The following is a 42,776-nucleotide window of genomic DNA, read 5'->3' as shown; positions in this document are numbered from 1 at the left end:
CCCACCCGATGCCGCTCCCACGCGCTCAGCAGGTTCGACAGCATCTGCAGCGGCGCGCGCACGCTTTCGTCGTCTCTGATACCCGGATCCTTACGCGTGCTGGGCACGGTGTCGAATCGCTTGCGTATCAAGGCCGGTACATCAAACAGCCAGACGACTCCCATCGCGGCCGCGTAAAGCAATGTATGCCGCCGCAACCGGGCCGGATCGAGTTGCGGACCGCCGGAACGCCGGAACTCTGTGACGAACAGCTGCAGCAACTCGTCGAGATGGGCGTCCCACAGCTCGGTTTCGGCGGCGGACATGGCGCCCCAAATGGCCATGCCCAGATTCATTTGGCCGACGCATCCCCAGTCCATCAGGCCGCACTGCAGAACGTCGTCGGTGTCTCGCCAGAACCACGCGTTGTCGATGTTGGCGTTCCAATGGCACAGCGCGACATAGTCGGTGTCGTCGGCCAGTTGGCTGGTGACCGTGGGCTCGTGGTGCGCGAGGCGGAGCACGTCGTCGCGCAGGCGTCCCAGGAATTCCGGCGAGCCGACGTTTGCGGGCAACAACCCGGGATCGGTTTGGGTGAATTCGGCTAGCTGGTTCACCCGTCGTTCCAGTTTTTCGACGGACAACGGTGTCCGCTCTCCCACCGTCGCGGCCTGGACATCCAGCGGAAAATGCGCGGTCTGCGCCGCCGGAAGCCGCCCGGATCGATGGGTGCCGGCAAGTCGGGCCAGGGCTGTCAGTAGCGCGCGGTAGTGCTCGAGCGGTTCGGGCATGTCGTAATCGAGGCACTTGTGGTATTGCCGTTCGATTCCGTTGTCGCCGAATCGGATTCGCTCGGTGATCAGAATCCCGGTTCCGCTCCGCCGGTGGTAGTCGCCAAAGAACGCGCTGGGCACCGCGATGGGAAACCCGGGCGCCCGTGACAGCGAAGCGAACCGAACTTCCGGCTCCATCTGCGTCTTGCCGCGATCGCGCACCGCGTTGTCGAGATCGCGGGAGAACTTGACGAACAAGTCGGCGCGCAGACCCGGCATGGCCACGTCGTATTCGACCGACAGCATGACCTTGCGTCCCGTGCTGCCGCCGCGCACCTCGGCGAAGTTCGTAATCCCGGTGACGGCATTGCCGTCGGTGAGGATGCCGGAAGCCCGGAATGCCTCGGTGAGGAACCGTGCCCCACCATCGCGCAACGACGCGGGGTCAGCGGGAATTGCCAACCCGGACTGGTCACCGGTGACCCACTGCGACGTCACGGTCACCAGGTCTGTTCGGCGGCGCGCACCAGCATGTGGTTGACGGCCACCCGGCGGTCTCGGGTCACCATGAACAGCACCGCATCGGCGATATCTTCCGGCCGCAGCATGACCATGCCGGCCGTCTGCCGTTCGATCGCCGCCCGCGAAGATTCGGCCAGGTGGCTGAAGATTTCGGTATCGACGGTTCCGGGACCCAACACTCCGACCCGGACCCGCTTGCCGAGTACCTCTTGGCGGAGTCCCTCGCTGAACGCGTTCACGCCGAATTTGGTCATCGAATAGACCGCGGTGTTCGGGCGGGCCACCCACCCGGCGGTGGAACTGATGGTGACCAGGTCGGCGACGCCGCGCGTGGAGTCCGCGGCCGCCTCGATCAGGTGTGGCAGCGCCGCGCGGGTGGCGTACAGGACGCCCTGCAGGTTGACGCCTACCATCTGATCCCAGTCCGTGACCGAGGCCTCGGTCACGGGCGCCGACTGCATCAGGCCGGCATTGTTGACCAGGATGTCGAGGCGTCCCAACTCCGCGATGGTTTGCCGCACGGCGGACGCCACTTGCTCGGCGTCGGTGACGTCGGCGGGCAGGACCAACGCTGTGCCACCCGAGGATTCGATATCGGCTTTCAGGTCCGCCAGCCGTTCGGCCCGGCGTGCCAGCAGGGCGACCGCGGCCCCTTGGGAGGCGAGAGCTTTCGCTGTTGCCGCACCGATGCCGCTGCTGGCACCGGTCACCAGGGCCGCGGTCTGCGCCAGTGTCGCCGTCATGTTCCGCCCGTCTTCGGTGATCCGGCCGCCTGCGACGGCACATCCACGCCCAGTATTTCGTGCAGGACATAGTCGGTGTCCTCGCCCAGGTCGGGCGCGCCCCGCTCGATGCGTGCGGGCCCACGTGCCAACCGCCACGGCGGCCCCAATATTGGCCGCTGGCCTTCGCGGTGATCAGAGACAAAGCGGTACAGCTCGCGGTCCCAGAGTTGTTGATCGCCAATCACATCAATCGCGCTGGCGCTCTTGGTGGCCGGCACGCCCGCAACGCGCAGACGACGTGCGAGATCCTCGGCATCGAGGTTGCGGGTCAGCAGCGCGAGATCGGCGTCGAGGGCGTCGACGTGCTTACGTCGGTCCGCAGCTGCGGCGTAGCGGGGATCGTCGGCCAGCGCGGGAGCATCGAGCACGTCGGACAACCGGCGCCATTCGTCGTCGCTGGAGACCGCCACGCTGACCCACGCGCCGTCCGAACAGGGATAGCAGCCGTGTGGGCACATGTCGGCGTGGTGATTGCCGTCGGGCCCGAGGCGTCGTCCCGTAAGGCTTTGTTCCAGCAGGCAATCCCCGATCATCGAGGAGAGTGTTTCGACGGCCGAGATGTCGACGAATTGCCCTGTGCCACTGAGCTCGCGGTGCAGCAGTGCGACCACGGCGGCGTATGCGGCCGCGGCGCCAACCGTGGAATCCCCGTAACGCATGCTGGTTCCGAGCGGAGGCCCACCCGGATACCCGACCAGCGGAGCGAGTCCGGCCAGCGCGGCGAAGCAGGGTGCGTAGCCGGTCTGATGGCCGAGCGGTCCGTCGTTGCCCCACATTTTGATCGAGACCGAGATGATGTCCGGTTTGATCTCGGCGAGCCGCTCGTACCCCAGGCCCTGGCGTTCCATTGCGCCCGGGCGCAGGTTGTTGATGACGATGTCGCTACGGGCAATCAGCTCACGCAGTTGCGCCATGCCAGCGGCCGACTTGATGTCGAGGTCCACGCTGAGGATCTCGGGATTGATGCTCAGAAAGAACGGTGCATGGTTGATGTCGGTGCCGCCGTAGGCCCGCATCTCCTCGGGAAGGGCCGCCGCTTCGACCTTGATCACCTCGGCGCCCAGCAGCGCCAACAGCTTGCCGGCGTACGGGCCTGCCCACACCTTCGTCAGCTCGACGACGCGCACACCTTCCAGCGGGCCACCGCGTGGACTCATCGGCGGCTTGAGTTGTGCCGACCGCACTGCCGGCGGCGGGTGCCCAGTAGCGAGCCGATCCACGATCGGCGCGGTGTGCTGGCCCAGAGTAGGTGCGGCTGTAGTGATTTCAGCTGGCGATGCGCTGAGCAGGTACGGCACGGTGGGGTATGCCGCGTCGCCCAACACGGGGTGGCTGACGTCGGAAAAGAAGCCGCGGTGGCGGTACTGCGGCGACTGGTGCAGATCCGCGGCATCGTTGACCGGAACCAGCGGCACGCCCAGGCGCTGGGCTTCGTCGGCCGCCGTCTCCTTGGCGAGGTCGCGGACCCACGCCGCGAATCCCTGCTGGAACGCCGCGACTTTTTCTTCAGTGACCGAGAACTCCAGCCAGTCGTCGTCGAATTCGTCGAGCCAAACCGGACGGCCCATCAGCTTCTTGACTCCGAGCCAATGCGCGCGGCTGGTCATGTACAAGTAGACGAAGCCGTCGGCGCAGGCGAAAAACGATGCCGGACCCTGCTGGTCGTAATCGTCGCGGGTGCCCAGGGCGGGGACTTCGCCGGTGATCAGGCGCCCCAGAATGCAATCGGCACGGGATACCAGCACGGCATGCGCGGAGATGTCGATGGACTCGCCCCGGCCGGTGTGCAGACGCCCGAACAACGCTGACGCCACGCAGAGCGCCGCATCCAGTCCCGCTTCGTAGTCGGCCATGAACCGGCCCGGTCCCTGCAGCGGTGGCTTGCTGGGATCCGGATGGCTGGGCGTGTGATATCCCCAGCCGCTGGCGTGGAATACGTTGATGCACTTCGCATTCTTGTATTCGGCGGCAGCGTCCTGCCCGAACGGGGTGATCGAGCAGAACACCACACCCGGGTGCCGGTCTGCCCCAGTCGTCCCACCGTCGTCGATTACCGCGTCGGCGGTGCCGATGAGCTGTTGCAGACGCTCGTCGGCGGCCGAGGTGCCCTCGAGTACGACGGACTGCTTGTTGGTGTTCAGGTAGGCGAACAGTGCACTGCCGTCGCATCCGGTCGCGTCGCCGAGCACGGGCGCCATAGCCCGAGTTGGGCTACCACGCCTCGCCGCCTCGACCTTGATCACCTCGGCGCCGAAGTCGGCCAGCAGTTTTCCGCAGTACTCCCCTGCGACCGACCCCGCCAGCTCAACGACCCTGAAACCTTTCAGCGCCGACATGCGAGCTCTTCCAAGATGGTCAGGGCTTCGCGCGTCCCGAGCGGCTCAGGCGCCACTCCGGCGGGAAGTTCATGTCGTTGTCCTTGACCACGTTGTTGAGTCCCTTGTTGAAAGTGCCCTCGGTGAGGTCGACGTCATTCTCTTGGTCGTTCTGGATCATCGGCAGCATGCCCTCGACCATGCCGACAAGAAGGCTGCCGAAGTACTCGCCCTTGTGCTGCTTATACAGTTCCAGGAACGTCTTCTGCACCGCCACTGTGTCGGTCGGACGGGACTTCGAACAGGCCATCGCGTACTTCAGGGTCTCCGCTTCCAGGTCTTCGCGGGGCACCACGCTGTTGAGGAAGCCGCACTCGTACATCTCTTTCGCGCTGAACGGCCGCCCGGTGAAAAGCATTTCGGAGAACTTGCGCAGGCCCATGGTCTCGGCCCACCACCACAGCCGCGGTCCCCAGCCGACATATCGGAACGCCGGGTGTCCGAACAGGGCGTCGTCGGAGGAGACCACCAAGTCGGCGTCGCCGGCCTGGTAGAAGTGCCAGCCGTAGCAGTAGCCCTTGGCCTCGATGATGCTGACCTTCCGAAGCTCCTGCAGGGGGCGGTTTCCCGCGCGGGCTTTGGCGTAGAAGTCGGTCACAGTGGATAGGTAGCGGTAGGAGCCGCCGGGCGGGTATTTCACGTCGTCATCGTTGATCCCGAGCTCGTGCAGCAGCGGCATGCCGGGGTTCTCGATCATGCCCCGTTGTTCGGGCAGGTCGCCGCCGCTGCCGAAATCTTCTCCCTCGCCACGGATTACCACGACCTTGACGTCGTCGTCCACGTTGCACTTGTGGATCAGGTCGGCATAGAGCTGTCGCATGCCCAAGCTGGTGGCGTTCTGGGCGTCTGGGCGATCGAAGGTGATGTAAGCGATTCGGTTCTTCTTGTCCTTCTCGAACTTGATGTACTGCGCGGCTTCTTCTTTCATCTTTTCGTAATCAAACTCAGGCATGAGCTTTCTCCACTTCGTTGTGCTTATTTGAATTAGTGCCTATTTGAGCAAGCTGCCCGCGTCGACGGGAAGCGAAACGCCAGTGACATAACGTGATTCATCAGAGGCGAAGAACAAAACGGCATTGCTGATATCCACCGGGTCCACCCAGGGCACCGGCAAGGTATGCATCATCTGCGAGATCGGGGCGAAGTCTTCGGGTCCGGGCTCGGCCAGGTCCGGGCGAAAGAGCCGGTAGGTGTTGTCGTTCATCACCATCGTCGTGCTGACCTGAGTAGGCAGCACCGAGTTGACCCGGATCATGTTCTGGCCCAATTCGACGGCGAAGGCGCGCATCAGCCCGATGACGCCGTGCTTGGCCGCAACGTAGTGGCCGGTGTTCTGGTACGCCTTACGCCCGCCGACCGAGCTGGTGAGCACGATCGACCCGCCGCGGCCACCCGAAAGAATATGCGGGACGCCCGCTTTGACCGTGTGCCAGACACCGCTCAGGTTGATGTCGATCATGTCCTGCCAGACGTTCTCCCGAATCTTGTGCAGCCTGCGGCCATCGGTGCCCACCCCCGCGTTGGCGACAACGATGTCGAGCCGGCCAAGTTGTTCCACACCACTGTCCACGGCGGCTTTGAGTCCCGCGTAGTCGCGGACGTCCACCTGCGCGGTCACGATGCGCCGGTCGAGGTTCTTGACCAGGTCGGCAGTCTCGGCGAGATCCTCTGGGGTGGAATGCGGATAGGCCAGGTTATCGATCGGTCCACACACGTCGATCGCGATGATGTCGGCGCCCTCCTGGGCCAGGCGCACTGCGTGGCTGCGGCCTTGACCGCGAGCAGCCCCGCTGATGAAGGCGACCTTGCCCTGCACCCGACCGGTCATCAAGGCACCAGCGTCGGCAGCGTTTCCCAGCCCCGCACCGACGACGTCGGGCTGAGCGTGGCGTGGGCCAGATCCGGCTCCCACTCCGGAAAGCGCTTGAGGATTTCTTCCAGGGCGACACGGCCTTCCAGCCGGGCCAGCGCCGAGCCGAGGCAGAAGTGGGCGCCGACACTGAACGTGAGGTGCGGCCGGGCGGCGCGATGGATGTTGAATTCGCCTGCATCGGGACCGAACTGCCGCTCGTCGCGGCAGGCGGCCCCGATCAGCATCATCATCACGCTGCCTTCCGGCACCGTCTGGTCATAGAGGCTGACGTCGCGAGTCACATACCGGGCCATGTGCGGCGCGGGCGGCTCGAAGCGCAGCAGCTCCTCGATCGCCTGAGGGATGAGCGAGGGATTTTCGACCAGATCGCGGCGTTGGTCGGGGTGCTCGGCGAGAACCTTGCCCGCCCAACCGATCAGCCGCGTTGTCGTCTCGTTGCCGGCGCCGGCCACCACATTGAGGTACACGAGAATCTCCTCGCGTCTCAGCCGCCTCGTGGTCCCGGTCTCGTCGACGAATTCGACGTTGAGCAGCTCGGTCATGATGTCGTCGGACGGATTGTCCGCCCGCCAGTCGATGTAGGCCTCGAACTGCTCACCCACTGACAAGCCATGCTCGGCGGCACTCATCGGCTTGCCGGGCTCGGTGCGTAGTTGGGCGTTACCGCGATCGCGGATGTACTCCTGATCGGCTTCGGGAATCCCGAGCAGTGCGCTGATGACCTTCATCGGCATGATCGCGCCCAGGTCGGTTACGAAGTCGAACCGGCCGGAGCCCACCAACGGATCCAGCGATTGCGCGCAGAACTCGCGGATCATCGGCTCCAGCGCGGCAATCTTGCGGGGGGTGAACATCCGCGACAGCAGCTTGCGGTGCACGTCGTGGATTGGCGGGTCCTCGAAGATCAGCAGGCCCGACGGGATCTCGAGGTTGGCCTTGATCAGCTCCATGATCACGCCCCGCGCTGAGCTGTATGTGCCGTGGTCGATGATGCCCTTGTTGACATCGGCGAATCGGCTCAGCGCGTAGAAGTCGTATTCCGTGTTGTAGTACAGCGGCGCCTCGTCACGCAGGCGCGCGAACATGGGATACGGGTCGGCGATGAGATCGACATCGTACGGATCGAAACTGACATGGCTCTCGGTGCTGGCCGTCACGAAATCCCTCCTAGCGCTTCCGATTCCGGATGCCGAGCGCCGGACCCGGTTCGGGCAATTTGTACACTCCGCTTAAATGCGTTTGTTCTGACAAACGCACGGGCTTGGCTGACGATGGGCTCGCCGACGGCCCGTGAACGTCGGCTTACTCTATTCTCGTAGAGAACCATATAGAGGATGCTCTGGCAAGACCCAAGGCCATGAAACACGGCGCGTCGCCCGTCTGATCCGGCGATGGCCACGGTCAGCCGGAAGCCACGGCTCGGCGGCCGTTCGCCGAATGCACATCGCCGCTCTCGGTCAGCCGGCCCTTGTCCGGGCTCTTCAGGATGCCGGTGGCGATGGCCGTCAGGATCGCGTCGAGTTGCTCCGGACTGCCAACGACCAGGTCGCCATGGGCGGCACGCATCAGCAGACCGTTGATGAACGTCAGCGTGACGTTGCTCAGATCCTCGACGACAGCCGATTCCAGATCGGCCCCGTGCGGCATGAGTTGCACGAGAATCTCGCGGTGCAGTTTGGTGAATGCGTCCGTGGCCTGCTGCAGGATCGCGGCCATCGCGGGATCGCGTGCCGCCTGCATCGTCAGCTCATACCGGGCCTTGGTCCAGGACAACTGCGGCTCGGTGCCGGCCTGAATCACCACCTGCGACAACAGCGACGGCGTGGGGTTGCCTTCCCGACTGCCGGCGCTGTCGGCGATGGACTGCAGCCGTTCCAGGTCCAGCTCGGCCAGCCGCTCGGCGACCGCACGCAGCAGTGCGGAACGGGTGCGGAAATAGAACGAGGTGGTGCCGTCGGGAACGGCGGCCTTGCGGTCCACCTTGAGGTGGCTCAACCCCTTTGCGCCGTCGGCGGCCAACAGCTCGATCGCCGTATCGCACAGATCGCGACGGCGCTCCGCGGGATTAGGCTTTCGCCTTTTCACTGAGGCGGACGTGTATCGAGCCATGAACAAAGGCCTTCGCGGCAAGGATCTAAAGTGAATATTCGCTGACTTGCAGCACGACCATACTCTATGTTCGTAGTGTCCGTAAAGCGCCGGGAAAGCGCGTCGCTAACACAACGGTGTCATCACGATTGGCCTCGATTCCGCCCTGTTGGGCGACAACCGGCGTTGGACCTACTTTGCTTGACTTCGATGATCTCGACGACGACCGCTCGGCTGACCGGCGCCATTCTGCTGGGCGCGCTGTCTTGCGGCTGCCATACGAACCAGCACCCGGCTGCACCCGCCACCGCGACCAGCACCTCGGCGCCGACGACACCATCCGTGGCTCCGGTGGTGAAGATTGCGCCGCTACCGGTTCGGCCGGTGGAGAAGTCACAGCCGACCACCCCCGATAAGTGCCCGGCGACGAATCCGGCCGCTCCGGCCCCGCCAGCCAACCCCCTCGTCACCTGCGACCTCGCCCGGACCACGCGGTACACCTTGGGCCCAGAGACGCTGCGACTGGAGCTGACGCACGTGGACCCACCCAAGCCGCTGACCTCGGATTTCTACGAAGTGAATCTGACGATGGACCAAGCCTCGGCGACCGCATGGGCGACGTACACCGCCGCACATCCGCACGCCCACATTGCGTTCATCCGCGACGATCTCGTCGTAGAGGCGCCGATGATCGAAGAACAGGTCACCTCTGGGCAGATCGCGCTGACGACCCAAACGGCTCAGGCCGCCGCCCAATTGGCTGAACTGGCGGGACGCCCGGCATGACCGAGCTGGCCATCGGCTTCCTCAATGGATTCGGTCTTCCGCCAGTGGAATTCGTCGACCTTGCCGCGGACCTTGGCTGTCACTACATCTCGGCGGTGGTGCAGGGCGCGCCGTTGGTGCCGCTCGGTTATGCGCCCTTTTCGCTCAAGGACGATCCCGCGCTGCGAAAGGAGGTGTTGGCCGCGATGCGGCACCGCGGTGTGGCCGCCTCGCTGGGCGACGGGTTCTTGGTGCTGCCGGACACCGAAATCAAGGCATTCGGTGCCGATCTCGATGTGTTGGCCGAACTCGACGTACCCCGAATCAATGTCGTCAGTCTCGACGCCGATCTCACCCGGACGTTCGATCAGTTCGCCGCGCTGACCGAGCTGGCCGCCCAGCGCGGCATCGAGACCCTCGTCGAACCGGTACCCGGGCTGACGGTGGGCGACCTGCCCACCGCGCTGGCCGCACGGGAATACGTCGGACGGCCGGATTTCCGACTGTTGATCGACACCATGCATCTGGTGCGTTCCGGATCCAGCGCCGCAGACCTCGCGGCCGTCGACCCCGCGCACATCGGCTACGCCCAACTCAACGACACGACGCTGCGGCCGCGCTTGGACAACTACCTGGAGGAGGCCATGTTTGAGCGCATGGTTCCCGGCGAAGGCGAACTCCCCCTGGCCGAGATTCTGGCCGTGCTTCCCGACGACATCGTGCTCGAAATCGAAGTACCGCAACGGTCATTGGCGCTGGCCGGGGTGAGCCCGATCGATCGGTTGCGCCCCTCTGTCGAGGCGACGCGGCGCTTGTTATCTGAACGTGGGCAATAACCTTCAGCTCGGTTCGCGAAGCGGCAGGCCCGCCGCGCGATAGATCGCGTCGATGACGGTCATATTCTCGACCGCGTCCTGCGGATTCGTCTTCACCGGCGCGCCGCGCAGCACCGCGTTGGCGAACGCGTCGAGCTGGTAGGAGTAGGTAGCCCGGCGCGGAAATCGCTCCACGCGATTGTCGGCGGCCGTCCGAACCGAGAGGCGATGGAACATCTGGGGCATCACCGGATTGAGCACGTTGAGCTGGCCGCGGTCGCCGACGACCTTGGCGCTGATGTCGAACAGCCGCCGCGACCACATCGAGCAGCGCACCCGACCGGTGTGTCCACCGGCGAACTGCAACTCGGCCGTCATGGCCCGGTCGACCTGCGCGTCGCGCAGTTTCGCTTGTGCCGAAACGACTTCCGGGGTTGAGCCGCCGAACGTGCGGGCCATGTTGACGGCGTAGCACCCCGCGTCCATCGTCGCGCCGCCGGCAAGGGCATAGTTGTACCGGATGTCGGAAAACTTCGGCAGCGGGAAGCATAGCGTGGTTTCCACCCGCTGGAGCTTGCCCAGCTCCCCCGAGGCGATGATCTCCTCGACCCGCAGGGTCAGCGGATGGTAGCGATAATGGAAGGCTTCCATCACCATTCGGTCCGAGTTGGTTGCCAGCTCGGCGATTTCGCGGGCTTCGGCAGCGTTGGCGGTGAACGGTTTTTCGCACAGCACGTGTTTGCCGGCGGCCAGCGCGGCTCGGGTCCACTTGCCGTGCAACCCGTTTGGCAGCGGGTTGTAAATCGCATCGAGGTCTGGATCGGCGATCAGCAAGGCGTAGTCGTCGTACGCCCGGGCGATGTGGTGTTTGGCGGCGAAGGCTTGAGCGCGCGAACCGTCGCGCGCGGCGACCGCGGCGACTATCACGTCGGCGTTGTCCTTGGCGGGATTGATCAGCGCCATCGGTGCGATCCGGGCGGCACCCAAGATGCCGATCCGCAGGTGTTCAGCCACGGACCCGACGCTACTACCCACGTCGGTAGGGCTACGACCCGCGGCGGGCGAACGCCGGGGCGCGCTCGGGCCTGACCCCGACACCGATGAAATATGCGGGCACGAACGACAGCCACGGCAATCGCTGCATCACACCCAGCAAGGCCGCCGGCGGAGTGGGGTCGGCACCGCGCAGGAGCGGCCCGAGGACAATCCCGGCCGGCCCGCCGCCGATCACCGCACAGGTTGTCGTCTCAGTCATCGTTGCTGCGAAATCCATTGCCACAGAACATGATTATCCGAGCATTTGCGGGTCGGCGTCGTAGACCGAAACGGGCTCGGTGAGCACCCCGTTTTCCTCGACGTAGCGATCCCACAATTCGAGAAGCTCGGCAAGCTTGTCGGGATGTGAGGCAGCGAGGTCGTGGATTTCGCCGCGGTCGCGGGAAAGGTCGTAGAGCTGCCAGGCGCCCGGGCCGTATGGCGGGGGCAGGTAGAGGGCTTTCCAGTCGCCTTGGCGGATCGCGCGGCGGCCGAACAGTTCCCAGCCGGTGCCGGTTTCGCCCGGGTGCACCGCCTCGGAGTCGGCGGACAGGTACGGCACCAGCGAGCGACCGAGCATCGCTTCGACCTCGTGGTCGCGGTAGGAGGTGCCGGGGTGTTCCACGCCGGCAAGTTCCAGCACGGTAGGAGCGATGTCCATGACGGTCGCGAATGCCGTGCCGATCTCGTTTTGGCGCGTGAAGCCCGGCCAGGTGACGAAGCCGACCACCCGGATTCCGCCCTCGGTGGTGAACGCCTTGTGCAGGCGCGACGGGGCCGTGGCGGCTTGTGCCCAACGGGGGCCGTACCAGATGAACGAGGTGGGCCGGCCCAGGTTGTCGAGGCTGTTGTCGCAGTTCTTTTTGATCTGCGCGACGATTTGCGGGCCGCGCAATGGCATCGCCTCGACGATCGCGCCCTCGGCGCCGTTGTCGGACATGAACATCACGACCGTGTTGTCCAGCTCGCCGGTCTCGGCCAAGTAATCGATCACCCGGCCGATATTCCAGTCCATGCGGTCCACCATTCCGGCGTAGACCTCCATGGAGCGGGCCGAAACCGCGCGTTCCTCGTCCGTCATATCGGCCCACTCGGCAGCACCGTCGGCCACGACCGGGTGCGGCTCGACATCTGGTGCACACAGGCCGAGGCGTTTGAGCGCTGCCAACCGCTCCTCGCGCAATGCATCCGGCCCGGCGTCATAACGGCCGCGGTATTTCGCAATGGATTCGTCCGGTGCCTGCAGCGGCCAGTGCGGTGCCTGAAACGGCAGGTACGCGAAGAACGGCCGATCGTCGTCCTCGGCGCGGTCGCGGAAGTAGCCGAGCAAGGTGTCGGTGTAGGAATCCGAGGAGTAGAAATCTTCGCCCACCGTGACGAACTGGTCGTCCTCGGTGTAAAGCGTTGGCACGGGCGAGAATCCGCGGCCCGCGGCACCGCCGTAGTGGCTCGCGCCAGCCGGTAGCAGCGCGAACGAACGCTCGAATCCGCGGGCCCACGGCGATCTTTCAATCGTGTGGCCCAGATGCCATTTGCCCGACATCAGCGTCAGATAACCCGCGTCGCGCAACAGCTCGGGCAGCGCGACGACCCGATCGTTGAGATAACCCTCGTAACCGGGCGCACCATGAAATCCAGGGACCGCGACCTCCAGCATGGTGCCGATACCGGCGACGTGGTGGTCGGTTCCGGTGAGCAGCATCGCCCGGGTGGGCGAGCAGGCCGGCGCGGAATGGAAGTCGGTGAGCCGGATCCCCGCGTGGGCCAGCCGGTCGAGGTTGGGCGTTTCGATTTCGCTGCCGAAGGCACCGATGTCGGAAAATCCGAGGTCGTCTGCCAGGATCACCAAGAAGTTGGGGCGCTTCACGCTGAAGCATCCTGTCAGGTCCGTCGCCCGAATGGAACGACCGAAAGATGACTAGGCTCGATTCGGCGAAACACCACGCCCGGACACCGACGAAGGGGCACCCCTATGTTGGCACAATTCGAGATGTCCATTCCCCTGGTCGCCGCTCCGATGTCGGGCGGCCCGACCACGCCGGCGATGGTGTCGGCCGCAGCCGGGGCGGGCGGCCTGGGCATGCTTGCCGCGGGCTACAAGACTGTGGAGGCCGTCGAGGCCGAGCTCAAGACTGTGCGCGCCGAGGGAATCCCGTTCGGCATCAACCTGTTTGCGCCGAACCCGGTGCCGGTCGATCCGGATAGTTACCGGGCGTATGCCGCTATCATCCAGCAGGAGGCCGACCAGTTCGGCCTCGACCTGCCTGCCGAACCGATCGAGGACAACGACCGGTTCGACGAGAAGATCGCGCTGCTGCTCGACGACCCGGTGCCGATGGTGTCGTTCACATTCGGCATCCCGCCGCGCAGCGTGATCGAGGCGCTGCAGCAGGCCAACACCGTGGTCGTCCAAACCGTGACGACTCCAGACGAGGCGGCACAAGCGCATGACGCCGGTGCGGACATGCTGGCCCTGCAGGCCGCGGTCGCCGGCGGGCATTCCGGCACGCTCTCGCCGCGGCGGCCCTTGCAGCCGGTTCCGATCGTCGACCTCGTCCAACAGGTCACGGCGACCGTGCCGCTGCCGGTGCTGGCCGCCGGTGGGCTGGCCACACCCGACGCAGTGGCCGACGTGATCCGTGCGGGCGCCGCGGCGGCAGTCGTCGGCACGGTTCTGCTGCGCGCCACCGAAAGCGGCGCGTCAGCGACTCATCAGGCGGCCCTCACCGATCCCGCTCGGACCGAAACGGTGCTGACGCATGCCTTCACCGGCCGCCCGGCCCGCGGGCTGCGCAACACGTTCATCGACAACCACGAGGCACAGGCGCCGTTCGGTTATCCCGCAATCCACTACCTGACCAGCCCGCTGCGCAAAGCCGCTGCCGCGGCAGGGAAACCAGACTACGTCCACCTATGGGCAGGGACGGGATACCGGCATGCCACCGCCGAACCCACCGCGGACATTCTGCGGCGACTTGCTTCTGAGCTCTGACCACCCACCGGCCAGCTGAAGACTCAGTTGCTCAGGTACAAGTACCAAAGGCCATCCGAATGCTGGACACATGAGAAATGAGTCCACGTCCCAGGGTGGTCGACCTCGACGTGCGGACCGTCCGCGAGACAACCCGCCTCAGTCACATAGTTCCCCTCAACCAGAATCTCGTCAGCGTTACTGACCCCGACGCCGGTCGTCATTAGCCCAGCAAACGCTAGGACGCCAGCGGCAATAATCTTCCTCATCAGGCACCTCCAGTTCACATCCGCCCTTGAGGCCGACATACCAGCGAGTTGCTGGTATGTCGACGCTAGCTGAGCCGCAGTTGATCACGCAGAGCAAAAGAGAAATATTTGCGCCGACATAACATTCGCAGCGCCATGTTGTGTGACGACAGCGCGCGCGAAGTCAGGTCCCAACTCAGTACTTGAAGCGGTTGAGCATGTCGTACGGGCCGAACGGTGAAGCGCTGAAGAATCGGTAGATCCACCGCACGATGGTGCTGTCGATCTTCTCGTAGCCCACGAGTGCCGGCGTCTGTTCGACCAGTCGCAGCTTCGGATTCCATGCTTCTATGTCCCGCGCGTTGCCGATGCCCCACTTGATGATGCCTCTGGTGAACACTTTCGACATGCGCGGTGCCAGCGCTGAGAGCGTGTCGAATTGCAGTTCGCCGCAATCGAATCGGCCCAACAAGCGTGCCACCAGCTGGCGGACTTCACTCTCTTCCACGTACATCAGCAGTCCCTCGGCGACGACAAGTGTCGGGTGGCCGGTGGGAATCTGATCGACCCACTGTGGGTCGGTCACCGAGGAGCCGATCATCCGATAGCGCTCGGTCTCGTCGTACAGTTGGCGGCGCAGGTTGATGACACTGGGCTGGTCGAGGTCGTACCACCGCACCGCCGGCGGTACATCCAGGCGGAAGGCACGGCCATCGAGGCCACAGCCCAGGTGCAAGACCACCGCGTCGGGATGGTGCTGCAGGAAGGCCGCGCACCAATCATCGAGCTGTTTCGCGCGCAACGCGACAAGGTACTGGTTCGACGCCGGCAACGAGTTCCGATGTATGCGTTTGAAGTCGTAGTCGATCCGGTCGACGGCCTCCGCGGCGGCATGATCACCCAGAATCGGGTGCCGAGAACGGCTTTCGTGGGCCCGCAGGTACAACGTCACGAGGTTCGTCCACTCCACCGAGCCCCACTGGACCGAACTGAAATCAACTTTGGGCGTCGTCACTGTCCCTCCTTTGTCAGGGCGGCACCTACACACGGACAGCGAACCGCATCCGATGCCAAGATTGCCACCCCGATGTGACGGCGACGCAAACGCACTGGTCACGCCCGGTGCAGGCGCCTCGAACCGAAGCGTGCCCATCCGGGCGACCCTGTGCTCCGAAGAACTATCGAGCAGCGGTTGTGGCGGGTGACACCGCTAGGTCAAGAAAGGGCCTCTCGATGCGACAGGTGACGGTCAAAATGGTTGCTGCGGGCGACGGTTCACCACCGACCTCAACCGGATACTGCTACTACCTGATGGCGCACGCGGTCGCGACCGTTTTACTGCTGATCACTCTGGTTGCCGCGGTGTGGCAATTCATGGATTGGGTTGCGACGCCGTCGTGCCTGGAAGCCAGTTCGGTGTCGTCGACGACCTCGGTCACCACGCCGCCGGTTGCATCGGGCATGGGCGTCTCCCACAGCACGTGGACGGAGCGGCCCGCGTCGTACCGCAACGCGGCGCGAACCCAGGTGCTGGCCGACTCCGGTGACTGTCCCTGCCCGAAGACCGGCAAGTGACCCGTCGTGTGCGATGCCGTCAGAACGCCTCGGGATCCTGCTGCACCGCTGCCGGCACCGGATGCTGGTATAAGCGCGAAGCGTTCTCCCAAGTGAACTTGCGGATCGCGGCCGGCGGCAGATCACCGATCTCGTCGTGGATCGTTTGTTGAGTGTGCGGCCAGGTCGAGTCGCAGTGCGGATAGTCGGCTTCGAGCATGATGTTGTCCATACCGATGCGGTCGCGCTGCACGAACGACGACTTGTCCTCGACCGCGCAGAACCAGAAGTTGCGGGTGAAAACCTCTGCGGGAGTCAGCTTCTCCCCCAGCGCCTGCCATGTGCCGTACATCGCGTGATAGCTGAGCATGTGGTCCAGGCGATCGAGTAAGCCCGCCACCCAGCCGATTCCGCCTTCGGACAAACAGATCTTGAGATCCGGGAATCTGCTGGGCAACCCGGAGTACAACCAGTCGACAGCCGCCGAGATGGCGTAGGCGAAGAACAGCACCCCCTGTACGTCCGGCGGCGCGTCCTCGGTGGTCGACGGTGAGGACCCCGAAGACCCGATGTGCAGGTTCACCACCGTTCCCGTTTCGGCGCAGGCGGCCATGATCGGATCCCAGTGGCCTGAATGGATACTCGGCAATCCGAGCATCGCGGGGTTCTCACTGAACGTCACGGCGTGAAAGCCGCGTTCGGCGTTCTCGCGGATCATGGTGGCGCCCAGTTCCGGATCCAGCAGCCAGGGCAGCTGGCAGGGAATGATGCGCTCGGGATAAGACCCCGCCCACACCTCGAGGTGCCAGTCGTTCCAGGCGCGGACCGAGGCCAGCGCCAGATCGCGGTCGGCGGTCACCTGCTGCAACCGCTGACCGGCGAATCCCGGCAGGAACGAGGGGAAGTTCAGCGACGCGTAGATGCCATTGAGATCCATGTCTTTGACGCGCTCATGAATATCCCATGCACCCCTGCGCATTTCGTCGAATCGAACCGGTTCGAAGCCGTACTCCGCCACCGGTCGCCCGACGACGGCGTTGAACCCCACGTTGGGCAGTTCCTGATTGTCGTAAACCCATGTCTGTCCGCCGCTGTCGGTGTCGACGACCCGCGGCGCGCGGTCGGCGAACTTACGCGGCAGCCGGCCGGTGAACGTGTCGGGAGGTTCCACGATGTGATCGTCGACCGAGATCACCGTGTAGCGGCGTGGTGCCCGCGGCGGGTCCGGCAGGAACGTGACGGATCGCTCGTCGCCGGTCTTAGCCGTCGTGAAATTCAGATTGGCCGCCAGCTCGTCAATGGCTTTCACTACTCAACCTCCTCGCTGGGCAAAGCATTCGGTGTGCCGTGACAGGTTTCGAGTGTGCGGTGGCGGCGGTGCCGGTCGGCGTGTCGCCGCCCAGGACACACATTCGACGGCGGACTCAGGTGAGCACATCGGGATCCGCCTTGATCGTCATCCGCGCCGCCCCGGCCCAATACACGTCGGCCGCCCGCTCGATGAGCGAACGCTGCATGCCCGCCATGTCGGACCAGTCCATCGCGACCGGCTCCTGGCCGGTGACCATGACGTCGTAGGCCAGCTTGCACACCCGCTCGATCGACGCCGCCCGGTACACCGCCTCGGCCAGGTTGCGACCGGTCGCAATGACGCCGTGGTTGGCCAAAATCGTCAGGTTGGCGCCGCCGATACGCGTCGCGAGATCGGCTGCCCGGTTGGGGCTGTCGATCTCACCGTCGTATTCGCCGACTAGGCAGAGGTCATCCAGAAACAGCGAACCGGTCTGATGCACGAGTTCGGGAAGTCTGCCCAATGCGGCGAGCACACAGACGTAGTACGGATGATTGTGAATGACCACCCGGGCGTCCTCGCGGACCCTGTGCAGCTCGGTATGAATATGGATCGCCGGCGTGACATCCCAACGACCGCGAACCACGCGAGCATCGCTATCGACCTGGCAGATATCGGACGCGGTGAGTTCCTGCCACCACAGGCCCCACGGATTGACCAACATGTCGGTTTGCCCGTCGACCTGCCAGGTGATGTGTCCCGCCATATTCTCCGAGAACCCGGTGCCGGCCAGGTGGCGGAACGCCACAGCGAGCGCCTGCTCGTTGGACAGCTCGACGCCGATCGGAGGCACGACCGAAGGCGCCCACACCTCTAGGCCGCCTCGTCGTGGATTAGGCGTGTTCATGGTCGGACTCCATCCTTGCTCGAATATCCTGGCGGAGCTCGCCTTTGGCGATCTTTCCACCCGACGACCGGGGTATTTCGTCGACGACGATGAGCCGTTCGGGCAGAAGTTCTTTGGAAACCCCGAGCGCCAGCAGGTGGTTGACGAGTGCGGGCAGGTCGACGATCGCGGAGTCGGCGAGTTCGGCGTAGAGGCAGACCCTTTCCCCGAACACCGGATCGGGCATCGCCACGGCGGCCGCCAGCCCAATCGCCGGGTGCGTCATCACGGCGTCCTCGACCTGCGATGCGCTGATGTTCTTGCCGGCGCGCAGGATGAAGTCGGATGTTCGGCCGGTGACCGTGAGGTAGCCGTCGGTGTCGAGCTCGCAGATGTCACCCATCAGCATCCACCCGTCGCGAGTGAACAGCTTGTCGTGGTCGGTGCCCCCGAGATACCCGAGGCTGGTCGCCGGACCCCGACACGCCGGCTGGCCTCGCCCCGTTGCAGTGACGTCTTGATCCCCGTCGAAGAGCCGGACCGCCATTTCGGGAACGATCCGGCCGCAGGTGCGCAATCGATGTTCCACGGAGTCGTCCACGGTCGTCGCGCTGAGCAGACCGGTTTCATTCGAGCCATAGAATTGCAGGATCTTCGCGCCGGTCAGCTCTTCGAATTCGGCAGCGGGACGGTACGGTATCGCCTCGCCACCGGTGAAAACGACACGCAGCGAACTCAGGTCGTAATCCCGGGATGCGCGGTCGGCCATCAGCATGGTCAATTGTGAACTGACACAACATAATACGGTTACCCTGTGCCGAGCTATCGCCTCACACGCCGCCCTGGCGGTGAAGCGCTCCAGGATCACCGAGCTGGCACCGAGGTAGATCGGGGTGGTGTGGCTGGTCCATATTCCGAAGCCGAAAGGCATGGGGATGACCGGCAAGAACACGTCGTCCGGGGTCAACAGCGCGTTGGCGACCGCCTTCTGGTGAAAGTAGTGCCACCGGTTCTGGGTGTGCACGACACACTTGGGCAGGCCGGTGGTCCCGGAAGTGGAGTTGATCAGGAAAACGTCGTCGGCACCCAGTTGAGAGTCGACCGCGACCGCGTTGCTCTGCACGTCGGCGTCCAGGCGTGGCAGACCCCCGTCCTGCCCCAGGACCACCATCGACACCGACGATTCGGCCGCCGCCCGCGCCGCGGCATCGCTGTGCTTGGGGTCGCTGATCAGGATCTTTGGCTCCGCGTTGCGCAGCAGCGCGCCCACCTCACGGGTGCCGGCGCGGGCGCCGATGCCGACGACCACGGCGCCACAGCGTTCGATCGCGACGAACAACACGTGGATCGCGGTGGAATCGCCATGCCACACCGCAACTCGATCACCACGCACAATACCAAGACCAGCCAGCTGGCTGGCCAAATTGGTTGCCACAGCGTCGAATTCACGCCACGTCAGGCAGATGCCGGGCTCGTCGGAATAAGCAGGCCGGTCCGGTGAATGTGAGGCGTTGCGGCGCACCGCGTCCGACAACGTCGAATCCGACCACCAACCGGCCGCGCGAAACCGGGCCGAGTCCTCGTCGGTGAATGCCGGCGAGCCCACGGTATCCAGTTCACCTGCGCTCATTACCAAATGATAGGAACACCGCGCGTGCTGCGGTTGGCGGGCTGGTGCTGAGCCGTCGGGCTATGGATTCTGCGGCAATGGAGCAGGATCTCCCGGACCATGCACAAGACGCGGGGGGCGCTTCGGGGGCGGCGGCCTGTCGGGATTTATCGGCCCGCAGTTCAGGCCGCCGATGCAGCCACCGCCGCCGCCGGCGGGTTTGACCGGTAGGGCGCCGCCGCTGTCGACCGGTGCTGGGGGCGCGGGGACCACGCTGGATGAGGAAACCGTTGCGCTGATCGGCGGCTGGTCAACACCGCCAACACCGGCCAGCGCCAGGGCAAGCACGGCCGCACCACCGCACAATGCGGTTATCGTCTTGCCCGCGCGATTCCCCATGACATCCGATTCTAATTGCTCCGCGCGCCGAGCGCAGAAACGCAACACGGCACGACACGTCGGCGGCATCCCTATTATGGACCGGGTCGCGGTGGGCGGGCAGCCAAGGAGAAGGTCGTTATGGAAACCAGGCGATCTGCCGTGTGGTCGGGGCTGCAGGGCAAGCGGCTCTGGCCGGGAGTGCTGAGTGGCGCGGCCGCGGGCGCCGCGGGTACCACCACCCTCAACGTCATCACCTACCTCGACATCGCGGTGCGGGGCCGTCCGACGAGCAGCACACCCGAGCGGACCGTCGATGCCATGGCGCGGCTTTTCGGCCTCACCGTTCCCGGCAGCGGTGACGTGCTCGCCAACCGAATCTCCGGGCTCGGTGCGCTCACCGGGTACGCCGCGGGCATCGGGATGGGCATCATTCTCGGGTTGGCCTATGCCCTGGGTTGGCGGCCCGGACTGCTTGTGGCCACGCTGGTGGCGTCGGCCATCGCCCTCGTTGGCACCAACGGACCGATGACCGTTCTCGGGGTGACCAACCCGCTCACCTGGAGCCTCGCCGACTGGATCAGCGACCTGATTCCGCATCTCGGCTACGGCATCGTCACCGCCCTGGTGTTGCACTACCTCGCGCCGCTCTGCCGGCCGCCGGATCAGACACCCGCGTCGGGATAGCGGTCGCGACCGAGCGATTTTGGGATCGGTAGCCGTGCGGGCGGTTTCCACTTGTTGCATCACCGCTGCCGCCGGCAGCGCGCCGCGAGAAGGAAACCACGAATGAAGACAAAGGTCGCCGTGCTGTCGTCCGGAGCGATCGTCGCGCTACTGCTCGTCTCGCGGTATTTCGCGCTCAGCCGCACCGGTATGCCCTTGGGGTGGATGCTCTACTTCGGGCTGCCCATCACCGCGGCCGGCGTGCTGTTCGCGCTGCGGCTGATCAACCTCGGCACGGGCTGGCGCACCACGGTCGACGATCCAAAGCCGTGGGCACGTCCGCTGCCGCTTCCGGCGCCCGAGGAGCTGGTCTCCGAGCGTCTGCGGCAGCTCGAGGAACTGCACGCGCGAGGGACGATCTCCGACACGGAGTACAGCGCGCAACGTCTGCAGATCATCTCCACCATGTGAACGGCGCCGGCCTGCGCAAGAGATCGCCGAGGCGGTATATCGCTTCACGGAAAACAACCGCTAGCCCTGGACCGTGGGATCACGGCGAACGCTCGAATTCTCCTTGGACTCAGCCGAATACGTCGTGCTACTCAACGCTAGCCGCGTGACCCCGATGGCATTGGCCTTAATGCACCGGAGTTGTCCCGCGACGGCGCAGATTTTTGGGCTACCGCAGACTACTACTGCCGTTATGACATCTCACACACCGAGGGCGCGATTGATGACGAAGCGATGGCGTGGGGTGTCCAAGCGTATTCGGCTCGCCTGAAAGCCCTGGCCCTGGTGCTCCCGATGGCGGCACCGACAAGCGACGAGCTCGGCTAGTGTCGGTCTGTGCTGATCGGATTCCTACTCGCTCTGGGTTGTTCGGTGTGTTACGGCACAGCCTCGGTGCTGCAGGCTGTCGCGGCGCGGTCGGTGGAATCCGGCGGTACGTCCGGTGTCGACGCACGACTGCTGTTGCGCGCCCTTCGCCAGTGGCGCTACCTGGCCGGCATCGGCCTTGACGTGCTCGGTTTCGCGTTGCAGGTCGCGGCGCTACGGCTGGTGCCGATCTACGTCGTTGCTGCGGCGTTGGCCGCTTCTATCGCGGTGACCGGGATCGTGTCCGCGTGGGTGCTCTCGGCGCGACTTTCGAAGGCCGAATGGACGGCCGTGGGTGTGGTCTGCGTGAGCCTCGCCGCACTCGCTTGTGCTGCCGGACCCGGGCACTTTCGTCACGGGCCAGCAGGACTCGGCTGGGCGCTGATCGTCGTCGTCGCCGCCATCTTCCTGGGCGGTGCCGTCGCCGGCCGGTTGCCCCACCGTGAACGCGCGCTTGCGCTGGGTCTTGCGGCCGGAAGCGGGTTTGGTGTCGTCGAGGTCGGTGTGCGCCTGCTCGACGAGATCGACCCCACCAGGGCCGCGTTCTACACCAACCCGGCCCTGTACGCGGCGGCCGGTGGTGGCGCCGCCGGGTTCCTGTTGTTCACCTCCGCACTGCAGCGCGGATCGGTCACCACCACAGTCGCCGCGATGGTGGTCGGTGAGACGATCGCGCCCGCACTCGTCGGAGTCGTATGGCTGGGCGACACCGCTCGGCCCGGCTGGGGCTGGGTCGTCATCGCGGGATTCGCCGTCGCGGTCGCCGGGACCCTGGTCCTGGCCCGGTTCGGCGAGGGACCCCCCGAGGCGGAAGCCGGCTGAGGTTACGAGGTTGCGGCATCAGGAACCGGTCGTGCCGCAACCGAGATGGCTTGATCACCAACGGTATACGTCGTGCCGCGCGGCGCTCGGGTCAGCAGCGTGCCGCCCTGCGCGCTGATCCCGGCGGCGATCAGCTCGCGCTTGAGGATCTTGTTGGTGGCCGTCGCCGGAAGGTCGTCGTTGATGCGCACATACCGCGGCCATGCCTTGGGCGACAAGTCGTTTTGTGCGGCCAGAAACTGCTCGAGATCCGTTGGCCGCAAATTCATCCCATTGCGAAGCACCAGCGCCGCCATCACCTGGTCGCCGACCCGTTCGTCCGGTACGGCATACACCGCGACCTGGCTGACCTGCGGCAGCCGTTCCAGAATCCGCTCGATCGGCGCGGCCGCCAGGTTTTCGCCGTCCACCCGCATCCAGTCGGCGGTGCGGCCGGCAAGGTAGATCCAGCCGTCGGCATCGCGGTAGGCCAAGTCACCCGCCCAATACATGCCGTGCCGCATCCGCTCGGCGGTGGCAGCCGGGTCGTTGTAGTAGCCGGCGAACGGACCCGCTCCCTGGGTGTTGACCAATTCGCCGACCGCCTCGTCGAAGTTGGTCAGCGCGCCGTGTTCGTCGAACTGCGCGACGGCACATTCCCTCAGGGTTGTCGGGTTGTAGATGCTGACCCCGGGATAGGGCTTGCCGATGGAGCCGGGCGGCGTGCCGTCTTCTCGCACCACGATCACCGCGAACTCGCTGGATCCGAAGCTGTCGATCACGCGGCACCCGAAACGCCGCGCGAATTCGGCGATATCGCGGTCGGTTGCCTCGTTGCCGAACGCCACGCGCAGCGTCGTGTCGGCGTCGTCGGGACGCTCGGGAGTGGAAAGGATCAGGGCAAGCGGTTTGCCGACATAATTCAGGTACGTGACCTGGTAGCGGCGCACGTCGTCGATGAAGCGTGACGGCGAGAACGTGGCCGGGACCATCAGTGCGCCGCTGCCGATGGCGACGGCCCAGCCGGCGGCAACGCCGTTGGAGTGAAACAGCGGCATCGCCAGATAGCAAACGTCGGCTGCGGTGACGTCGTATTGAAAGATCAGGCTGGCGCCGCACATGATCGCCATCCCATGCGCGAACCGAACGGCTTTGGGATTGCCGCTGGTTCCGGAGGTGAAGATCATCATGAAGGTGTCGGCGGCGCTGACCTCGCGGTGCGGAGTCAGTGGTGGCGCCGCGGCGACCGCGTCGCCGTAGCGTGTCCCGTCCACGTCGAGAACGTGAATTCCGTTGAGGTCCAAACCCTCCAATAAGGGCATGTGTTCATGGTCGACGAGCAGGATTTGGCAGTCGGAGCGCTGGATGTCGGACAGCAGGGCGGGTCCACGGCGCGTCGTGTTGAGGCCGCACAGCACGTAGCCGCCCAGCGCCGCGGCGGCCATCGCGCGCAGCATGGCCGGTGAATTGCCAAGCGCGGCACCGACATGCAACGGGCGCGTCGGATCGGCCAGCGCGATCAGCGCCGACGCCTCGCTCTCGGCTTCGGCGAGGTGCTCGCGCCAGGTCCAGGTCTTGTCACCGTGAGCGATCGCAGGCGTGTCGTCCTGGCTGCGCTGCCGCAAGAGCTGTTGGACGGTCTCCGGCACTGTCTCACTTCCTCGTTGATCTCGTCGTCAACACCAACCCGGCGTAGTTGTGATCGGCCACATCGTTGCAGTGGCGCCGGTAGGTGCCGAACCCTCCGATGTAGGGCATAAAGGTTCGCTTCTTGCCTTCGATATTGGCGCCCAGGTACCACGACGACGCGGCCTTGGGGAACAGCGTCCGCTCGGCAGCTTGGGCAACGTGGTCGGTCCAGGCGACGGCCGCGTCGCGGCGTGGCTCGACCTCGCCGACGCCCAGTTGTCGCGCGGCGCGCAACAGATCGATGACCCAGTCGACCTGAACCTCGGCGTGCAGCACCATGTTCGCCAGGACCGAGGGGCTGCCCGGGCCGCTGATCGTGAACAGGTTCGGCAGGCCGGGCACCATCAGACCGAGGAAGGTCACCGGGCCGTCGGCCCAGATGTCCCGTAATCGCTTTCCCCCGGGGCCGCTCGGGTTGATCCGGGTCAACGCTCCGGTCATGGCGTCGAAGCCGGTCGCGAAGATCAGCACATCGCAGGGATACGTCGTTTCATTGGTGCGTACAGCGTCGGCGGTAATCGCTTCGATGGGTTCGCGGCGCAGGTTCACCAGTCGCACGTTGTCGAGGTTGAAGGTGGCGTAGTAGCCGTTGTCGGTGCAGATCCGTTTGGTTCCGATCGGGTGATCGACCGGGATGAGATCGGTTGCGACAACGGGATCGGTGACGATTTCCCGGATCCGCTCCTCGGCGAACTGCCTGGCGACGTCGTTGGCGGACAGGTCGCTGGTTTGGTCGGGGAAGGTCTTGGCGAACAGCACGCCGCCTTCGCGCCAGCTCTTCCACAGTGCTTCAACTTGCTCTCGGGGTTCGGTGTCGACGGCGTTCTTGTGGTAGGTGCCGTGCGGTGTGCCGGCCTGTGCGTAGGCGGAGGCCCGGCGACGCTCGGGGTACTGCTCCTGGATCTCTTGCTGTTCCTCGGCCGACCAGGGCCGGTTGGGCATCGGGATGGTGTAGTTCGCGGATCGCTGGAATACGACCAGGCTCTCGGCCTGAGCCGCGATGATCGGCGCCACCTGGATCCCGGACGATCCGGTGCCGATCAGGCCCACTCGCTTGCCGCTCAGATCGGGGTCCTCGCGGGGCCACACTGCCGTGAAATACACCTCGCCCGAGAAGTCCTCAGCGCCCGGGATATTGGGCCGATTCACCGCCGACAGGCAGCCGGTTGCGCACAACAGAAACTGTGCCGCAAACGTGTCCCCGGTCACCGTGTCGACATGCCAGCGACCGTCACCCTGCTCGAAGGTGGCACCGACCACGTCCACGCCAAATCGATAGTGACGGCGCAGATCGAAGCGGTCGGCCACGTGCCGCAGGTAGGCCAGAATCTCCGGCTGGGCGGCGAAGCGCTCGCTCCACTGCCAGCTCTGCTGCAGCACTTCGTCGAAAGAGTAGGAGTAGTCCACACTTTCGACGTCGCATCGCGCGCCCGGATAACGGTTCCAGTACCAGGTACCGCCCACATCGGGGGCCGCCTCGAGAGCAGTCACCGACAGGCCCGACGAGGCGAGGCGATGCACGGCGTAGAGCCCGGCGAACCCGGCGCCGATGACGATGACGTCGCTTATTTCGGTCATGTCGAGGCGCCTCGATACACCGGATGCAGCAGCTCGCCCAGGTCGGCGCAGATCAGATCCTGCGCCGATGCCGCCGGCCCGAAAGACGGGATGGTCATGAAACCGTGGAACAAACCGGGAAAGTCCCGGTGCACGACCGGCACTCCGGCATCGCCCAACATGCGCGCGTAGTCGCATCCCTCGCTGTGCAAGGGGTCGAGCCCGGCGGTGACGATTACTGCGGGCGCCAGGCCCGCAAGGGAGTCTGCGCGGGCAGGGGCCACCAGATATGGCGGATCGAAAACCTCGCCATCGCCGAGGTATTGACGCCAGTACCACTGCATCGCGGCGCGGGTGTTGAAATATCCCGTGCCGTAGCGCCGGTAGCTGTCCGTGTCGAACGACGGATCGATCGCGGGGTAGATCAGCAACTGTGCGACAGGTTGGGTGACGCCGCGGTCGCGGCAGAGGATCGCGGTGACCGCGGCGAGATTGCCGCCGGCGCTGTCGCCGGCGACGGCGGTGCGCGTGGGATCGATACCCAGCTCGCCGGCGTGCTCGACCACCCAGCAGAACACCGTGTACGCGTCGAGCGCGGCGGCGGGCGCGGGATGTTCGGGAGCAAGGCGGTAGTCGACCGACACCACCACCGCGTGGCTGCCGCGGGCCAACGCCCGGCAGAATCCATCGTGAGATTCGATGCCGCAGAACACGAATCCGCCCCCGTGATAGAACACGATCGCGGCACGGTCCGCGGAGTGCTCACCGTGCGGGCGGTAGATGCGTACCGGGATGGCGCCGTCGGGGCCCTGAACGCAACGGTCGGTGGCGCTCTCGACGTCGTCGAGATTGTTGGCCGGCAGGCGCCGTTCGGCCACCGCGGCGCGGGCCTGCGAGCCGGTCATGTTCTCGACGCGCGGGAATCCGGTGTTCAACTGGTCGAGCATCGCCTGCACGCCGTCGTCCATGTGCACCTCCGACCTCACCGTTGAGGTCATGCGGGCCGGTATTTCAGTAGTGTGATGCCGGCTTCGAGCAGATCGTAGAACACCGGCTGCACCCGCATCCCGATCCGGATGTCGTCCGGGTCGACGTCGACCAATTCGGTGCTGATCCGCGGCCCGGCATCCCACTGCACCACGGCGAGCAACTGCGGTACCGCGTCGGCCCACGGCGGGCCGGTGGGTCGGCGAGCGATGGTGTAGGTGTACAGCGTTCCCGCGCCATCGATTTCGCGCCATTCCAGGTCGTCGGCCAGGGTGCCGGGGGCCAGGACGCGCGGATAGAAGACATAGCGCCGCAGCGAGGGCGAGTACTGCACCAGGATTCGGCGCTGGGCCAGTCCGTCCCAGAAGGGCTGCGAGACGGGGGTGGGCTCGGGAATCGGGCGGGCGTCCGTGCTCATTTGCGCCGCTCCTCCCCATCGCTGCGCTCTGCATCGTCGCCGGCGCGGGTCATGGCATCACTCCCCCTGCATGAGCAGGGCGACCTGCTCGCTCATGATGCCGCCATTGCCGGTGACGAACGCGGTGTGGCAGTCCGGCACTTGGGCGGCGCCGGCTCGTCCCATGACCTGCCGTGCGCCGTCGACGACGTGATGCATGCCGCCGGCCATGCCGGCCTGACCGAAGGACAGCTGACCACCGGCAGTGTTGAGCGGAAAGTCGCCGCGATGGGTCAGATCATGCTCGGCAACCCAGGACATGCCTTGGCCTTTCGCGCAGAAGCCGGCGTCTTCCAGGCTCATCAGCACCGTGATCGTGTAGCAGTCGTAGATCGACGCGATATCGACATCGGAGCGGTTCAGCCCGGCCATCGCGAACGCCTTGTCGGCGGCGCGCGCAATCGGGGTGTGCAGCAAGTCTTCGGCGTAGGTCGGGGTCTTGAAAGCGATGTGTTCGCCGAAGCCTTTGATCCATACCGGGCGATGTCGACCCCGGCGTGCGATGTCGGCGTTGGCGAGCAAGACGCCCACTCCCCCGTGCACGCGCATCACCGTTTCGAGCATGTGGATCGGGTCGGCGATCATCGGGCTGCCCAGAACGTCGTCGACCGTGATCGGGGAGCCATGGAAAACCGAACCCGGGTGCGCGCAGGCGTTGGTGCGTTGGTCGACCGCGATCTTGGCGACTGCGGCCGGGTCGTAGCCGAATTCCGCGGCGTAGCGCTGCGCGATCTGAGCGTACGGCGCATTCTGGCCCAGGTTGCCGTACGGGATCTCGAATTCGGCCTGCGGTGAGCCATAGTTGTTTGACGACGCCCCATACCAATTCGGGGCGGCGGCCGGGCGTTGCGTCGATTGCGGCACCGACGCCGATCCGGGCACCACGGCGAGCACCGCGTCGCAGATGCCAAGTTCAATGGCCGCGGCAGCCCGCCAGATCATTCCGGCCGACGTCGCCCCACCCAGGTCCACTCGCTCGCCGAAATCCAATGCCAGACCGAGGTATTCGCACAGCGTCGCTGGAGCGAACATCGCCGATTCGGCAACGCCATGGGTTAGCAGCCCGTTGACGTGCGCCGGATCGATACCGGCGTCCTCGACGGCCATCTTCGCCAGCAGCGCGTACTGGTCGAGGGTGAACCGCGGCGGCCCCGTCGGACGGCGCTGCGCCGGCAACTCCGTGATGCCGACGATCGCCGCTTCGCCGCGCAATCCCGTCACGACGGCGTTCCGCGTCGGGGCAGCTCGACGGTCGCGGTTCCGGGCATCAGCACGGTGTCGTCGCGGCGGCCGGCGATCTCGAGATCCAGTAGTCCGGCGCCCTCGGTCAGGCGTTTGCCGGCGACGACGCCGCCGAAGGTCAGCGGCTCGCCGGGCAATGCGGTCGCCCGGTTCTGCACGGAGAACGACACCAGACGGCCGCGTCCACCGATCCAGTCGCCGATCGCGCGGGCCAGCAGCGCCGCCTGAAGCGGGCCGTGCACCAATACGTTGTCGTAACCTTCGACGTCGCGCGCCCACTCTTTGTCGTAATGAATGCGGTGACCGTTGTAGGTCGCGGCGCTGAAGAAGAACAGCTGGGTTTCGTCGGCGGTGACGGTCAGCGCAGGAATCTGCTCACCCACGTCGATGTCGTCGTAAAACACCTGTTCACGTGTCATGGCATTCCTAGGGTCGGGCGATCATCGACGTCGACGCTTCAGCGACCAGCTCGCGGTGCTGGTTGCGGTAGACCGTATGCCAGGTGACCAGTACGAATCTGCCGGAGCGACCTTGCTTTTCGACGATGGACTCGATGGTGCGAACCATTTCGATCTCATCGCGGTGATAGGCCGGCAGATGAAAGGTGAAGCTATCGCCGCCGGCCATTCGTTTGGGCGCTCGCGGAAACGCGAGGCTGCCCGAAACCGCCCCCGAGGAACCATCGGGCCGAAGCGCGTCAAGACGCGTGACGCCGAGCACCACATACTGCAGAAAAAGCGGTGGGCAGATGACGTCTCGAAAGCCGTTGGCGCGAGCGTATTCCGGATCGAAATACAACGGATTGTGGTCACCGACCGCCGCCGCCCAGCGCTGCCAGTCGCGTCGGTTCACCTCGCCGCTCGCGGACGCGGCGACCGTACCCACGCGCGACGCCGACTCCGCATCGATCAGGGTGTCCTCACTCACCGATGTCCTCCAAGGTTTCCTCCAGCCAGGCCGCGGCGACGTCTGCCCCGCCACCGAGAGTTGAACCAAGCCTTGCCCGTTCGGTCCACAAGTGGAGATCGGTTTCGGTCACGTAACCGATCCCGCCGTGCAATTGATGGGCATCCAGCGTGATCAGCCGGGCCGCCGTCGCGGCATGCATGCGTGCGATGGCCGTCTGCCGTGTCGCCGTCTGCCCCCGCGCGATCCAGAAGACCGCGGAATGCGCGGCCAATCGCGCCGCTGCCAAGGCGATGTGCATGTTGGCGATCAAATGCTGCGCCGCCTGGAAGGACGCGATCGGGCGGCCGAACTGATGCCGCAGCTTGGTGTACTCGACGGTGCGGTCCAATACCTCCTGCCCGATCCCGACCAGGTCGAGGGAGCCCAGGGCCACCGCCGCATTGGCCAAGCGGCGCAGCGCCACCCGGGCCTCACCGGCGGCGTCGAGCAGGGTTTCGGAGCCGACGGTGACATCCTCGAAGCGCAGCGCGAACGCGCGGTACCCGCCCGCCATGGCAAGCGGCTCCATGGTCAGCCCGGTCGCACGGGCGTCAACGGCGAAGACCAACATGCGCTCGTGTGCGCAGGCGGACACCACGATGAGGTCGGCGACGTCGGCGTCGGCGACATAGTCCGCAACTCCGTTGAGCCGCCACCCCGTCGAGACCGAATCGGCGTGCAGCACGGCGGAGACGTCGGCGGCGTCACGGGCATTCCACAACGCGGTGGTGCCGCGAACATGCCCGCTCGCCAACGGCGGCAGCCACGCGGTCTTGGCGTCGGGCGAGCCAAGCTGGTCGATCGCCAGCGCCGCCGCAATGGTGCTGTGCACCGTCGTCGGACACAGACCGCGGCCGGCCTCGGTGTAGAACACGGCGAGATCGTCGAGCGAGCCGCCCGCACCGCCGTATTCCTCGGCCACCGCGAGCCCGAACACACCGGCGTCGGCCAGTGCCTTCCATAGCGTCGGGGTGCTTCGATCGGCGCCGGGTTCACCGAGCCCACGCACGAGACTGACCGGGCACTCCGCGGACAGCAGCGCGCGCAGCGACGAGGCGAACTCGCGCTGCTCGGCGGTGGGTAGCGCTTTCATGCGTCAGCGCCCATAGGAAGGCATTCCATGGCCACGCTGGGCGATGACATCACGCAGCACTTCGTTGGTGCCGCCGCCGAAGCGCATCAAGGGGGCGGCCCGGTACAGCCGTTCGAATTTGCCTGCCAACGGGGCATTTTCGCTGCGATGGGCGAGCAGGCCGTCCGGGCCGAGCAGATCGAGCGCCAGACCGGCGATGCGCTGCCGAAGTTCACTGGTGAAAACCTTCTCGACGCTGACCTCCACGGTGGGGATCACGCCGCTGTCCAGGATCGAGGCGGCCTCATAACCCATCAACGTGGCCACCTCGACATCGGCCTCGGCCTGCGCCAGCCGACGACGAAGGGCCGCATCGTGAGCGGTCACCGATCCGTCACGTCGCGGGCTGCGGGCCAGCTCGGCCAACTCGTCGAGGGCACGACGCAGATCGCCGGCGTTGGTCAGCGCACCCCGTTCCAGATCGAGTGCGCCGGTGATGTAGGTCCAGCCGCGGTTGACCTCACCGACCAGATTCGTGACGGGGACCCGCACATCATCGAAGTGCACCTCGTTGGTGCGGTAGCCCGACCACGCGTACAGCGGGCGGATCTCAATGCCTGAGCTGTCGATCGGCACGATGATGACCGAAATCCCGCGATGGCGAACACCATTCGGGTCGGTGCGCACGCACAGCCATTCGTGGGTGGCGCGCTGCGCCCCGCTGTTCCAGATCTTGCTGCCGTTGATCACCCAGTACTCGCCATCGCGCGTCGCACGGGTCCGCAGGCTGGCTAAGTCCGTTCCGGCTTCGGGCTCGGAATAGCCGACGGCGCAGATCATTTCGCCTTTGGCGATCAGCGGGAGCCATTCGTGCTTGTTCTGCTCGGTGCCGTGCCGCATGATCATCGGCGCCACTGAGGTCACGGTGAGATCGGGTCCGGGCACGCCCCAATATTCGAACTCACTCATCAGCAGGTGCTGATACACCGCGCCAAGGCCGAGACCGCCATACTCGCGCGGCCAGTTCAGCCCGAACCACCCCTTCTCGCCGATCTTGCGGCGAAATCGGGTCACCTCGCCGTCGGCGAATTCGAGATCGTGCTCGGCCAGTTCGGCTCGTAGTTCCGGGGTGACGTTGTCGGAAAGGAATTCGCGAACCTCGTTCAGCCACGCGCGTTGCGCGGTGTCGAGTTCGAAATCCATTACGGCCACCTAACCCTTCCATCCGGCCGCGTCAGCGTAACGCCGCTGCGAGATTTCGCCCGCCATTTCGCCCCGACGTTACGCTCGACCTCCCTCGGTCTCTGAGCACCCCGTTCGTCGGCGTCAGCCGGACTGACCACATTTCGCTGACAGCCGTCATTGACGGGTGCCAGCGAAATGTGTACGTTTGCCGACATGCCATCGACGACGCCGGCCACTGAGGTTTCGCCGGTCGTCAACGGCAGAGAGGCGCAGCGCCTCCTCACGCGCGCACGCCTTTTCGATGCTGCGGTCGCCGAGATCGGGCGGTCCGGGTTGGCGGGTACCGACGTGGCCGCGATCGCCGCGGCCACCGGGGTCGCGCGAGGAACGTTCTATTTCCACTTCCCGACCAAGGAGCATGTGCTGGTCGAGCTGGAGCGGGCCGAAGAGGCCAAGATCGTCGCAAAACTCGCCAAGACGAGTAGGCCACGCGATCTGACTTCGATGCTCACGCAGCTGGTGCGCCAGGTGCTCGCCGCCGAGGAGCGGCTGGGCCCAGTGGTCTTCAGAGACATGCTGGCGTTGCACTTCTCCGCAACACGTCCCATTGAGGACGAGACCGCCGAACACCCGCTTGCCGAATTCGTCATCGCCGCAATCAGCGAGGCGCAGTCCGTGCGGCGGGTGTCGCGGGATGCCGACGCGGACGAGCTCGGCGTGATCTTCCTGACCGGGCTGTTCGCCTTGCTAGTCACCAGCGGAGCGTCCAAATCGCGTGCCGCGCTGTTGGACCGATACGTCAAAACCATCGTTGGAGGAATGGAGGCACCATGACCGGCACAGGCATCGACGGCTACCGGGTCTACCTAGCCCATCGTGACGGCGAGGCCGATCTGCTGCATCGCCGGCTTGCCAACCGTGAAGGCTTCTTCACGTCGTTGGAGACCGACCCGGTGCACTCTGCTCGTTCCATCGATCGGAAGGTGTTTCTGCGCAACCTGCGTCGCCGTCGTCCCGAGCAAGGGCTGTCGCGCGAGATGCTGTTCCTGCTGGCCACCGCCAAGCTGAATCAGGCGGAGCGGTTCGGCGTGGACCTGGGCGATACGTACGGGCGCATCGGCGGCGAGGACGAGCCGCCCGAACGCATCTACCTTGCGCTCGAGGAGCACTATCACACCCGGCTTTTGGCGTACGTGCTCGACATTTTCGGGCTGCCGTTCCAGGTGGTTGTGCCGCCGTTCGTCATGCGTCAATTCGTCAAGATGGAAGTGTTTCTTCCCGAGCGGTTCGGATTCCCGTTCGTGGGCGCCGCCGAAATGGCGGGTTGCATCATGTTCGACGAGCTACGCCGAATCGGTGTCGAATTGTTCGCCGACGAGCCAGCCGTTGCCGCTCGGATCGAACGCCTCTACACCGAAATCCTGACCGACGAGCTGGGCCATGTCGGCTATTGCGCGGCGCGCTGTAGCGATGCGGAAAGGGCGGTAATGCGTTGGCTTTACCCGCTTTTCGGTCGCCTGTTCGCCCGGCAGACCGCCGAGATCAGCCTCCTCATCGATTCCGATACGCTGCACGCCCGTCTCGACGCACCGTTCGATGCCGACGGACTCGCCGCCGGCGTTGGAAACGAGACATTTGTTGCCGCGCATCCTTGATGCCTCGCTCCCACGCGATCCGGTCTGTTAAAACGCTGTCAAACTCCCGTTAAAACCCACCTGCCCCATCGCAGAAATGGGGTCCAGCTGGGATGCTATTCAAATTGGCGGTTCGAGGATTGGGGAGACGTCATGCCCACTGGTGAGACGCGCCTCCGCCAGGAGTTGCGCAACTATGCCGTTGAATTGCGTCAGCTGGCGTACACCCTGCCCCATGGGGTGGGCGAGCATGATCTCCTTCGACTGTCAGACCGGATGCACGCCGCGGCCGAGCAGGTAGTCCGCAAGGGGGCGTAGCCATCCATTCTGGATCGCCGGCCCCGTCGTCGAGTGGTCAGCGCCCACCTTTGAGGCGGATCTTCCAGCGCACGAAGCCCAGGTAGAAAAAGCTGATTGCGATCAGCATGCCCATGTCGAACCACCACGTGCCGGCAGTGTGATGCCAGAGGGAGTCCTTCGGGACCTGGGGGCCAGGTTCCAACTTGGTCAGGTCGATGGTGGACGCCGATGCCGCAAAACCCCATCGTGCCGGCGTGGCCCAGGACATCTGGTCGAGCCCGACGCGGCCGGTGACAGGAATCATGCCGCCGGAGAACACCAGCTGCGACATAACCGCAACCACCAGCAAGGGCATGATCTGATCGTTGGACTTGGCGATCGCCGAGAGCGCCAACCCGAGCATGGCCGAGGCAACGGTCGTCGCCGCGACATCGACGAAAAGCTCCAGAGGAGCCTGCCCCAGCGCCGCGGCGCCCCGCGTCGGCCCGCCCTTGCCCAGCAGCGTGATGACGGTGACGATGGCCGACTGCACGACCGCAAACACCGTATAGACACACACCTTCGCCAACAAGTACGCGGACGTGGACAACCCGACCGCCTGTTCGCGTAGGAAGATCGCGCGTTCACCGATCAGGTCGCGAATCGTTAGCGCCGTCCCCATGAAAACAGCGCCGACATTCAGCAGCACCAGGATCTGCCCCGGCTCAGTGGGCGCGGTGCCGACCGGGTTCGGGACGCCGAAGCCGACGTTGCCCGGCACCGACATCGACAGCGAACCCATGATGAACGGCAGCACTGCAAGGAAGACGAAGTAGCCCCGGTCGGAGACGATCAACCGGACCTGGCGCCGGGCGATCGTGGAGAACTGCCGCAGCAGGCTCGTGTGCGACGGATCGCCGATTTCGGCCGGCTTCTCCGGCGGCGGTGGTGGCGGCTGCGGACCGGTCCGCGCCAGGTATTGCGCCTTGGCCGAGTCGGGGTCGCCGGCGACCGAACTGAAGATGTCGGCCCAGTTTGTCGTGCCCATGGCCGCGCCGATCTGCGCGGGCGGCCCGCAGAACGCCGTCTTGCCCCCGGGCGCCAGCAGCAGCACCTGGTCGCAGACGTCCAGGTAGGTCAGCGAGTGCGTGACCACCAGCACCACACGACCGGCGTCGGCCAATTGCCGCAGCATCGTCATGACCTGCCGGTCCAGTGCCGGGTCCAGACCCGATGTCGGCTCGTCGAGGATCAGCAGCGACGGCCCGGTCAGCAACTCCAGGGCCACCGACGCACGCTTGCGCTGACCACCGGAGAGCTTGTCGACCCGGGTGTGCAGGTGCTGGGTCATCTCCAGCTCCTCGAGCACTCGGGCGACCACTTGCTCGCGGTCCTCCTTGGTGGTGTCCGGCGGCAGCCGGAGTTCGGCGGCGTACCCCAGTGCCTGTTCCACGGTGAGTTGACCGTGGACCACGTCGTCCTGCGGCACCATCCCGATCCTGCTGCGCAGCGAGGCATATTCGGCGTGCACGTTGTGGCCCTCGAACGCCACCGTGCCGTTGGTGGGGTGGGTGTAGCCGGCCACCAGCCGGGCGAAAGTCGACTTGCCCGCACCGGACGGACCGATAACCGCCGTGAGCGTTCCGGGACTGGCGCCCAACGAGATGTCGTCCAGCAGTGTTTTGTTGTTCTCGATCGTCCAGGTCACCCCGCGTACATCCAGACCGCCGAGGCGGGTCTGCGCGGCAGTGTCGGCATCGCGGCGCGCCAGTGCGCCGCCGGCGAACACCAGGTCGATGTTGCCGATCGTGACAACGTCGCCGTCCTTGAGCAGCGCGGAATCGACGCGCTGACCATTGACGAAGGTGCCGTTGATGCTGCGGTTGTCTTGGATCTCCGTGCCGCCCGGCGTCGGGACCAAGGTCGCGTGGTGACGCGAAGCCAGCACCTCGGGAATGACGATGTCGTTGTCGTTCGCCCGGCCGATCTTGATCGCGCCCGGCGCGTCGATTCCCGCCTTGCCCGGCCGCAGGATCTTCATCATCGAAGTCGCGAGGTTCGCGGCGTCGCCACCGACGCGGCCGGTCATTGCGGTCGGCGGGTCGACCGGCGCAGCCGGGGGAACGTTCCCAGGTTGGGGCCGGTAAATATGCGGCGACGACATCGATCCGCTCGATGGTCCGGCTGGTTGCGTGCCGGTCGGGTGATGCTGCACCGGCGCGGACGGAGGGCTCGGCTGCGACCCGGTCGGGTACGTCGGCACTGACCCCGACGGTGCGGCGGATTGCTGCCCAGTGGGTGGATAGGACGGCATCGGTCGCGACGGGCTCGCCGGTGGCTGCGGAGGCAGCCCCTGTGACACCGAGCCGGTCGGTGGACGCCCCTGGGCCAGCCGCGGATCGGCCGCCGCGCTCAGCGGATTGACGATGGGTATAGACGTCGTCAAGGGCGGGGTCCCGACCGCACCCTGATGGCGACCGACCTCGAAAGTCACCACCGGTCCGTCCGGGTTACCGATATTGACCCGCTGGCCGTCCTGGATGTCGACGGCCGGCACCCGGCGATTGTTGACGTACAGACCATTGAGGCTGCCGTTGTCGATGGCGATCCAGCGGCCCTGATCAAAGCGCAACACCAGGTGTATCCGGGAAATCAGCGGATGCGCGATACGGACGTCTGCCCGTAAGTCACGCCCGATGACCACATCGTTGCCTGGTGCAAAGGTCCGTTGGGATCCCTCGTACCGCACGGTCAGCACGGGTGGGGCTGCTCGGGTCACGAGGCCCACTGTATCGGCGTTGGGGCCGATAGTGGGGCCGGTCGTCGATACGCGTCTGATGGCGCGCCGAGGATGCGACCGGTCTTGATCGCACCGCAGCAGTGGGGAATCCTGGGCGCTCACCGCATCGGTTCCCGAATAGATTTGCCGCGTAGGCACTTTCGTAGCACCCGGGGGGAAACGGGCCTCGATGCCAACCGATTTCAGCGAGTGCTCGAAGATGTGAGCATGGAGCAGGCAAATCAGATGCTGGCTGACCGGGTTGCGGTGGTGACCGGCGGCGGTGGCGGTATCGGTGCGGCAACCGCGCAGCTGTTCGCCCAACACGGCGCCCACGTGGTCATCGCCGATATCGACGCCGAGCTCGCGCGGCGGACCGCGCAGGAGATCACGACGTCGGGTGGGGTGGCGCTGCCGATCGTCACCGACGTGCGAGAGGCCGACCAGGTGACTGCCCTGGCACGCTCGGTGCTGGAGCGGTTCGGCCGGATCGATGTATTGGTCAACAATGCCGGCCATTGGCTGCGCCACCCGGGCAATTTCGTCGACACCGACCCGCAGTTCTGGGACGAGCTCTACCGGATCAACTTGCACCACGTTTTCCTGGTCACTCACGCGTTCCTGCCGGCGATGATCGACCAACACCGCGGCTCGATCGTCAATGTCTCCTCCGTCGAAGGGCTGCGCGGTTATCCCGAGGACCCGGTCTACGCCGCATTCAAAGCGGCCGTCATTCATTTCACCCGCAGCCTCGCGGTTCAGGTGGGCCGGGACGGTTTGCGGGTCAATGCGATTGGCCCCGACGTCACCGAATCGCTGCAGGTGCCCTACTCACAGTGGCTGTCCGCCGAGGAGCAAACGCAATGGCCGCAATGGGTTCCGGCGGGACGGATGGGGCTGCCCGAGGACCAGGCCCGGGTGATCCTGTTTCTGGCCTCGGACCTCTCCGCGTTCGTCACGGGCCACACGATCCCGACCGACGGCGGCACCGGCGCCGCGGGCGGATGGTTCCGCTCGTCACGGCGGCCTGACCGGGAATGGACGAATCGGCCGATAGCGCCCTGAGGGTTCAGACGTAGGCCAATGCGGCGTTTTCCAGGCGGATCCGCTCGTGGAGTACCAACGCGTTGGCAACAGTGAACGCGATCGCCGTCAGCCACGCCGAATTAATCAGCGGGAGCGCGGCGACCTCCGCCACCACAGCGATGTAGTCGGGGTGACGCACCCATCGATACGGGCCGTGCCGCACCAGCGGCGCGCCCGGGATCACGATGAGCCGCGGATTCCAGTGTCTGCCCAGGGCGGCAGCACAGCGCCACCGGATCACGCTGCTGAGCACCACGACGGCAATCATCGGCCATCCCAGCCAGGGGATGAACGGGCGCCCCAAGGCCCAGACTTCCACCAGACACGAAACCAGCAGCAACGCATGCAGGCTGACCATCGCCGGGTAGTGGTCGAGGCCTAATTCCTTACCCCCGTGGGCGATTGCCCATTTGGCGTTGCGGCGGGCGACGACGAGCCCGATCAGGCGTTCGATGCCGACGATGACGATGAACAGGTAGTAATACACGGCTTCTCCCCCTTCCCGGTGCACGTGAAGTCGCGGCCCCGCCACTATGCCCACGAGGCTGCGCCCCGGACGGTTCAGCAACCAGTGGCCGGGTTTCGTTTGAGTCAGCTGCTTTGGGCGACTTCGTACCGTGCTCGATCTTCAAGCACAGTCACCGGAATCCCGTTGAGGACACCGTTTCCCGATGGCTCGTCGACGAATGTCGGCAGGGAAAGCGCGTTGGTATTCGCACCCGGCGAGCTGTTGGCCACCGACATGCGAGTGCCCGGCTTGCCATGTCCCCAGCCGTGCGGCATCGACACCACGCCGGGCCTGATCGCATCGGTGACCTCGACGGGCACTTTGATCTCGCCCGCCTCCGATTTCACCGTGACGACGTCGTTGTCGGACACACCGCAGCGCATCGCGTCGTCGGGGTGGATCAGCAGCGTGCACCGGTCCTTGCCCTTCATCAACGCGGGGACGTTGTGTAGCCAGGTGTTGTTCGAGCGCAGGTGTCGGCGGCTCACCAGGACCAGCGGCTCGGCGGGTCGGTCCAGCCGCGCGGCCAGCCGCGGCAAGTCGTCGAGCAGGTACTGCGGAGCGAGCCGGATCTTCTTGTCCGGCGTGCCCAGGATGTCCGGCAGCTGCGGCACCATCGGCCCGAAGTCGATGCCGTTCGGATTGGCCTTGAGCAGGTCCAACGTCAGCCCACCGGGGTTCTTGCCGTATTGATCCCCGAACGGCCCGGTGCGCAGCGTGAGGTCCAGCATCCGCTCGGGACCGCCGTGGTCGTAGCGCTTACGGATCTCGGCTCCGTCGATCCCCCGGGTGAAGGCCAGGTAGTCGAAAAAGCCGTCGTCGATCGCGGCGACGTCGACGTCCTCGGCCGGTGTGCCGGTGCACAGGCCGGTCAGCCGGATCAGGATCTCCCATTCGTGCGGGCGATCGCCCGGGTCGAACACCGGCGCGGAGTAATTCGCGATGCTGTGGATCGCGAACAGCAGGATCAGATCGTCGTGGTGCGGCTGCTCGAGCGGTGACAGCCCGGGCAGGATCACATCGGCATGGCGGGTCGTCTCGTTGAGCCACAGATCGATGGAGATCATCGCCTCGAGCATCGGCAGCACTTCGTCGAGCTTGTCGCCGCCGGGCGTGGACAACACCGGGTTACCCGCGACCGTGATCAGCGCCTTGAGTTGCCCGTCGCCCGGTGTGGCGATCTCTTCGGTCATGCACGACACCGGGGCCTGCCCGAGAACCTCTTTGGCACCGCGCACCCGGGTGTGCCAACGGCCGAATTCCGGGAGGCCACCCTCGAGCCCGGGCAGCGGCTGCGTGGTGATGGACCAGGCCGCCGGCTGGGGGAACATGGCGCCGCCGGGGGTGTCGAAATTTCCGGTCAGAATGTTGATCACGTCGACCAGCCAGCTGGCCAGGCTGCCAAACTCCTGATTACACAACCCAATTCGGCCGTATACCACCGATTTCTCGGCGCCGGCAAGTTCGCGCGCCAAACGCCGGATGGTGTCTTCGTCAATGCCGGTGACGGCGCTGACCCGCTCCGGCGGCCAGTCCGCGGCGACCCGTCGCATCGTGTCGACACCGTCCACATGCGGCCCGGGATTGACCAGATCCTCGTCGAACAGCGTGTGCGCGACCGCCAACAGCAGCGCGGCGTCGGTGCCCGGCACGATCGGCAGCCACTCGTCGGCCTGGGCCGCGGTCTGCGTGCGCACCGGGTCGATCACGATTACCTTGCCGCGTTTGCGAATTCCGTTGATCAGCCCCATCACGTCGGGCGCGGCCAACAGTGAACCCTGCGACGCGGCGGGGTTGGCGCCCATGATGACCAGCAGGTCGGTGCGCTCGATGTCGGGCACGGGAAAGTTCCACCACAGGCCGTACATCAGGTGCGACGAGAGATTCTTCGGCCATTGGTCGACCGTCCCCGGTGAATACGTGACCGGCATGCCGGACATGCCCATCAGCACGCCGGCGTAGCGGGCCAGTGAGAACGAGTGCGCCAGCGGGTTGCCCGTGTAGGCGGTGACCGCACCGATTCCGTACTTCTTGATCACCGGAGTCAGCAATTCGGTGCACCGCCGAAACGCCGCGTCCCAGCTGACTTCCTGCCAGCGTCCGTCGACCTTGATCAGCGGGCTCCGAATGCGGTCCGGGTCGTGGTGCACCGCGCCCAGTGACACGCCCTTCGGGCAGAGATGTCCGCGGCTCCACACGTCGTCGCGGTTGCCGCGGATGCCGGTAACCGTGCCGGCTTCGACGTGAATCTCCAAGCCGCACATGGCTTCACACAGTGGGCATGTCCGCAGATGGGTGCCGTCAGCGCCGGGTTTCATCCACCCACTGTATTGCGCTACTCCGGGTAGCGGAAGTGGCAGAAGGTGAGGTCAGCCGACCCAGGGCCCGATGCCGCCGACCTTGTCGACGCGGATGCGGGTGAGGTATCCCGGCGGTGCGCCGTCCGGCGGGAACTTCATGTTCGGGTCACCGAGGATCGGGTTGAGCTGCTTCAGCAGCTCGGGGGCACCGCCCTCGGCGATCCGTGCGGTCCCGGTGATCGACAGGTAGGGCCGCATCCCCTGACCCGCCCCGTCCAGCGACACGATCGTGACGGCTACCCGCGGATCCCTGCGCACGTTGCGCACCTTTTTGTGTTCGGCCAGGTGGGCGGTGACCAGCTCGTCCCCCTCCGGCGTCGACTGCAAGGCGACCCAGACCAAGCTCACCTGGGGGCTGCCGTCGGGATTGATGGTGACCAGGGTGGCGTCCGCACCCTTGCCGATGAGGTTTCGTGCGGCGTCGTTGAGTTCCATGCGTTCTTCTACCGCTTCACGGCGCGATTCATTCCCGCTCGGGGCGCCGCCGGCTGTAACCGCCGGCGCTATTCCTTGACAGAGATTTGAATCTGACAAGTTGCCTATGCATCGACGACGCACGCGCAATAGCGTCAACTACGACCTCGACATCTGCCCCAGGAGCTGAGAGCCACAGGCGCGGCCATGACCGATCACGAGCCCCCGACAAACATCGAGTACCTCCGCCGGGAGGTGCTTGCTCGGATAGACGCGCACCCCCTCGATGACTGGTCCCCCGCCATGTTGCGGGCCGTGATCGCCGTCTTCGACCTGAACGGTGTCCTGCCCAAGCCCCTGCAGGCCTTCCGGCCTCGCGTCGTCAAGTAAGCCGAACGGGCGTCCGCACGGCGCTGACTAGGGTGCTATGCGATACCCGGTGCCCGCGGTTGGTGAGGAGTCACGACGATGGAGATGTGGGAGCTGGTGGCCCGTGAGCAGATCCGCGACACGCTCGCCCGATACAACTGGTCCGGTGACGCCGGCCGGCTCGACGGGCTGGCCGAGACGTTCTGCGCGGACGGTGTTCTCGAGATTCGCGGCGCCGAGCCACTGCGCGGCCGAGCCGAGATCATGGCGTTCCTCGGTGATGTCACCGGCAAGATCGCGGTCGATCCGAACGTCAGGCCGGTCGTTCGGCACAACGTGGCCAACATCGCGTTCACCGCGGTGACTCCAGACGAGGCGCAGGTCTCCTGCTATTTCACCGTCGTCACCCATGTCGGGCTCGACCATTTCGGCCGCTATGGCGACACCTTGGTGCCCGACGGTGGCACGTGGCTGATCAAGCATCGCAAGGTGTCGACGGATTGGGCCGCCGCCGACTCCGCCATGGCCCGGCCGTCAACCAGCAGCTGAGTTCTTGGCGCACAACCGCTTCCGGGCCGAGAGTCACGCCCCGATCGAGCTGGCATGCCTCAGGCTTTTGAGTGTGCGTGCTGGGCGGTGAATCGGCGAAATCCCCGCCCTGAGCGCACACTCAAAGCCGTCAGTTCACGTTAGGCGCCGGCCCGGATGCCGATCAGCGGAACACCGCTCACGCGCTGCGCGCCGACATGGCAGGGTGAGGGCCGTGGCAAATACCTCTCCAGCGACCGTTGAGCACGACCTGCGCGAAATCACCACCCCGAAGGGCGCTTTGCGCTACTACGACTGCGGCCCGGATTCCGGTCCGGTGCTGCTGTTCCTGCACGGCTCGGGCCCCGGGGTCACCGGCTGGCGTAACTTCCGCGGGGTTGTGCCCACGTTCGCCGAGCACTTCCGCTGCCTGATCCTGGAATTCCCCGGCTTCGGGGTCACCGACGACTTCGGCGGCCACCCGATGGTCACCGCGTTCGGCAGCGTTCCGCCTTTTCTGGACGCGCTCGGAGTCGACAAGACACACATCGTCGGCAATTCGATGGGTGGCGGCGTCGGCATCAACTTCGCCATCGGTAACCCGGACCGCATCGACCGGCTGGTGACCATCGGCGGCATCGGCACCAACATCTTCAGTCCCAGCCCCAGCGAAGGCATTCGGCTGTTGCAGGAATTCGTCGAGGACCCGACCCGGCAGCGGCTGGTCGACTGGCTCAAGTCGATGGTCTACGACCAGGCCTTGGTGACCGACGAACTGATCGAGGAACGTTGGCAGCTGGCCACCGATCCCGTCACGCTGGCCGCCGCGCGCCGGATGTACGGCAAGGCGGCGTTCGCCGCGATGAACTCCGCGATGGCCGCCTCGGATCGGCCATTCCCCTGGGCGGTCATGCACAAGTTGGCCGCACCCACGCTGCTGACGTGGGGCCGAGACGATCGGGTGAGCCCGCCTGACATGGCCCTGATCCCGATGCGCACGATCCCGAACGCCGAGCTGCACATCTTCCCCAACTCGGGGCACTGGGCCATGATCGAAGCCAAGGCGGCATTCGAGAGCACGGTGCTGGGCTTTTTATCCCGCACCTAGCTAGGGCGCTCCCGCAAGGCCTTTCGCCAGCAGGGCGTGCGCGTCGGGATTCCCGTCGAGAACTCGACTGGTGCGGATGGTGATCTGCCAGTGGTCGTCGATGCGCCGCAGCGCGAAATGGTGCGCGGTGGCCCGCCACACCCGATACCCGTCGCCGTCGCGAACGAGCACCAGGGATTCGCACACCGCCACCGCCTCATCGCCCGTCAGCGTCACCACGCACGGGCCCAGAAAGTGACTGCAGCCCTTGGCCACCAACTTCTGGTGGGCATCCGAGCTGATCA

General features: G+C 65.6%; 42 protein-coding genes and 1 pseudogene. 14 read left to right on the top strand and 29 right to left on the bottom strand.

Features of this window, described 5'->3' with window-relative positions; translation table 11 throughout:
• The 7 genes from ACZY0B_RS23395 to ACZY0B_RS23365 all read right to left on the bottom strand — a co-directional run.
• On the bottom strand, positions 1-1,250 hold a 1,250-nt coding region (locus ACZY0B_RS23395; RefSeq protein ID WP_463766615.1), incomplete at its 3' end, for a hypothetical protein.
• 2 nt (positions 1,251-1,252) lie between these two features.
• Complete coding sequence (locus ACZY0B_RS23390; RefSeq protein ID WP_463766614.1) at positions 1,253-2,017, bottom strand: SDR family NAD(P)-dependent oxidoreductase; 765 nt, start codon at positions 2,015-2,017, stop codon at positions 1,253-1,255.
• Complete coding sequence (locus tag ACZY0B_RS23385; RefSeq protein WP_463766613.1) at positions 2,014-4,395, bottom strand: CaiB/BaiF CoA transferase family protein; 2,382 nt, start codon at positions 4,393-4,395, stop codon at positions 2,014-2,016. Before ACZY0B_RS23385 ends, ACZY0B_RS23390 begins: the two co-directional genes overlap by 4 nt.
• A 19-nt stretch (positions 4,396-4,414) precedes the next feature.
• Positions 4,415-5,386 (bottom strand): enoyl-CoA hydratase/isomerase family protein, encoded by a 972-nt coding sequence (locus ACZY0B_RS23380; RefSeq protein ID WP_463766612.1) that lies wholly within the window; start codon positions 5,384-5,386, stop codon positions 4,415-4,417.
• A 39-nt stretch (positions 5,387-5,425) separates the two neighbouring features.
• Positions 5,426-6,262 carry a mycofactocin-coupled SDR family oxidoreductase gene (locus ACZY0B_RS23375; RefSeq protein WP_463766611.1) on the bottom strand — a complete coding sequence of 279 codons (837 nt, stop codon included), beginning with the start codon at positions 6,260-6,262 and terminating at the stop codon, positions 5,426-5,428.
• A complete protein-coding gene (locus ACZY0B_RS23370) occupies positions 6,262-7,464 on the bottom strand; it encodes a cytochrome P450 (protein ID WP_463766610.1) in 1,203 nt (400 codons plus the stop codon). Before ACZY0B_RS23370 ends, ACZY0B_RS23375 begins: the two co-directional genes overlap by 1 nt.
• A gap of 244 nt (positions 7,465-7,708) precedes the next feature.
• Complete coding sequence (locus ACZY0B_RS23365; protein WP_463766618.1) at positions 7,709-8,329, bottom strand: TetR/AcrR family transcriptional regulator; 621 nt, start codon at positions 8,327-8,329, stop codon at positions 7,709-7,711.
• A 276-nt stretch (positions 8,330-8,605) separates the two neighbouring features.
• Between ACZY0B_RS23365 and ACZY0B_RS23360 the strand changes: the two genes are divergently transcribed.
• The gene (locus ACZY0B_RS23360; protein ID WP_463766609.1) at positions 8,606-9,181 is read left to right on the top strand and encodes a SecDF P1 head subdomain-containing protein; all 576 of its coding nucleotides are present in this window, start codon (positions 8,606-8,608) and stop codon (positions 9,179-9,181) included.
• On the top strand, positions 9,178-9,996 hold the full coding sequence (locus ACZY0B_RS23355) for a sugar phosphate isomerase/epimerase family protein (protein WP_463766608.1): 819 nt from the start codon (positions 9,178-9,180) through the stop codon (positions 9,994-9,996). The genes ACZY0B_RS23360 and ACZY0B_RS23355 overlap by 4 nt, the downstream gene beginning before the upstream one ends.
• A 3-nt stretch (positions 9,997-9,999) precedes the next feature.
• On the opposite strand, the gene ACZY0B_RS23350 is transcribed toward ACZY0B_RS23355, so the two are convergent.
• The 3 genes and pseudogenes from ACZY0B_RS23350 to ACZY0B_RS23340 all read right to left on the bottom strand — a co-directional run bounded on the left by ACZY0B_RS23350 (position 10,000) and on the right by ACZY0B_RS23340 (position 12,877).
• The gene (locus ACZY0B_RS23350) at positions 10,000-10,989 is read right to left on the bottom strand and encodes a Gfo/Idh/MocA family protein (RefSeq protein ID WP_463766607.1); all 990 of its coding nucleotides are present in this window, start codon (positions 10,987-10,989) and stop codon (positions 10,000-10,002) included.
• Positions 10,990-11,020: 31 nt separating this feature from the next.
• Positions 11,021-11,179 (bottom strand): annotated as a pseudogene (locus tag ACZY0B_RS23345) (FAD-dependent oxidoreductase); the annotation flags it as partial.
• An 84-nt stretch (positions 11,180-11,263) separates the two neighbouring features.
• Positions 11,264-12,877: an arylsulfatase gene (locus ACZY0B_RS23340; RefSeq protein WP_463766606.1), complete on the bottom strand. Its 1,614-nt coding sequence runs from the start codon at positions 12,875-12,877 to the stop codon at positions 11,264-11,266.
• A gap of 105 nt (positions 12,878-12,982) precedes the next feature.
• On the opposite strand from ACZY0B_RS23340, the gene ACZY0B_RS23335 reads away from it, so the two are divergent.
• Complete coding sequence (locus tag ACZY0B_RS23335) at positions 12,983-14,002, top strand: nitronate monooxygenase (RefSeq protein WP_463766605.1); 1,020 nt, start codon at positions 12,983-12,985, stop codon at positions 14,000-14,002.
• A 423-nt stretch (positions 14,003-14,425) separates the two neighbouring features.
• Here the strand turns inward: ACZY0B_RS23335 and ACZY0B_RS23330 are convergent, their stop codons facing one another.
• Complete coding sequence (locus ACZY0B_RS23330) at positions 14,426-15,244, bottom strand: class I SAM-dependent methyltransferase (protein ID WP_463766604.1); 819 nt, start codon at positions 15,242-15,244, stop codon at positions 14,426-14,428.
• Positions 15,245-15,462: 218 nt separating this feature from the next.
• Here ACZY0B_RS23330 and ACZY0B_RS23325 point away from each other — a divergent pair, with 218 nt between their 5' ends.
• Complete coding sequence (locus ACZY0B_RS23325) at positions 15,463-15,804, top strand: hypothetical protein (protein ID WP_463766603.1); 342 nt, start codon at positions 15,463-15,465, stop codon at positions 15,802-15,804.
• A 19-nt stretch (positions 15,805-15,823) separates the two neighbouring features.
• On the opposite strand, the gene ACZY0B_RS23320 is transcribed toward ACZY0B_RS23325, so the two are convergent.
• From ACZY0B_RS23320 to ACZY0B_RS23305, 4 genes are all read right to left on the bottom strand, one after another.
• Complete coding sequence (locus ACZY0B_RS23320) at positions 15,824-17,092, bottom strand: amidohydrolase family protein (RefSeq protein ID WP_463766602.1); 1,269 nt, start codon at positions 17,090-17,092, stop codon at positions 15,824-15,826.
• Positions 17,093-17,207: 115 nt separating this feature from the next.
• Positions 17,208-17,981: a class II aldolase/adducin family protein gene (locus tag ACZY0B_RS23315; RefSeq protein WP_463766601.1), complete on the bottom strand. Its 774-nt coding sequence runs from the start codon at positions 17,979-17,981 to the stop codon at positions 17,208-17,210.
• Positions 17,968-19,590: a class I adenylate-forming enzyme family protein gene (locus tag ACZY0B_RS23310; RefSeq protein WP_463766600.1), complete on the bottom strand. Its 1,623-nt coding sequence runs from the start codon at positions 19,588-19,590 to the stop codon at positions 17,968-17,970. Before ACZY0B_RS23310 ends, ACZY0B_RS23315 begins: the two co-directional genes overlap by 14 nt.
• Positions 19,591-19,650: 60 nt before the next feature.
• Positions 19,651-19,968 carry a hypothetical protein gene (locus tag ACZY0B_RS23305; RefSeq protein WP_463766599.1) on the bottom strand — a complete coding sequence of 106 codons (318 nt, stop codon included), beginning with the start codon at positions 19,966-19,968 and terminating at the stop codon, positions 19,651-19,653.
• Between the two features lie 120 nt (positions 19,969-20,088).
• Between ACZY0B_RS23305 and ACZY0B_RS23300 the strand changes: the two genes are divergently transcribed.
• The 3 genes from ACZY0B_RS23300 to ACZY0B_RS23290 all read left to right on the top strand — a co-directional run bounded on the left by ACZY0B_RS23300 (position 20,089) and on the right by ACZY0B_RS23290 (position 22,311).
• The gene (locus ACZY0B_RS23300) at positions 20,089-20,634 is read left to right on the top strand and encodes a hypothetical protein (protein WP_463766598.1); all 546 of its coding nucleotides are present in this window, start codon (positions 20,089-20,091) and stop codon (positions 20,632-20,634) included.
• Positions 20,635-20,736: 102 nt separating this feature from the next.
• Complete coding sequence (locus ACZY0B_RS23295; RefSeq protein WP_463766597.1) at positions 20,737-21,084, top strand: SHOCT domain-containing protein; 348 nt, start codon at positions 20,737-20,739, stop codon at positions 21,082-21,084.
• Positions 21,085-21,459: 375 nt separating this feature from the next.
• The gene (locus ACZY0B_RS23290) at positions 21,460-22,311 is read left to right on the top strand and encodes a DMT family transporter (protein WP_463766596.1); all 852 of its coding nucleotides are present in this window, start codon (positions 21,460-21,462) and stop codon (positions 22,309-22,311) included.
• 2 nt (positions 22,312-22,313) lie between these two features.
• Here ACZY0B_RS23290 and fadD1 read toward each other — a convergent pair whose 3' ends face one another.
• From fadD1 to ACZY0B_RS23245, 9 genes are read right to left on the bottom strand one after another with little or no spacing between them, the layout of a single operon-like run.
• The gene (fadD1, locus tag ACZY0B_RS23285) at positions 22,314-23,939 is read right to left on the bottom strand and encodes a fatty-acid--CoA ligase FadD1 (RefSeq protein WP_463766595.1); all 1,626 of its coding nucleotides are present in this window, start codon (positions 23,937-23,939) and stop codon (positions 22,314-22,316) included.
• Between the two features lie 4 nt (positions 23,940-23,943).
• Positions 23,944-25,557, bottom strand: a complete 1,614-nt coding sequence (locus ACZY0B_RS23280) for a flavin-containing monooxygenase (protein ID WP_463766594.1) — start codon at positions 25,555-25,557, stop codon at positions 23,944-23,946.
• Positions 25,554-26,510, bottom strand: coding sequence for an alpha/beta hydrolase (locus ACZY0B_RS23275; RefSeq protein ID WP_463766617.1), 957 nt, complete (start codon positions 26,508-26,510; stop codon positions 25,554-25,556). Before ACZY0B_RS23275 ends, ACZY0B_RS23280 begins: the two co-directional genes overlap by 4 nt.
• A 20-nt stretch (positions 26,511-26,530) precedes the next feature.
• Complete coding sequence (locus ACZY0B_RS23270; RefSeq protein WP_463766593.1) at positions 26,531-26,941, bottom strand: Zn-ribbon domain-containing OB-fold protein; 411 nt, start codon at positions 26,939-26,941, stop codon at positions 26,531-26,533.
• A 57-nt stretch (positions 26,942-26,998) separates the two neighbouring features.
• Positions 26,999-28,201, bottom strand: a complete 1,203-nt coding sequence (locus tag ACZY0B_RS23265; RefSeq protein ID WP_463766592.1) for a thiolase family protein — start codon at positions 28,199-28,201, stop codon at positions 26,999-27,001.
• Positions 28,198-28,641, bottom strand: coding sequence for a hotdog family protein (locus ACZY0B_RS23260; RefSeq protein ID WP_463766591.1), 444 nt, complete (start codon positions 28,639-28,641; stop codon positions 28,198-28,200). Before ACZY0B_RS23260 ends, ACZY0B_RS23265 begins: the two co-directional genes overlap by 4 nt.
• Positions 28,642-28,648: 7 nt before the next feature.
• Positions 28,649-29,149, bottom strand: a complete 501-nt coding sequence (locus ACZY0B_RS23255) for a MaoC family dehydratase (RefSeq protein ID WP_463766590.1) — start codon at positions 29,147-29,149, stop codon at positions 28,649-28,651.
• Positions 29,142-30,263, bottom strand: a complete 1,122-nt coding sequence (locus tag ACZY0B_RS23250; RefSeq protein ID WP_463766589.1) for an acyl-CoA dehydrogenase family protein — start codon at positions 30,261-30,263, stop codon at positions 29,142-29,144. Before ACZY0B_RS23250 ends, ACZY0B_RS23255 begins: the two co-directional genes overlap by 8 nt.
• A gap of 3 nt (positions 30,264-30,266) precedes the next feature.
• Entirely contained in the window at positions 30,267-31,445 is a 1,179-nt protein-coding gene (locus tag ACZY0B_RS23245) for an acyl-CoA dehydrogenase family protein (RefSeq protein WP_463766588.1), read from the bottom strand.
• Positions 31,446-31,640: 195 nt separating this feature from the next.
• On the opposite strand from ACZY0B_RS23245, the gene ACZY0B_RS23240 reads away from it, so the two are divergent.
• The 3 genes from ACZY0B_RS23240 (at position 31,641) to ACZY0B_RS23230 (ending at position 33,379) form a co-directional block, all read left to right on the top strand.
• The gene (locus ACZY0B_RS23240; protein ID WP_463766587.1) at positions 31,641-32,261 is read left to right on the top strand and encodes a TetR/AcrR family transcriptional regulator; all 621 of its coding nucleotides are present in this window, start codon (positions 31,641-31,643) and stop codon (positions 32,259-32,261) included.
• Positions 32,258-33,082, top strand: a complete 825-nt coding sequence (locus ACZY0B_RS23235; protein WP_463766585.1) for a hypothetical protein — start codon at positions 32,258-32,260, stop codon at positions 33,080-33,082. The genes ACZY0B_RS23240 and ACZY0B_RS23235 overlap by 4 nt, the downstream gene beginning before the upstream one ends.
• Positions 33,083-33,214: 132 nt before the next feature.
• A complete protein-coding gene (locus ACZY0B_RS23230) occupies positions 33,215-33,379 on the top strand; it encodes a hypothetical protein (protein ID WP_463766584.1) in 165 nt (54 codons plus the stop codon).
• Positions 33,380-33,416: 37 nt separating this feature from the next.
• On the opposite strand, the gene ACZY0B_RS23225 is transcribed toward ACZY0B_RS23230, so the two are convergent.
• A complete protein-coding gene (locus tag ACZY0B_RS23225; protein WP_463766583.1) occupies positions 33,417-36,128 on the bottom strand; it encodes an FHA domain-containing protein in 2,712 nt (903 codons plus the stop codon).
• Between the two features lie 219 nt (positions 36,129-36,347).
• Here ACZY0B_RS23225 and ACZY0B_RS23220 point away from each other — a divergent pair, with 219 nt between their 5' ends.
• Complete coding sequence (locus ACZY0B_RS23220) at positions 36,348-37,184, top strand: SDR family NAD(P)-dependent oxidoreductase (RefSeq protein ID WP_463766582.1); 837 nt, start codon at positions 36,348-36,350, stop codon at positions 37,182-37,184.
• A gap of 4 nt (positions 37,185-37,188) precedes the next feature.
• Here ACZY0B_RS23220 and ACZY0B_RS23215 read toward each other — a convergent pair whose 3' ends face one another.
• From ACZY0B_RS23215 to ACZY0B_RS23205, 3 genes are all read right to left on the bottom strand, one after another.
• The gene (locus ACZY0B_RS23215; protein WP_463766616.1) at positions 37,189-37,692 is read right to left on the bottom strand and encodes an isoprenylcysteine carboxyl methyltransferase family protein; all 504 of its coding nucleotides are present in this window, start codon (positions 37,690-37,692) and stop codon (positions 37,189-37,191) included.
• A 104-nt stretch (positions 37,693-37,796) separates the two neighbouring features.
• On the bottom strand, positions 37,797-40,031 hold the full coding sequence (locus ACZY0B_RS23210; RefSeq protein WP_463766581.1) for a molybdopterin-dependent oxidoreductase: 2,235 nt from the start codon (positions 40,029-40,031) through the stop codon (positions 37,797-37,799).
• A 51-nt stretch (positions 40,032-40,082) separates the two neighbouring features.
• A complete protein-coding gene (locus tag ACZY0B_RS23205; RefSeq protein WP_463766580.1) occupies positions 40,083-40,508 on the bottom strand; it encodes a PPOX class F420-dependent oxidoreductase in 426 nt (141 codons plus the stop codon).
• Positions 40,509-40,694: 186 nt separating this feature from the next.
• On the opposite strand from ACZY0B_RS23205, the gene ACZY0B_RS23200 reads away from it, so the two are divergent.
• The 3 genes from ACZY0B_RS23200 to ACZY0B_RS23190 all read left to right on the top strand — a co-directional run bounded on the left by ACZY0B_RS23200 (position 40,695) and on the right by ACZY0B_RS23190 (position 42,492).
• Entirely contained in the window at positions 40,695-40,877 is a 183-nt protein-coding gene (locus tag ACZY0B_RS23200; RefSeq protein ID WP_463766579.1) for a hypothetical protein, read from the top strand.
• 78 nt (positions 40,878-40,955) lie between these two features.
• Positions 40,956-41,405 (top strand): nuclear transport factor 2 family protein, encoded by a 450-nt coding sequence (locus tag ACZY0B_RS23195; RefSeq protein ID WP_463766578.1) that lies wholly within the window; start codon positions 40,956-40,958, stop codon positions 41,403-41,405.
• Positions 41,406-41,610: 205 nt separating this feature from the next.
• Positions 41,611-42,492 (top strand): alpha/beta fold hydrolase, encoded by an 882-nt coding sequence (locus ACZY0B_RS23190; RefSeq protein WP_463766577.1) that lies wholly within the window; start codon positions 41,611-41,613, stop codon positions 42,490-42,492.
• On the opposite strand, the gene ACZY0B_RS23185 is transcribed toward ACZY0B_RS23190, so the two are convergent.
• Positions 42,493-42,776: nuclear transport factor 2 family protein (locus ACZY0B_RS23185; RefSeq protein WP_463766576.1), on the bottom strand; the 284-nt coding region annotated here is incomplete at its 5' end.

This window comes from Mycobacterium sp. IDUB_19 (assembly GCF_055419445.1).
Note: the sequence above shows the minus strand (reverse complement) of the source record. Positions and strands in the feature narration are given on the sequence as shown.

Excerpts from the sequence above, each read along its gene's own strand:
- ACZY0B_RS23390 (WP_463766614.1), bottom strand. The coding sequence starts at position 2,017 with ATGACGGCGACACTGGCGCAGACCGCGGCCCTGGTGACCGGTGCCAGC.
- ACZY0B_RS23385 (WP_463766613.1), bottom strand. The coding sequence starts at position 4,395 with ATGTCGGCGCTGAAAGGTTTCAGGGTCGTTGAGCTGGCGGGGTCGGTC.
- ACZY0B_RS23380 (WP_463766612.1), bottom strand. The coding sequence starts at position 5,386 with ATGCCTGAGTTTGATTACGAAAAGATGAAAGAAGAAGCCGCGCAGTAC.
- ACZY0B_RS23375 (WP_463766611.1), bottom strand. The coding sequence starts at position 6,262 with ATGACCGGTCGGGTGCAGGGCAAGGTCGCCTTCATCAGCGGGGCTGCT.
- ACZY0B_RS23360 (WP_463766609.1), top strand. The coding sequence starts at position 8,606 with ATGATCTCGACGACGACCGCTCGGCTGACCGGCGCCATTCTGCTGGGC.
- ACZY0B_RS23355 (WP_463766608.1), top strand. The coding sequence starts at position 9,178 with ATGACCGAGCTGGCCATCGGCTTCCTCAATGGATTCGGTCTTCCGCCA.
- ACZY0B_RS23335 (WP_463766605.1), top strand. The coding sequence starts at position 12,983 with ATGTTGGCACAATTCGAGATGTCCATTCCCCTGGTCGCCGCTCCGATG.
- ACZY0B_RS23325 (WP_463766603.1), top strand. The coding sequence starts at position 15,463 with ATGCGACAGGTGACGGTCAAAATGGTTGCTGCGGGCGACGGTTCACCA.
- ACZY0B_RS23315 (WP_463766601.1), bottom strand. The coding sequence starts at position 17,981 with ATGAACACGCCTAATCCACGACGAGGCGGCCTAGAGGTGTGGGCGCCT.
- ACZY0B_RS23310 (WP_463766600.1), bottom strand. The coding sequence starts at position 19,590 with ATGAGCGCAGGTGAACTGGATACCGTGGGCTCGCCGGCATTCACCGAC.
- ACZY0B_RS23305 (WP_463766599.1), bottom strand. The coding sequence starts at position 19,968 with ATGGGGAATCGCGCGGGCAAGACGATAACCGCATTGTGCGGTGGTGCG.
- ACZY0B_RS23300 (WP_463766598.1), top strand. The coding sequence starts at position 20,089 with ATGGAAACCAGGCGATCTGCCGTGTGGTCGGGGCTGCAGGGCAAGCGG.
- ACZY0B_RS23295 (WP_463766597.1), top strand. The coding sequence starts at position 20,737 with ATGAAGACAAAGGTCGCCGTGCTGTCGTCCGGAGCGATCGTCGCGCTA.
- ACZY0B_RS23280 (WP_463766594.1), bottom strand. The coding sequence starts at position 25,557 with ATGACCGAAATAAGCGACGTCATCGTCATCGGCGCCGGGTTCGCCGGG.
- ACZY0B_RS23270 (WP_463766593.1), bottom strand. The coding sequence starts at position 26,941 with ATGAGCACGGACGCCCGCCCGATTCCCGAGCCCACCCCCGTCTCGCAG.
- ACZY0B_RS23260 (WP_463766591.1), bottom strand. The coding sequence starts at position 28,641 with ATGACACGTGAACAGGTGTTTTACGACGACATCGACGTGGGTGAGCAG.
- ACZY0B_RS23250 (WP_463766589.1), bottom strand. The coding sequence starts at position 30,263 with ATGAAAGCGCTACCCACCGCCGAGCAGCGCGAGTTCGCCTCGTCGCTG.
- ACZY0B_RS23245 (WP_463766588.1), bottom strand. The coding sequence starts at position 31,445 with ATGGATTTCGAACTCGACACCGCGCAACGCGCGTGGCTGAACGAGGTT.
- ACZY0B_RS23240 (WP_463766587.1), top strand. The coding sequence starts at position 31,641 with ATGCCATCGACGACGCCGGCCACTGAGGTTTCGCCGGTCGTCAACGGC.
- ACZY0B_RS23235 (WP_463766585.1), top strand. The coding sequence starts at position 32,258 with ATGACCGGCACAGGCATCGACGGCTACCGGGTCTACCTAGCCCATCGT.
- ACZY0B_RS23230 (WP_463766584.1), top strand. The coding sequence starts at position 33,215 with ATGCCCACTGGTGAGACGCGCCTCCGCCAGGAGTTGCGCAACTATGCC.
- ACZY0B_RS23220 (WP_463766582.1), top strand. The coding sequence starts at position 36,348 with ATGGAGCAGGCAAATCAGATGCTGGCTGACCGGGTTGCGGTGGTGACC.
- ACZY0B_RS23210 (WP_463766581.1), bottom strand. The coding sequence starts at position 40,031 with ATGAAACCCGGCGCTGACGGCACCCATCTGCGGACATGCCCACTGTGT.
- ACZY0B_RS23205 (WP_463766580.1), bottom strand. The coding sequence starts at position 40,508 with ATGGAACTCAACGACGCCGCACGAAACCTCATCGGCAAGGGTGCGGAC.
- ACZY0B_RS23200 (WP_463766579.1), top strand. The coding sequence starts at position 40,695 with ATGACCGATCACGAGCCCCCGACAAACATCGAGTACCTCCGCCGGGAG.
- ACZY0B_RS23195 (WP_463766578.1), top strand. The coding sequence starts at position 40,956 with ATGGAGATGTGGGAGCTGGTGGCCCGTGAGCAGATCCGCGACACGCTC.